We start from the raw sequence: 57,671 nt of genomic DNA, 5'->3' as shown, positions 1-57,671 counted from the left end.
AAGTTTTGAGGGAACATAAGAAGTTACAAAAAGAAATGAAATTAAAATTTGGTGAATGGTATATAAACTCTAACTTTGTATGTACAAAAGAAATGGGTGAACATGTAACAACGAATAGTTTAAAATATTTAAGTAGAATTGTTAATTATGAGCTTGGTATAGATTTTAATTTTCATAGTTTAAGACATACACATGCTACTATGTTATTAGAAAATGGTGCTAATATAAAAGATATACAACATAGATTAGGACATGCTAAAATATCAACAACTATGGACACATATTCACATGTAACTAACAACATGAGAAACCAAACAGTAAATATTTTTGAAAGCATTGTAGAGTAAATTTGCCACCGAAAAATAATTACGGTGGCAAATCGGTGGCAAATCCACCTTTATAACATCATATAAACAGCTAGAACCCTGTTATTCTCTAATAAGTTTAACTACAGTCTCGCAATGAGGTGTATTTGGGAACATATCCATACACTTGACCAATTTAATCTCATAACCATAACTCTTAAAATCAACCAAATCAACAACCAAAGACTTAGGATTACAAGAAATATAAACAATCTCCTCCGCACCAAATCCACAAATATCTCTAATAGCATCCTTATGAATCCCTGGTCTAGGAGGGTCAACAATAATTAAATCAGGCTTATCCTTTAAATCTTTAACAACCTTAGCAACATCTCCAGCAATAAACTCACAATTAGTAAGTCCATTTAACTTGGCATTCTCATTAGCCGCAGCAACAGCTTCCTCAACTATTTCAATACCATACACCTTCTTAGCTGCACCAGCCATAACCTGTCCAATAGAGCCAGTCCCACTATATAAATCAAATACAACCTTATCATTGTAATTTCCAATAAAATCTCTGGCAATACTATAAAGAACCTCTGCTCCTTTAGTATTGGTTTGGAAAAATGAAAATGGAGAAATCTTAAATTTAAGCCCTAAAATTTCCTCTTGTATATAATCTCTTCCATATAAAACTCTTAACTCATCACATTGAACAGCATCTGCTAGACCATCATTAATAGTGTGAAGTACACCTACTAACTCAGCTTTTAAATTAAGTTCTAAAAGCATGTCCTTAAATTCATTCATATTAAAATCTTCCTGAGAAGAAGTAACTATATTAACCATAATCTCATTAGTATAAATCCCTTTTCTAACTACAAGATGTCTTAAATATCCCTTGTGATTCATTGTTCTATAATAAGGAAGATTTTTTTCATTGAAAAATTCTACACTAGATACTAATACTTTTGAGAAGTCTTCATCAACTAACATACATTCTTCAACAGTTTGTATATCTATATGCTTTCCTTTTTTATGAAGTCCTAATGTTAAAGGTCCATTTTTTACTTCATCTCCAAAAGTATATTCCATTTTATTTCTATAGTACTTGTTTTCAGGACTTCCTTCTATTCCCAAAAACTGAAACCCAAATAAGTCTTGCTTTAAAAACAAATCCATAACTTGTTTTTCTTTTATTTCTAATTGCTTTTCATATGGCACTGATAGTAATGTACATCCTCCACACTCTCTAAAGTGCTTACAAGGTATTTCAGTTTCAAGTGGTGAATGTTCAAGCAACTCCATCATCTTAACTTCTGCTTTTTTGCTTCTAACTTTTTTAACAGCAGCTTTTACCTTTTGACCACTTATTCCGCCCTTCATATGGATAACTCTATCTCCAACTTGGCTTAAGGATGTGCCTCCAAACTCCATTTTATCTACTTCAAATTCTATAATATCCTTTTTCTTCACAAATTCTCCTCCAATTTACTATAGTATCTTTATTATCTTTCTTCAATCAACTTTACTTCTTCATCTGTTAACTCTCTATATTCGCCTAACTCTAAACTTTCATCCAACTTTAAATTACCCATAGACAATCTTTTTAAGTATACTACTTTTTTATCTACGCTTTCAAACATTCTTTTAACTTGGTGAAATTTACCTTCATGTATTGTAAGTTCTATCTCTGATTCCTCATCACTCTTTAATATTTTTAACTGAGATGCCATAGTTTTGTACCCATCATCAAGTACTACTCCTTCTGCAAAAGCTTCTACATCTTTTTCAGTTACTATCCCATCAATTTTTGCATAATAAGTCTTAGGCACATGCTTCTTAGGCGATAAAACTCTGTGAGAAAGCTTCCCATCATTAGTTAGAACTAACAATCCCTCTGTGTCTTTGTCTAATCTTCCAACAGGGAATGGCTCAAATGCTAAGTATGAGACATCAATCAAATCTAAAACTGTTGGGTCGTATTTATCTGTAGTTGCTGATATATATCCATCTGGTTTATTCATCATTAAATATATATATTCTCTATAGAAAACTTCTTCTCCATTGAATAATATTTCATCGTTTTCAGTATCCACTTGAGTCCCTGGGTTTGAAACTTCACTTCCATTTACTACTACAGAGCCTTGCTTACAATATTTCTTTATCTCACTTCTACTTCCATAACCTAAGTTTGAAAGAATTTTATCTATACGTTGCTTCTTAGCCATTAAAAATGTTCTCCATTCTCATAATATTTTTCTTTTTCAAATAATGTAAATGCTAAATCCATACTTTCAACATCTAAATTATTTCTTATACTATCAGTTATTATTCTTGCTACTGTATCTTGTACTTCTTGTCCTCTATCAAACCATGCTATCTCAACAAAAGGATACACTTCTGCTATTTTACCATCTCTTATTGCAACTGATTTTATACATTCTATCTCAAAGTAATCTCTTGGACATTTTACAGCTTCAACTAAAGCATCTATCATTTTTTCACTTATTTTACATATATCATTTTCATGAATTCCTCTTATCTTTATCTGTGGCATATTGACTCCTTTATTTAACCCTTATTTATTTTAATTCTTCCTAAATTGTTTCTATTCTTTATTATTCTGCCTAATCCTATTATCTTCTATTTAACATTATACTTGTAATTTATAGTTATTACAATTTACTATGTACTTTTTTTGATTTAACGTTATAATATAAGTGATGGGTAAATTTTAAAAGTTAATAGGAGGAGTTTAAAATGGCATTAATTAATACAAAAGAAATGTTTAAAAAAGCTTACGAAGGTGGATTTGCTATAGGTGCATTTAACATAAGTGACTTAGAACAATTACAAGGTGTTTTAAAAGCTGCTAAAGCTAAAAATTCTTATGTTATGATACAAGCTTCTATGTCAGCTGTTAAATATGCTGGACCTCATACTTTAGTTGAGATGGTTAAAGCTGCTTCTGATGAAATAGGTGTAGATGTAGCTCTTCACTTAGATCATGGTCCAAATATGGATGCTATTAAAACTTGTATTGATGCTGGTTTCTCTTCAGTTATGATAGATGGATCTCATTTTGACTTTGAAGAAAATGTTAAAATAACTAAAGAAGCTGTTGAATATGCACACTCTAAGGGTGTTGTTGTTGAAGCAGAACTTGGTGTTTTAGCTGGAACAGAAGATGATGTTACTTCTGATGTTCATAAATATACTCAACCTGCTGAAGCAGTTGAATTTGTTGAAAGAACAGGAGTTGATTCATTAGCAATAGCTATAGGAACTTCTCATGGTGCTTTCAAATTCAAAGGAGAAGCTAAATTAAGATTCGATATACTAGAAGAAATCCAAAGCAAATTACCAGGTTTCCCAATAGTTCTTCATGGTGCATCTGCTGTTGACCAAAACGCTGTTGCTACATGTAATGAATTTGGTGGAAATATAGCTGGAGCTAAAGGTGTACCTGTAGACATGTTAAGAAAAGCATCTTCTATGGCTGTTTGTAAAATAAACATGGATACTGACTTAAGACTAGCTATGACTGCTGCTGTTAGAAAATTCTTAGCTGAAAATCCAAAAGAATTTGACCCAAGAAAATACATTGGTGCTGGTAGAGATGCTATACAAGCTGTAGTTGAAAGTAAAATAGATGATGTTTTAGGTTCTGCTAACTCTATAAACTAATATAACTTTTAAATATTTATAAAAGAAAAGAGATGACTTAGAGTAATTAAATTTATTTCTAAGCCATCTCTTTTAAGTTGAATATATCTTTTATATAAACAAAGATATATTATTTTTCTACTGTATCATTAATTATAGTACCATCTTTAAGCCCTTTATCTATTTCGTCTGTACTTAATTTAGTAGTAGCACTATCAGATATTTTTTCATTCTCTGCAGTAATTTCATACTTGTCAGTACCCTCTTTTTTATTATCTTCTTTCACAGTATCATTAATTATGGTACCATCTTTAAGTCCTTTAGTTATTTCTTTTATACTCATTTTTCCGTTATTAGGAGTATCTGCAAATGATTTATTTGTATTGTAAGTAATCCAAAGCCACCTAAACCAATCAGTCTGTTAATCCTAAAGCTATAAATTGTTTTTTCATAACTATTATCTCCTTTTTGTTATTTTCTAAATAATACCATAAGAATGTTTACTGAGTGTTTATGTTCTAATAGAAAATAATTTTAAAAACACTTTTAGCAATAGCACTCTCTGCTATGATTTATATGATTATAAATGTGTTATACAGTCTGGTAGATGCTTACTTTTTTAGAGGACTGGAACAAGTCAGATGAGTGCAACATCTATAGCATTTTTACAAAAAAATATTACTGGAATCAAAACTTCCAGCAATATTTAATAATAAAAAATATATTTACACAAATCTATGTACATTTTCCTAATAAATTCCTAATAAAGTATCTTTCATCAATTCTAATTACTTACTACACTAATAACTACACACGAATATATCCGCTTTTTATCTTTCTATGTATTGTAGAAGGATATATGCCTATCACCTCGGCTGCCTTTGTTATTGAACCATATTTATTTATAGCCTTACTTATCATTATTTGGTCTACCATTTTATATGCATCATTCAGATTCATAATTCCATTTACCACTATTGGTGATAAATCATTTGATTCGTTATCAATCATATCCAGATTTATAAGCATATTAAATTCATCTTCTCCAATTACGTTTTTGGCTGATAATACTACAAATCTTTCAATAATATTTTTTAACTCTCTTATATTTCCTGGCCAAGAGTATTCTTCCAATAATTCAATAACCTTAGGTGAAACTTCTACTTCTCTATTGTACTTATCATTATAAAGTTTTAGGAAGTAGTCCACTAATGGAACTATATCTTCTTTTCTCTCTCTAAGTGGTGGTATCTTTACTGGAATAACACTCAATCTATAGTATAAATCTTGTCTAAATTTAAGGTTGTTTCTAAGGTCCTCATGAGAAATATTAGTGGCACTTATATATCTAACATCTATCTTTATAGGTTTACTCCCACCAATTCTAGTAATTGTGTTTTCTTGTATAACTCTAAGTAATTTTTTTTGCATTTGCATTGGCAATTCACCTATTTCATCCAAGAATATAGTTCCACCATTTGCTTCTTCAAAAAGTCCTTTTTTACCCTTTTTCTTAGCTCCAGTAAAAGAACCTTCTTCATATCCAAAAAACTCTGATTCTAATAATTCATTTGGTATAGCCCCACAGTTTATAGCTATAAAAGGCTTTTCCCTTCTTGAACTATACTTATATATTGTCCTAGCTATAATTTCTTTTCCTACGCCTGATTCTCCATTTATAAATATAGAAGAATCTGATGCTGCAGCTCTTTTGACAACTTTTTTTATATTGTCCATAGTCTTACTTTGGCTTATATACTCTGTATCTTCTGATACATCACTATATCTTATCTGAGATTCAAGTTTAATAACCCTTGATATATCTCTTCCTGTAAGTACTCCTCCTGTAAGTTTTCCTTTTGAGTCCCATATTGGAACGGCTGTATAAGCGATAAGCTTTCCATCAGGATAAACAATATTTCTATAAATCTTTTTCTTTACCTTAAGCATATTTAATATTATTGGTTCTTCAACTAACCCCTGTCTGACAAGATCTGTTATATTTCTACCAAGTACTTCAGTTCTTTTAAAAGGTAAAATCTCATCACTGACAGTATTCATCTTTTCAATTACCCCATCTTTGTTAAATACAACGACAACTTCATCTATATGTTCTATTATATCCTCAACTATTTTGTCAGATATTACAGACTTCTCAAATAAATAAACTATGTTATTTTCATTATCATTATCTTTCATATTATAAATATGTGCAGTCATTCTTAATTCTCTAAAAGCTATTTTCTTTTTATTATTCACCAGTATATCTTTTTTGTCAAAATTTGAATCTAATTCATTTATATTTTTAGGTCTTTTTATATCGAGAAAGCTAAAAATATTATCTATTAGATGATTACAGTATATTATTTCGCCTGACTCTTTGCATAAAATAACTGGATTTTCTACATGTTCTATAAGCCCTATCAAATTATTATCCATCAATATTCGCACCTTTCATTAAGTAATTTATTGAACTACATACAAAATTTATTGTTTGCTTACAATAAATACTATTAGCACATACAACCAACTCCTTATTTGTCTTTTTTTAATATCTTGCTTCATTAAAATACAACTTACAGATAATTTTAATGGTCATAGTTTGTTAAAAATTTCATTTTGCTTTTAATTGTATTTTATCACATATTCGGTAATTATTTGTCTGTTTAACACAATTTAATTAAAATTAGTGCTTATTTTTGAAAATAAAGATAATCCTTATAGAATATGACTCACATTTTGTAAGTAATATACATATAAGGATTATCTAGATATCTTGTATTATAAAATTTTATTCAAACAGACTTTTTAATAACTGACAAATACAATTTAGTAATAACCATATTATGTAATAATATTTATGTTACTAACTAATAAGGCTTATTTCATCAGTAATATTTAGGTACTTGTTACCTATTAAGCTTTTATAGCTTCTAATAAATCATCAACGCTATCTAATTTATCTATAAGCATTGGAACTATTTCATGTAAGTCACCAACTACTCCATAATCAGCAATTTCTAATATTGGAGCTGCTGGGTTTTTGTTTATAGCAATTATGAAATCTGATGATTGCATACCTGCTAAATGTTGTATTGCTCCTGATATACCACAAGCTATGTATAGGTTTGGTTTAACAGTAGTTCCTGTTTGACCTACTTGGTGAGAATGGTCTATCCATCCAGCATCTACAGCTGCACGAGAAGAACCAACTACTCCACCTAATTTGTCAGCTAATTGTTTAAGCATTTCAAATCCTTCAGGTCCACCTAATCCTAGACCACCTGATACTATAACATTTGCATCTGTAAGAGATACTAAATCTTTTTTACTCTTAACTGTTTCTAAAACAGTAGTTCTTATATCATCTTGAGTTATTTTGTAATCTAATGCTATAACTTCACCAGTTCTTGTTTCGTCTTTTTCAGCTTTATCCATAACTCCAGGTCTAACTGTAGACATTTGAGGTCTATGGTTTGGACAAATGATTGTAGCCATTATATTTCCACCAAATGCTGGACGAGTTTGTTTTATTTTCTTATCTTCTGGGTCTATTTCTAGTTTAGTACAGTCTGCTGTTAATCCAGTTCCTACTCTTGAAGCTATTCTAGGTGCTAAGTCTCTACCTATATGAGTTGCTCCGAAAAGCATTATTTCTGGTTTTATTTCATCTATTGCATCTTTTATTACTTTTGTATATGCATCAGTTGTATATTTTTCTAAAAGAGCATCGTCTGCAACATAAACTTTATCAGCTCCATAAGAAATTAATTCTTTAGCTAATCCATCAACATCTTTTCCTAATAATACTGCACAAAGTTCTGCATCTACTTCTTTAGCTAATTTTCTTCCTTCTCCTAATAATTCGATAACTACTGGAGTTATTTTTCCATCTCTTTGCTCTGCAAATATCCATACGTTTTTATAAGAACTTAAATCTTTTATATCATTCATAGTTTGTACTCCTCCAACTTATATAATGTGCTTTTGTTTTAGACCTATTATTATTTTGTTAGCTATTTCGTCAGCTTTACCTTCTAAGATTTCTCCTTTTCCTCTTGGCTCAGGAGTAAATGATCTAAATACTTTAGTTGGTGATGCTTTTAAGCCAACTTCTTCTTTATTTACGTCTAAATCATCAATTGTCCAAACTTTTACATCATGTTTATATGCTTTAACTATTTTATCAACAGACATATATCTAGGTGCATTTAATTCTTTTACTGCTGTTAAAAGTACAGGTGTACTTACTTTAATTAATTCATATCCATCTTCTAATTGTCTTTGAACTATTATGTCTTTTCCTTCTATTTTGAAGTCTTGTACATATGTAACTTGAGGAATGTTTAATTTTTCTGCAATTTGTGGTCCAACTTGTGCAGTATCTCCATCTATTGCTTGTCTTCCTGCAAATATTATATCATAGTCGCCTATTTTAGATATTCCTGCTGCGATAGTATTTGATGTAGCCCAAGTATCAGCTCCTCCAAATGCTCTATCACTTAATAATATTGCATCATCAGCCCCCATAGCTAAACACTCTCTTAGCATAAAATCTGCTTGAGGAGGTCCCATTGTTATAACTGTTATAGTTACATCATCATGCTCATCTTTAATTTTTAATGCTTCTTCTAATGCATTTGCATCATCTGGGTTTAATATACTTGGAACTCCATCTCTTATAAGAGTACCTGTTTCTTTATTTATTCTTACTTCGTTAGTATCTGGAACTTGTTTTACGCAAACTAATATTTTCAAAGTCTATACCTCCAATTTCATTAGATTATTTATTATTTTAATACGTTTGATGAAATTACCATTTTTTGAACTTCTGATGTTCCTTCGTATATTGATACGATTCTAGCATCTCTGTACATTCTTTCGATTTCATAATCTTTTATGAATCCATATCCACCGTGAAGTTGTAATGCTTTATAAGCAACTTCATTTGCAACTTCTGCTGCATAGTATTTAGCCATTGCAGATTCTTGAGCAACTCTCATTCCTGCATCTCTCTTTTGTGCTGCATCATAAACTAATCCTCTAGCTGCACAAACTTTTGTTTCCATATCAGCTATAGTAAATTGAGTATTTTGGAATTTAGCTATAGGCTTACCAAATTGAACTCTTTGTTTTGTATATTTAACAGCTTCATCTAAAGCACCTTGAGCAATTCCTAGAGCTAAGGCAGCAACACCTATTCTACCTACTTCTAGAGTACCCATTGCTATTTTAAATCCATTACCTTCTTTTCCTATAAGGTTTTCTTTTGGAACTTTAACATTTTCAAATATTAAGTCAGAAGTTTCAGTTCCTCTTATACCCATCTTATCTTCATGAGCTCCTGTTGAGAAACCATCCCATTTGCTTTCTACTATAAATGCTGATGTTCCTCTAAGACCTTTAGATCTATCTGTAACTGCTATTACTATAGCTATATCGCAGAATGGTCCATTAGTTATGAAAGTTTTTCTACCATTTAATATGTAGTGGTCTCCTACTAATTCTGCTGTAGTTTGTTGTCCACCAGCATCAGAACCAGCTCCTGGCTCAGTTAAACCAAATGCTCCTATTAACTCACCTGTTGCTAAACCTCTTAAGTATTTTTGTTTTTGCTCTTCAGTACCATTGTAAAGTATTGGTAATGTAGCAAGAGAAGAACCAGCTGTAACGAAAGTAGCTGTTGAAGCACATCTTCTAGCTATTTCTTCCATTATGATAGCGTAAGAAACATATCCTGCTCCCCCACCACCATATTCTTCTGGGATATTACTGCTTATAAATTTTGTTTCAGCTAATTTTTTGATTAATTCCTTAGGCATTACACCTGTTTTATCCATTTCTGCTGGTAAAGTATCTAATTCTTTACTAACAAAATCTCTTACTGCTTTTCTTAAAAGTTCTTGTTCTTTGTTATATAACATAGCTTCCTCCAATTTTCATATTTTATAGTAAATTTATTTTAATGAACTTAAGCTAAACTCATCATCTCAGCAAAAGTTTGAATACGAGTTCTTGCTTGTTCATTATTCTGAGTTTGTTGGTCAATTTCAACATATAAAGTAGGTATTCCACTATCTTCTATATCTTTCTTAACTAAAGGATAATCGTATTCTTCTGGGTCACAGAATTTCATCATACAGAAGATAACACCATCTACATCTTTCTTTTTAACTTCATCTACTATAAGTGACCCACGTTTTTTCTTAGGGTCATAAGCTAATGAACAACCTTCTATGTTTGACCATTGTCTTGCTAATCTTTCTAATGCATCATCACCTGCAGGTACATCTGTTCTGAATTGTCTTGTTTCTTGAGCTAAATCATCAGCTACTACTGCTATATTATTGTCTTCTAAAATATCTAATATATCTTTAGAATCTGCTAATATACCTGTCAATAAAACTTTCTTTCCAGAACAGACTTCTTCTGGCATTGTGTTTAATTTTGCTATCAAATCTTTTACTAATTTAGTGTGTTCTTCTTTTCTCATAAAGAATCCACTTTTAATTACTAAGCTTCTTATTGATGGTTTTATAGTATTAGAATGTTTATAAGCTACTTCAACAAAGTCTCTCATAGTTTTTCTATGTTCATTGTAAATTTCTATACTTTCATGAATTTTTGCTTCTTCTATTTCATAACCACATATTTCTTCAAGTTCTCTTTTTACACCTTTGTATTCACTGATTAGGTATTTTACACCAGCTTCAAGTTTTCTGTTTTGTGGGTGTACTAATGATATATATTTTATGTGAGGTACTGCTGATTTCCAGTTTTGTCCTAAACAAATTAATGTGTCACACATACCTGGTATGATAACTCCAGATAATTCATCATATGCACCTTTTAATCCATACTCTAGACATGATTGCATTATTGAACATGCAAATGCAGGGAAATATTGTTTAGCTAAATCTAATTCTGTTTGTCCTCCCCATATACCAACTGGAAGCATTCCAGCTGCATGTATAATTTCTTCTGGGCAATAAACTGGGAAACAACCTATAGCTTTTTTACCAGTTGCATTTTTATATTCTTTTACAGCCTTATTTGGATTTTCAACTACTTCTTTCATTTTAGATAAAATAGCTTCCATTATATCTCACCTCTATTAAGTTTTTTTCTTTCTTCCATTACTTCAACTAAACCTTGAATTCTTGTTTCAAATTGAGCATTAGTAAAGGCTCTAGGGTCAGCTTGGTCACCATCAAATCCAGCATATGGTAATCCAGTTTCTTCAGCTGCTCTTCTTTGCATTTCATATTGTATTAAACTCATAAGTTTACAGCTTCTGTTCATATGATAGAATGCTCCATCACATTTACCCTCTACTAAAGAATCAACTCTATATTTTGTCATACGGTCTAAGTTTACATTGTTAAACATAGTACTGTATGCTACTGCCATTCCATCTAAATCATTAACTTCATATTGTAATGCCCAAGCATGTGGATAAACACTACCTGTCATATTAACTCCAAATTTAGCTAATGTTTTCATTTTATATCCAATATATGGCCAGCAAGGTATACCTTCCATCATTATTCTGTACTTTTCTTCTCCTCTGAAAGAAGATTTTCCAGTTTTCATATTATCTTCTAACTCTTCTATAAGTAATTTAAATGCTTCTGTAGTTTCTTTTTTACCTCTAGCACAAACTATTACAGCCATATAAGTAAATAAATCAAATCCATTCATTGGTGAAGGAGAAGAATCTGCTGGTAAACTCATAGAATATTTCCATAGTCTTCCGTTCTCAGCTGATACTTTCATTACTTCTTCAAATTTCTTAGGGTCAAATTTCTTTCCTGATATAATTTCTAACTGTTTTATAGCCTCTTCAAATTGAGCTTTTATATAGTCTATTCTAGATTGAGTTACTTCATCTTCATTATTGAAAGTTGTATCAATCATTATTAAAGGTATATCTAATTCTCTTGAAATATTTTCATACCATTTTATAACTTGATTACATATATTATTACAGCAAAGTAGGAAATCTGGAGCTGGCATATCTAAAGCTTCACATCCACCATTTTCTAAAAGACCAAAGTTTGTTCTTGCATATGCACATAGGTCGATAGAATATCCTTTAGATTCAGCCATTTCACATAATTCTAAAGAACCTTTTTTAGCCGCTACCCCAGCTGCTTGATTTTCTGGATATAATACATTTAAGTCAAATACTTCTGCTAACTCTTGAGGAAATACTGATGTTGACCAACCTACAGGTCTTCCTTCTTCTTTAGCTTTAAATGCATTTGCATATTGTTCAGCTAATAAATCGTTTATTACTACTCTAGCTTCTTTTTTTTCAGACATTGTCATCCCTCTTTTTATATATTTTTCACTTCTTTTTGTGATTCTTTTGCTTCATCAAAAGCATATAATGCTGCTCCTAAAGCACCAGTTAATTGAGGTATATCAGGTACAATAATTTCTGTATTGATTTCTCTTGCCATAGCTCTTACAATTCCACTATTTCTGGCAACTCCACCAACCATTACTACGTTTCTTTGTACTCCTATTCTTTTTGCTAGGCTAGAAACTCTCTTTGCTACTGAAGTGTGAATACCTGCTACTATATCTTCAATTTTTGCATTTTCTGATAAGTGTGATATAACTTCAGATTCTGCAAACACTGTGCATGTACTACTTATTGATACTTCATTTTGAGAATTCATAGATATACTTCCGAGTTCAGATACATCAACCTCTATTATTTTTGCCATTACATCTAAAAATCTTCCTGTACCTGCAGCACATTTGTCATTCATAAGAAAGTTTAGTAATCTTCCATTCTTATCTAGCTTTAGTACTTTAGCATCTTGACCACCTATATCAATAATGGTTCTTGTTTCTGGAATTATGAAGTTTACTCCTCTAGCATGACAACTTAACTCACTTATCTGTTTGTCAGCATCAGAATATTTCATTCTCCCATATCCTGTAACTACTATTTTTTCAATGTCTTCTCTTCCAAGACCTGACTCACTGTATAATTTTTCCAAAACTCTTGATGGTCCAGTAGTCCCAGTACCAGAAGATATCGTAGCTGAAGCCACAATATCCTCTCCATCTTTTAAAATTACTCCCTTTGATGCAGTTGAACCTATATCTAATCCCATTGTATACATCTTTAGTATTCTCCTTTCCCAAAATCTAGAAATACTAATTAGTATCTTACAACTTTATCTTCTTTTAAGTTATTTATTTTTGATTCGTCATATCCTAAAGTTTTTAATACTTCTATAGTATGTTCCCCTACTTTTGGTGCTGGTGTATAATCTTTTATTCCTTCATTTCTAAACATAACTGGAGTATTAACTAAAACACCTGTATTTCCACTATCATATGTCTTCTTAAATAAGAAGTCATTTGCCCAAGCTTGTTCATCATCTAGTAAATCTTCACAGCTTTGGATTTTTTCAAATGGTAAGTCTGCTTCTTCTAATAAAACTGACCACTCATCTAATGTTTTTTCTAACATAGCTTCTCCAACTATCTTAACTAAATCTTCAATGTGATTAACCATTGAATCTATGTTGTTGTATCTATCATCTTCTAATACATATTCTCTATTTATAACCTTACAGAATTTGCCTAACCATTTATTGTATTGTATTAAAGCTAATTGAATCCATCTTCCATCTTTACATTTATATGTAGTCATTAATGGGCTGTTTGGATTTTCTCTTGATAAAGGCATTTCATTTCCATATTGTGCTGTTGTTATCATTGTTCCCATTCCATATATAGCTGTATGGAAAAGACTTACTGTTACTCTTTCACCTACACCAGTTTTTCCTTTTTTATGTAATGCTGCTAAACTTCCTGCTGCTAATGCTAAACCTGCATAGTGGTCACCAAATCCTGCTGCTGTATTTGCTGGAGATGTCCCTTTTTCCATTACAGATTGGCTAACTCCTCCTCTTGCAAAGTATGCAGTATAGTCAAATCCTGGTTTATCTTTTAAAGGTCCTTTTTCACCATATCCTAATATTTGAGCAAATATTAGTCCTGGATACTTATCTTTTATTTGGTCATAAGCTATACCCATTTTTTCTAATGCTTGAACTCTAACATTAGTTACAAATATGTCTGCTTCTGATATTAATTTATGTAATATTTCTATTCCTTCTTTTGATTTTATATTAATACTTACACCCTTCTTATTTCCATTTTCTAATTCAAACATAGGGTTTTCATCATCTGATGCTGGAGATTTAAATGTTCCACCCATAACTCTTATTCCATCACCTTCTATAGGCTCAACTTTAATAACATCTGCACCCCAGTCACCTAACATTTTTGCACAACATGGTGCTGCGATGAAACTTGAAAGTTCTACTACCTTAACTCCTTCTAAAAGCATAACGTTTTCCTCCTTAATAGTATCAATTATAAAAATTCAATTAAATCACATATAAAGTACTTTTTTCTGATATTAACTATTTGATGTCAAAGTTCCTAATCTTATTGAGATAACTTATAAAATTATTAAAAGTTATAAATGATTATTTTTTATATTTTTTATTGTCTTACACCTATATTGTTAAGCATTTATCGTGCCAACTTTATATTTAAGCAAAATATCGCTTGATTTGAATGTTTTTTAACAATATACAATTGCATTATTAATTTCATATCGTGGCATCATGCAACTCTCCATAGCATTTTGCCATTTTTTTTATGCCTTTAAAAGTTTTTTTTATATATTTTTTTATGAAAAAGCTTGACTTTTCAAAAAAAATTTTCATTGCTAAACTCAAAAACACATGCTATCATTGTAATTAATCAATTGATTAGTTAACTAATTTAAAACTTAGATAATTTTTTAATAATATTTAATCTAAAAAATAACAATTTCTTTGATAAATGTTTAGAGCAATTATTATCTTAAATAAAAAATAACTAAATATCAAAATAACACAGGGAAAACAATTTCAAAACTAAATTTTTAACCTTAAAAATTTTGTATAAAAATATAACCTTATATTGCTACATATTATTTCTAAATGAAAAATTACCATATAATTTAATAATTACAGGAGGGTATTGATATGAAAATACTAGTATTTGGAGCACGCGATTATGAAGAACCAGTAATAAAACAATGGTCTGAAGAACATAAGGATGTTCAAGTGGATATTTATCCTGAAAACATGACTGAAGAAAATGTAGTAAAAGCTAAAGGATATGATGGTATATCTATACAACAAACTAACTATATAGATAACCCTTATATTTATGAAACTTTAAAAGATGCTGGGGTTAAAGTTATAGCTTCAAGAACTGCAGGGATGGACATGATACATTTTGGTTTAGTTAATGAAAATGGACTTATTGTTACAAATGTTCCTTCTTATTCACCTAATGCAATAGCTGAATTAGCTGTTACTCAAGCTATGAACCTTTTAAGAAAGACTCCTTTAGTAAAGAAAAAAGTCTGTGAAGGTGACTATCGTTGGATAGCTGAACTTCTTGGAACAGAAGTTAGATCTATCACAGTTGGTGTTATAGGTACAGGAAAAATAGGTGCTACTTCTGCCAAATTATTCAAAGGCTTAGGAGCTAATGTAATTGCATTTGACCAATATCCAAATAAAGATTTAAATGATATATTAACTTATAAAGATTCTTTAGAAGACCTTCTTAAAGAAGCTGACCTTATAACATTACATACTCCTTTACTTGAAGGAACAAAACATATGATAAATAAAGATACTTTAGCTATAATGAAGGATGGCGCTTACATAGTAAATACTGGTCGTGGTGGTTTAATTAAGACAGGGGACTTAATAGAAGCACTAGAAGCTGGAAAAATAAGAGCTGCTGCCCTTGATACATTTGAAACTGAAGGATTATTCTTAAATAAAAAAATGAACCCAGGTGAATTAACTGACCCAGAAATCAACAAACTTCTTTCTATGGAGCAAGTTATATTTACTCATCACCTTGGATTCTTCACTAGTACAGCGATAGAAAATATAGTTTATTCTAGTTTAAGTAGTGCTGTAGATGTTATAAGCACAGGAACTGCTGCTAATAGAGTAAATTAGTATTTTATAAATATATTTTTTCATTAATTAGCTATTATCTAACAAAATAGCCTTTAATTTCCCAAATATAAGAGAGTCTATTCAATATACATTGAGTATGACTCTCTTATATTATTTTTCTTATTTTATATTATTTGTATACACCTACTATTTGTTATATTTTATATCAAATTTACAACAACCTTTCTAATTATCCTATTAAATTATCCTAATTACAATCTACTTTTCCATCAAAAGACTTTGAATGGGTACAATTCACTTTTTACCAGAAAAATACCAAACAAACTATGAAAATTGTATGATTAATATTAATATATTTATAAGAAAACATTACAAGAATACTAGTTTGGGATTTTTGAGGAGGGATTATATTGGAAAAAATGAATAAAGCTACTTCTAAAAAGACGACCTGTATCGTCACTTCAGCGCTATTTGCGTCTATAATATGTTTGACAATAGCTTATATATTACATATTCCAGTTGGAGGAAACAATGGATATGTTCATATAGGAGATGCCTTTATTTATCTAGCTGCAACTATTTTACCAACAAACTATGCTATAGCAGCCTCCGCAATAGGCGCTGGTCTAGCTGATTTATCTACAGGAGCTGCAATATGGGTAATACCAACTATAATTATAAAGCCAATACTCGTATTATTTTTCACTTCTAAAAGTGACAAGATAATAAATAAACGAAATATAATTGCTTCATTTGTAGCAGGCATAGTAGGTCTAGTTTTATATATGTTTGCTGAGGGAATAATTATTGGAAGCTTTACAAGTGCTTTTGTAATGAGTTTACTTGGTTTGTTACAGCCAATAGGAAGCTTTATTGTGTTTGTACTTCTAGGGATAGCACTTGATAAACTTGATTTTAAAAGACGTTATTTTAACTAAATACTTAAATTTATGGAGGGAAAATTATGAATATCTTATATACAATTGAAAACAGTATCTATGTAAATATAACTAATACATGTCCATGTAGCTGTGTGTTTTGCATAAGAAATGAAAAAGATGAAGTAGCAAATAGTGGTAGCTTATGGTTAGAACACGAACCAAGTATTAATGAAGTAAAAGAAGCCTTTGGCAAATATAATTTAGATGAATATGATGAAATTGTATTTTGTGGATATGGTGAACCACTAATGAGAATAAATGAATTAATAGAAGTTGCTAAATTTGTAAAAGGGAAAAGTAATATCAAAACAAGAATAAATACAAATGGTCTAAGTGATTTAATACACAATAAAAAAACTGCTATTATGTTAAAAGATGTGATAGATGCAGTATCAATAAGTCTTAATGCTCCAAATAAAGAAGCTTATAATAGAGTTACTCAACCAAAGTTTGGAGAAAAATCATTTGACTACATGTTAGATTTTGCAAAAGATTGCAAAGAATATATAAAAGAAGTTGCCTTTTCAGTAGTAGATGAAATATCTCCAGAGGAAATAGAAGAATCTAAACAATTAGCAAAAGAACTTGATATACCACTTAGAGTTAGACATAAAAACTAACAATTATAAATTAGTATTTAAAACCTTAATACAAAGTTGACATATGAAAATAGTTAACTATAGGTGGGTCTTTAAAATAACGTAATAAAATATTATCTATTTAGTTAATGTTTTATTACTTTTAATACCTTTCTTGATAACAGAATCATTCTTTGCTATAACCCACATGTAAGTCAGAAGAAATATGACTATGTCTAACAAGGCCAGAAAACTTTTTAAGAAAATACATAAAAAATAGAAAAAATATAAAGTAGTGAATTAGAGAAAAAACTTGATAATATTTCCTTTCCCTATGATGGTATGGAAATTATAGTCTGAAGCATTGAATAATAAGCACAATGAAAAGTCAGAAAATATTAATATATAGTTTGTCTAAAGTCTGAGCTGGTGCAAATTCTCTGCACCAGCTACAACATGTTTTACCCCATCACATTTTTGTTTATCTAGCCCTTTATAGACTTCCATCATCTCTCTGATTTATCAATTAAAGCAATAACAACCATCCACCAATTAATATAAGAATTGAACCTGGTATTTTCTCCTTGATATTTTCTTTAAATATAAAGTGAGCAAGTATTAAGGTTATTATCATAGAAACTTGAGAAAATGGTTCTGCTATACTGAGTTCTAAATTATTTAAAGCAATTAATAATGCTAGATAAGAATATCCATTAATAGCACCACTTAAAATTGAAAGTCCCTTCTTATTACTAAATATTTCATAGATTACTCTTTGTTTCTTTTTAAATGCTAAAAAGACAAATAGATTTAATCCAACAAAAAAGTAAAGTATCGTTGAATATAGTATAGGAGATACTTGAACATAAAATGCCTTATCTAATACCCTTCCTACTGATTGAAAAAATATGTACAAAAACATCAATCTACATGGTAGATTATTTAGAATGGCAGATGCATTTTTTAATAAAGAACTTACATTTTTTAATATAAATACTCCACCTATCATAATTATAATTCCTGCAACTTTTGCTAAACTAAAACTTTCGCCTAAAAATACAACTGATAAAAGCAATAGAAATAGTGAGTTTAAACTGTTTATTGGAGTTACAAGTGAAACTTCACCAGTTGCTAGAGATGTTACATATGCTACTGACCCAATCGAATAAACTAAGCTACTTATATAGCATGGTATTAAAAAGGACCAATCTCCAACCTTACTCATTATACTAAATGGTAGTAAACATACTCCACCTATAAAGAAAAATAAAAATGATGAAGCTATATTTTTATAAATATCGCCTTCCTCATCACCTAATAATCTTACAACTACTCTTTCAAAGGCTAACAGCACTACTCTAATTAATAGTGCAAAATAAGATATTATCATTTTTGACCTCACTTAAAAATTAATCTGAATTACTGAATATACTTACTAAATCTCATTATTATAAATCAAATCTACCATATAGGCAAATTTTTTGGGTTTTTCAATATCTTATGTTTAAATACAGGTACCTTAAGCTTTTCCCCTAACTTACGACATTGTTCTTTATAAGTCCCCTTTAATTTATCATGAAAAACTATACCATCAATTCCACCATCAATACTGTCTACACACTTTTCTAATTTTTCAAATCCATCTTCATTATCATACATTCCACTTACAATCCATTGATTTGGTAATACATGCCCAATTGATATATTGTATTCTCCATTTTTTATAATGTCTGAAAAAGAATTTTCAAAGTGAACTCCTCCTACACACAGTAAAGTTTTTATAGGCTCATCACTATCAAATACTCTAATTAGAGACTTCGATAATACTTGTATTGCTGTCTTATTATTAAAACTATTACTATTACTTCCTATCTCAATATCTAACATAGGTACAGAATATTCTGTAATTAATTTAGCTACTTCACCATATGTAGTTCCAGACCAGTGAGTTGCTTCTGTTAATGTAGTGAATTCATCAAGGGAGTTTTCATTTTTTATATCTTCAATTGCATTAATTAAGTTTCTAAAATATTTTGGATTTGAATTTCCAAACTCGCCTGTTGGTACATCTCCAATAGTATGAGCTGTTAGAATATTTTCTGGAGCATTCTCTCCTTCATGCCAATTCACAACTCCTGCAAAATCAAAATCTTTGAAATACTTATTTAAAATTGGCAGATAATATTTATAATCATGACTTATTACATTTTCCGTTTTTACAAACTGGAATAGGTTATTGTTTTTATCTATAAATTCTAATACAAAGTTATCATCAACAATAATATCAGTCTGCTTTAAATCCATTACTTCCTCACAACAGTTAATTACATTTTTAGCCACTGGGTCTTTATCTAAACTATTACAAAAGAAGAAAACTGCTTTTTTGTTATTCATCTATAAATCACACTCCTATTATTTAAATATTATATACTCTCCTACTTAAAATCATCTAAATATTACTATATACTCCATTCAATTATTATACATAATATACTACCATACTTATTTTAGCTACACCTCTCCCTGAGTTTCTATATACATGTGATACATCAGCTTTAAATCTTATAGAATTCCCACTAGATACAATATAATCCTCTCCATTTATTTTAATAGTTATTTCACCACTAAAAACTGTAATAAACTCTTGAGTTCCTGGAAGTTCCGCATTTGAATCCAACGTTCCACCCTCTTCTATCTCAATCATAAATATTTCAAATCTTCTCTTGGAATCAAATGGAAATATAGGATAACTTACATATTTTCCATCATCTTCAATAAAATGGTCTACATCCTTTTTATCAACCAATTCTATCTCACTTTCTTGTCTTTCCATCAATGATGTAAATGATATTTTTAATCCATTCGTTATCTTCTTGATAGTAGATATAGTTGGATTCACTTCACATTTTTCAATTTGAGACAACATACTCTTACTTACTCCACTAAGTTGAGAAATTTTATCTAAGCTAAGATGTTTTTCTTTCCTTATTTTTTTTAAGTTTTCAGCAATTATTTCATTTAAATTCTGCATAAATTCACCTCGACTATACTTATACAATCATAAGCATATTTAATTATTTTATCTAAAGACAGTAACTTATTTTAAAACATTCTAGACAATATACTGTACATTATGTTTAATATATAATACTTTTTTAAGAATGTAAATACTATTCTAAAGTTTTCTTTAAAAACAAGCAAATAAAAAAGCTAGAAGTCTATGTTTTTACAAGACTACTAGCTTTTGCTATCATAAAATTGTATTTTAACTATAAAACTTAGATGCTCCTATCAGTTGTCTTTTGGAAACAATCTTAGCTAGATTGGCTAATGAAGATATTTTTATATCCTTAAAAGAAACTAAAAATACAAACTTAAAATCAGTGAATTCTTGATTTATATTATATATATCAAAATAGCATCTCAAATTATCAAATAGGTAATTTTCTTGCAAATCTGCTTCTATTTCATCAGTAGCATCTTTTAAATATGCTCTTACATCTTCAAATAAGACATTGAAATAAGACTCATCTATTTCCTCACCCAATTCTTCTAATATTTCTTCTATATCTAAATCATCCATATCAAAAGAATTTCCTGTCAATTGACAATCAAACACCAATATATTCTCCTGATTTATAGTATTTGATATATCTTGTACATATTCAAAGTCTGGACGTAATTCTAAAATGTCTTTTATCTCACTACTCTTTACATGAATTTTTCCTTTTCTGTTTTCTAGTTTTAAATCTATCATATGCTCCCCCTTTCAAATTATAAGTCTTTTAATTACTTTCTTCTATAATCTTTTTAATATCTATCCAGTTATTAACTCTAATTATGTTTTGATGTTCAATATCTTTATTATAGTTAGTATCTAAAAGTATTACTTTAACACCTGCATCAGCCAATTGGACTGAGTTTAAAGGGTTATCTTCTATAAATATATCACAACTCAGTTCTCTTGCCTTTTCAACTTTATAATCACTTCCTAATAAGTAAACATCTATATCTAAAATTCCTTGTCTAATTAACCAGTTTTTAGTTACATCAGTTAAACACTCATGTCTAGCTGTTACAAAAGATAAATTATGCCCCTTAGATAATTCCTCTATTACTTCAATAGCTCCTTCTACAATTTCTGCTTCATCATATGAATGTACATACTTATCATTAAATTCTGCATATACATCCCTTATTCCTGAACCATATAATTCTTCCCAATTGTGAGTTATACACTCTGACTCTGTAATGTTTTTATTGAATATATCATTTAGGTATGGAAGAAAATGATAAGGGCTAGTTATTGTTCCATCTATATCAATACATATATTTAATTTGTTCATTTTTACCTCCATGTAACATTTATTGATTTTATTAATCAAATATTATAGCACAGCTTTAATTATAAATCAAAATCATATATATGACTATACCTATATAATACCAAAAAGCTTGCATATTTAAGCAAGCTTTTTGTAAATTTTACATTTTCAACTAATATATAAGTTTTTCTAAAGTTGGTTCTACTCCAAATTGTGTTTTTAGTTCTCTATATTCATTTAATGCTTTTTCATTATTTGTTTTAGTTTTTATTGCTCTTATCATTAAATTTTTTGGTGTATCTAATGGGGATATGTATTCTACCACAGAAGTATCGTATCCATTTCCTTCTAGCAATAACGTTCTTAAACCATCAGTTATTAAGTCTGCAAATCTAGCTTTAAATACTCCATGTTTTAATATTGGTTCCATAGCTTCATATTTATATTGTCCTAATAACTCCTTATGACAGCATGGTACTACTACTATAGCTTCTGATTTTGCTCTAATTCCTAATCCTATAGCCATATCTGTTGCTGTATCACAAGCATGTAAGCTTATTACAAGGTCAACATCTCTATTAGGTGTATAATTAGTTAAATCCTCTTTTATAAATGACATATTTTTATAGCCTAAGTTTTTAGCCATCTTCTTTGACGCTTCTATAACTACATCTGAATAATCTATTCCTATAAAATAACAGTTTTTCTTTAATACTTCTTTTATATAGAAATTTAGTACAAAACTTAGATATGATTTACCACAAGCACAATCTAATATTGTTATACAGTCTTTGTCTTTTATTTCTTTTAAAATATTGTCTATAAGCTCCACAAAGTGGTCTATTTGATTATACTTTCTTATTTTATCATTTTTTATTTTACCATCTTTTGTAAGTACTCCAATTTCTTTTAAAAGTGCATTTGCTTGTCCTACTTTTACATAGTACTCTCTGTTTTTTATTTGAGATGCTGTAAATTCATCTATTTTCGGTACTTCTTCTTTATTATCTAGATACTTTACATTTACTTTTTTATTGTCTCCTTCTATTACGACAATAGTACCTCTTTCAATATATCTAAATACTAGCCCATCATAATTTTCCGCTTCTTTAGATATATTTTTTAACAATTCACTAAATGTATGTAACTCTGACTTGCCTTTAAAATTAAATTTGTACTTACCTTCTTCTTCTATTGCAATTCCTTTAAATTCTTTTCTTCCTGATTTAAAAACTACTTCTAATTCAATAAAAAAATCTTCATTTTCAAGGTTTCTCTGAGTAATCCCCATAAAAAACATATTTAGTTTTCCTATACTCTGCTTATTCATACTAATCTCCCTTTTAACTTATCTCTTTAACTCTTAATCAATAGTATTTGACCCATCTATTTCTTCATTTAAATCATTCAATCTATTTTTAAAACTTTCTATCTGCTTATCTGATAAATCAAGATACTCAGTTATCTTGCCTATATATTTAGGACTTTTAGTATTTATTAATTTTAAGGCACTATCCATGGACTTTTGTCTAAGTTCATACGCCTTTTTTACATCATCTCTAGCACTACTTAATACCTTTGTATATTCATCCTTAGAAAGTTCTGGGATTTGCATATTCTCATATTCTTCTATAACTTCTTTACACTTATTTCTAGCATTTGTAACATCTTTTTTTATACTAGATAATTTAGTTATATTTTTTGCAATATCCTTAGTATAAGGTATACATTCTCTCATTGGTACTAAAGCTACTCTTTCTATATTATAAATTTCTTTCTTGAAAATTCCTATACTTTCTAGGTCTATTTTTTTTATATCTTCACTATCATTTTCTTTACTTGTATAAGTATCTTTGTTTTCTCTAGTATTTACTTGTTTTTCTGATTCACTATTTGTTGAAGTATTTCTTTCTAAATCATTATTCTTTGTTACATCTTTTTGATTTTCTTCTTTATTATTTTCTGTACTTTGTGTATTTTTCTCTTGCTTATTATCTACTTTTTTGTTGTTTGATTCTTTGCTATTTTTTTTATCTTGTTTTAAATCTTCTTCTTCTTTTTCATTAAAATTTGATACATATTTCTCATCATATGTCTCATCAGAAATATAATTATGATAATACATAGATTCTTTTATCTTATTAAGTCCACTCATATAGATGTTACTTATCATTATTGTTGTAGCTAATACTACATAAATACTACTGTAGATACAAGACCTCTTAAAATTCTTGTAATTTCTGAATATCACTATCAAAGGAATAAGATATAAAAATATAAAAACTAATATCCACCTCATAAATCGTGTCTCCTTTCTCAAAACCGAAATCCCTCAAATATTTATTTTTAATCATGTATCTTATAGTATTTACCAATTTATGTTTTTTAATCGTGAACTTTTATTAAATTAAATTCTGTATAATCACAAGATGCTAATATATATTCAACTCCATTTCTAATTCCTTTTAGACCCATTTTAAAAGACTCTTTACCATGCAAGTGACCATAAATCACCTTTTCAACATTATATTCTTCAAATAATTTTGTAAATAAAGACTCCTCTAATCTATCATTTGTAGGAGGATAATGAGTGATTACTATTATTTTGGAATAACCTTTTTTACGGGCAGACTCTAATGACAGCCTTAATCTATTTTCTTCTCTTCTATAAACTTTTTCATCAGTCTCATCAAATTTAACATCATTGGGACATATCCAACCTCTACCTCCACAAATTGCATACTCTCTATATTCATAGAAATTTGTTTGAATAAAACGCATATTTTCATATAGCTTATTCAAACTTGTAACTGTTGTCCACCAATAGTCATGATTTCCCTTTATAAGTATTTTTTTACCTGGAAGTTCATTTATTATATCTAAATCTTTTTTAGCTTCTGATAAATTAATTCCCCAAGATGTATCTCCTAATACTAATACTACATCTTCTTCTGTAACAACCTCTTTCCAATTATCTATAATCTTTTTTTCATGACCATCCCAATTACTACCAAAGATATTCATTGGTTTATTTACTGATGTTGAAAAATGTAAATCACCTATTGCATATAAACTCATAACATCATTCCTTCCTTGATTAAACTAAATAGGCTGTCTCTTCTTAGAAATTATTTTCCATTAAGAGGCAGCCCCATTAATATTTAGTAAATTTTCTCTATAAGTAGCTTTATTGAACCACTCTATCATCTACCTTGTTATCCTTATATTGCTCTAATAACATATCTATTTCTTGTTTTAATTCTAAAATTTCGGTTATGTTTTTGTCTGTTTCAGTTCTATCCAACTTTCTTTGATACTGCATAGCTTTATGTGTATCACCTAAGTCATATAACTCTTGTATTCTATTTAGAGTGTCTCTAATTGCTATAGACTTCATTTGATACATAGCCTGAGCTTTCATTATATCCTCTCTTATTTCACTCATTTCTTGGTCTAAGAGAAACGCAGCATCAGATGCTCTTCTAAGTCTTTCTGCTAGAGTCTCAGGTATGTAATGGTCATATTTATATTTTAATGAATGTTCTATTGTAGCCCAGAAATTCATTGCAAGAGTTCTTATTTGTATTTCACATATAATTTCTTTTGAGCCCGCAATTGAGTTTATAGGATATTTTATTATAACATGATAGCTTCTATAACCACTATCTTTGTAGTTTGTAATATAATCTTTTTCTCCTATTATAGTCATATCATTTCTTACTTTTATCAAATCAACTATATAATATATATCTTCAACAAACTGGCACATTATTCTTATACCAGCAATATCATCAATTTCAGTTTCTATATCTTTCGCATTTAGCCTTTTTAACTTAGATATTATGGAAGATATTTTTTTTGTCCTTCCTGTGACAAATTCTATGGGAGAATACTCGCCTTTTGCTAAATATTCTTTTCTTATATTTTTAAATTTTATTTTCAATTCTTCTACTGCATGTTCATAAGGTGCTAGTATTTCATTCCATTTTTCGTATTCCATATTGCTCACCCTTTATTTGTTTTTTATGACCTTCTTTATTTTATCATAATTTATTTTGTTTTTGTATAGTAAAGCAATTCTCCATCTTCTAAGATATACCCTATTTCGTCTAAATCAATTAGGTAACTTATAACAGATATCAATGAAGATTTAAAAAAATGATACTCTTTATAATTATTGCTTAAATTATTGTTATTTATAATATTTTTTAGTAAAATTTCTAAAGATTTTGGTTTTTCAAGTAATTGTCTTATTTGGTATAAATATTTCTCTAAAGCATTCAAATGCTTTTCTATTAATTTATAAGCATCTTCTTTTGATATCACTTGTTTTCCATGTCCCAAAACCAAATACTCAAAATCTATACCTTTTAACTTTTCTAACGAGTTCATTTGCTCTTGTATATCATATAAAAATAAGAAATCGAATTTTGATAGAATTTCATCTCCTATCAAAAGGTCTCCCACAAAAATCACCTTATCTTTAGTTAAAACAGCTATACTTCCAGGTGTATGTCCCTGAAATTCAATTATATCAAACATTTCATTATTTAGTTCCAGCCTACCTGCATCTATAGTTTTATCTATTTCTATATCATCTAACATTTTACTTTTTAAAATACTATCCATAAATATATTGCTTTTCCCCCCAACAATATACTTTGAAAATAATTCTGGGTTTTCTATATATAACTTATCGTATTTTGATGACATTACGCACACATCTTTATAGTATTCTTTAAATTGATTACATGCCCCATAGTGGTCATCATGACCATGAGTGTTTATAATATATCTAACTTGTATTTTATTTTCATCTAATACTTTGGTTACTCTTCTTGGCCTCGAACCACATAATCCTGGGTCTATCATAAGTGCTGTATTATCCTCAAACACATATATTCCTGTATTTGTACCACCTTTTATAAAAAAAGTATTTCCTTTTACTTTTGTTAGATTCACCATCTTCACCTCATTTTGACAATATTTATACTACAAGTTATTATTTATTTAATATAAGACTCTAGTAGAATAAGTCTTTTTATTCTATTAATAGTTCTTTTTTTTATTTTAGGTTCTTTAGATATCCTTATTTTTACATTATATGCTAAATCTCTGTAAAATAGCGATTCTATAAGATATTCAACTATGCCTCTATCCTTAAAATCTATATCTATAATGCTATTAGAATATAGTTTTGAATCTAGTATCATAAGTTCATCAAAAAAGCTTAATCTCTCAGATTTACTCAAATAATCTTTACTTGGAATAAAGCTTTCACAATAATCTATTCTATAATTTACCACTTCATCATTTATTTCAAATCCATGTTGTCTCTTCATCAAGTCTTTATAAGCATTATTTTTCTTAGTCACATTATCTAGATTTTTGTTATAGTCCTCTTTTTTCCAATGTCCAAATAATCTACAATTTAGTGGTCTGACTTCATATATTAAACACCTATTATTATCATCTTTGAATGGACATGAATTTTTTTTAGAATACTCTTCAAAATAATAGTCTACTATTTTAATTATACATCTTCTTCTTAAATCCGCTCTATCTTCAAGATAACAAAATATATTCAAAAACTCAATTAAATTTATATCTACCGATTCCATACAACAATTACCACAACCAGAACAATTTCCAGTTGGTAAAGATTCATATACATCATTTAATTTATTAAAGAGCTTATTTTTAGTGGAATAATCTATACAATTTAAAATATCTTTATTTTTTATACTAGTCATTATTATTACTCCTTGTTATAATTATTAAGTTAATACAAACAATTATTATAACATATTTTTTAAATTTAATCGCATGAGGAGGCATTTTATGAATAGATATACAAAAATCATTAATATGATGGGAAGTTACTATACAAAAGACTTTGAAAAAGAAAAAAAGAATGTAATAAAAGTTAGAGAAGTTAAAGAGGATACTGTCAGAAAATTTTTCTTACAAGGTGACTGTGAAGTTCTAGTAGTATTTGAAGATACTGGAAAAGAAATCCTTATTGACGATTTTTCTCCTGAAGAAGATATCAAAAAATACTTAGGAGTAAAATTTATAAATAAAAAAAGATAGTTATTAAAACTAAACATCTAAATTAAATTTTAATAACTACAAGTTATTATTATATGCTTTCATAATTAAAAGTTATCTTTTATCTCTTTTTTAGACTTTAAGATAGCTTTTTTTCTATTTTTTGTAAAATAATTCCATAATACACACTAATATTTCACAAAATGATATAATATAACAAATAGATAAATTTTTTAAGTTTCTTAATACTTAATATTTTGCGAGGTGATTTTATGCAAATTTATTTTAGAGTTAAAGCTGTTGGCAAACGTAGACCTATGCTAGAACTTACCCCCTTTGATTTATCTGACAACATCAATTGCCTAAAAGAGGCTATCTCTGAAATTGTATCTAAAAATGTTCTTGAATATAATGAAAAGACCCCAGAAAAATCAATAATAAGCTTTTTAACTAGTGAAGATATTGAGTCTCAAGCTACTATTGGAAAAGTTGGATTCGGCTCTATCTACAATGAAAACAAACAATCTATAGAAAAAGCTATAGAAGTTGCACTACAAGCATTTGAAGATGGAATCTATAAAGTTCTTATAAACGAAGATGTTATTGAAGAACTCAATTCTCCTATAAATTTAAAAGATAGTGATATATTCACTTTTATAAGACTCACTCTACTTGCTGGAAGGATGTTTTAAAATAAATAAATTGGAGGTACATAAATGTCAGAACGTACTAGATTAGAAAAAAATCCTAAAATAATTGAAGATTTTAAAAACAATCTTACTAAATCTTCTTCAAAACCATATTACGATTTAACTGAAGCTCTTTGGGATTGTGTAAAAGACGAATCATACTATTATGATGTAAAAGATGAAAATAAATTCTTAGATATGATAAAAAAATACTATAATTGTTATTACTATGAAATTGAAAGTGTAGACACATTACTTTCTGGCCCTTTAAAAAATGCTTTAGAATTAATGTTTACTTCTGAGCAAGTAGAAGAACTTTGTCAATTAATTAAAAGAAAAATGAATTATACATATTCAGGAGGATACTATCGTAAAGGGTATCGCTCAAATAAACTTAAAGATTATTTTAGAAGTATAATTAGGCTTATTTCACATTATGTGAGTTTGATATATTACGATTTTTCTGTATTAGATTATCTTACACTTCCAGATAAAGTTCTTCAATATGATTATATAATGAGTGATAAAATCGCATTAGAAATAGATAATGGAAATGATGATGTAATCAATGCTTTAGAAGAAGTAATTTTTGGAGAAAATCAAACTGCCCTACTTACTAGACAAATGATAATTGGTATTATGAAAAGTCATAGTGAAAAATGCTATGAAATGCTTTCTAAACTTCTTTTGGCTGCTAAGCAACAAGAAGGTCTTAGACAACAAATTGTAGAAAGCCTAGACGAAGGTACAATTCCTGCATCTGTCTATATGTTAAAAACTATCCTAGATAACAATTTAGAAAGATTTAGTTCTGTTATAAGAGCTTTAGATACATGGACAGGGCTTGGTTTTTCAGACCAAAAACCTGGAATAATTCGTAAGTGCTTAGAACTTTCATATAAATCATTGACTGATAAAGAGTTTTGTATAGAGTCAATTAACAGTAAGGATAACCTTGAAATTTATTTTAGTTTATGGGCAGCTGCAACTTACAATATCTATGATTCATACACTCTTATTGAAAAATTGCTTTCATATGATGAAAAGTACAAAAAACTTGTAGCTCTTTACTTCTTATCAAATACAGAAAGTACATATTTTAAACACTCTGTTGCATCTAAAAATATTAAAGGCGACGATTTAGAGATACTTGCATGGGTAGTTAGAAATTTCTATGTAGAAAGTTCTGTTGGTTACTACTATAATTGGCAAAACCAAAAAGTTGATTTTGACTTATCAAATTCTCCTATTAATAAAGACTTTGATGCTAGAAAGGAACAATTTGAAAATCTAAAACATACTTTAGAACTTTTAAATTCAAAAACTAAGGAATTTTCTGGCAGTGTATTTCCATGGTCTTGGGTCGAAATTTCTTCTTACAGTATCCTTAGATGCATGATGACATTAACAGCATATGATATGAATACTCAATTTATGGATGTTCTAATGGACAACTATCTTCTTATGAGTTCTGATTTAAGAGCTTCATTTATAGCTAATTTTATAAATGAGCCAAAAACAGATAAACAACGTAGTTTCTTATTAGAATGTTTGAGCGATAAGAGTGTTTCTAATAGAGAAATTGTATTAAGTCTACTTAAAGAACTTGACTTATCAGATGTAGAGTTAGACAGAATAAACAACTTACTTACTTTAAAAACAAGCTCTATCAGACAAACAGTAATAAAGATTTTACTTGAACAAGATGATTCAAAACTAGAAAATATTGCTTCTTCTCTAATAAAATCTTCAAATTCGCAAAAATGTCTTGGAGGACTTGAAATTGTAAACTTATTAAAAGACAATACTGATAGACAAGAACTATACAATAAACTTATTTCATTAGTGGAAAGTGTTGATAAGTCTAAAAAGAATACATCTCAAGTTCAGATATTAATTGATAATTTATTAGGTAAAGCAAAAAATGATTATTGTAAAGAAAATGGATTTGGGATATACAATCCTGAAAATAAGCTTCAAATTCCTGAACAATTTGATTTTAAATACGATTCCTCTACTCCATCAAAACTTAATAAGATTATTTCCAATTTAAGCTTATCTTCTAATGAGGATTCTGTTTCTATATCAACTAAAAAAGAAGCTAAGAAGATTCTCGATGTAGATATAAATAAAATATTAAAAGTATATGAAAAATTTGATGAACTTATTATTGAAAATGCAGATTATGAGTATGAGGTTGAGAGATGGTCAGGTAATATGGATAAAATACTTTTAGGTTACTCTACATATAATCTAACTCCTATTAAACATATAACTGGAAATAATAAGGATACTATTGATAATTATCCATTAGCTGAACTTTGGAGAGAAACTAGTAAGAAACTTAATTTAGATTATAAAATAATCCTTGATATTTTATTTTATAGCATACGCTCATGCTCTTATCATGAAATAGAAAAAAGTTGGTTTTCATCTATATACTCAAATGTCCTTGATGAAAAAAAACAAAAAAAATTATATACAAAATTAGATAAATTAAAATTTGATGTTCTTACAAGAAAAATACTTGCAGTATTACTAAATGAATTTGACCAGAAAGAAATGTTTGAATACTGTTTAGATACATACTACAAACTTAGAAACCTATTAACTACTGAACAATGTAAAAAGCAAAGAGTTGAGTTTACTAAAAACTACTATAGACAAAATGAATACTGCCCTGCTTTAGATGCACCAATTTTAAACTATTGGCTTGGAAAGGCACATTCATTTATTTATGATGATATTTCTTTTACTAAGTTCTTCTATACTACATTTGCAAATTATCAACTTTTAGAATATAAATTCCCATTTTATACTAATATAGATATATTTGCTCGTGCATATGAATTGGGATTAATGACTGAGGAACAAATCAATCAAGAAATTGTAACTGGATACAATGCAACAAATATAATACGAATTTTGACAAATCCTAGATGGGATGGTGATACATTAGAAAAACATCCATGGCTTGAAAACAATATAAAAACAGTTACAAATAGAATTATAGAAATCGAATCACGTAGGGGTGATATGCCAACAGAAGTTTCTCATCTAGCTGATAATATACAACATTTTGAGGGTATGAATTATTTCGTAAATATCTTAGTTGCTCTTGGTAAAGAAACTTTCCAAAGAGGATATTCATATGGTAGTAATTATTCAAAAAAAGATGTTTTGAGTTCTCTACTTAAAAATTGTTATCCTACTAAAGAAGATAATTCTAAAGAATTAAAAAAATTACTTAAAACTACTGATATTACTGAATTAAGATTAATAGAAGCTGCTATATATGCTCCTCAATGGGTAAATATAATTGAAAAATATTTAAACTGGAAAGGTTTAAAGAGTACAATTTGGTATTTCCATGCACATATAAATGAAGGCTTCTCTGCTCAAAAAGAATCAGAAGTTGCTCTATTCTCTCCTATATCACCACAGAGTTTCATGGATGGAGCATTTGATGTGGATTGGTTTTTAGATTCATATAAAACTATTGGAGAAGAAAGATTCAATCTCCTTTACAAATCAGCTAAATACATAACTAGTGGTGGAAACTCTCACAGACGTGCACAACTTTATGCTGATGCTACACTTGGAAAACTTGATAAAGATATGCTGATGAAAGAAATTGAAACAAATAGAAATCAAGATAAATTGAGAAGTTTCTCTTTACTTCCTATGAAAAAAGGAGACCTTAAAGAAGCAACTTTCCGTTATGAATTTATTCAAAAGTTTGCTAAAGAAAGTAAACAATTTGGTGCACAACGTCGTGAAAGTGAATCAAAGGCTTGTGCTATAGCAATGGAAAACTTAGCTAGAAGTGCTGGTTTTGAAGATATCAATCGTATGATGTGGGCTCTTGAAACGGAAAAACTAAATGAGGTTGCTCATATATTTAAACCAAAGAATATTGATGGAACTTCACTTTGGATAGATGTTGATGAAAAAGGAAAAACATCTATAAAAGTCCAAAAAGGTGATAAGACTTTAAAAAGTGTACCAAAAACTCTTGCAAAACATCCATATGTACTTGAACTTAAATCAGTACAAAGAGATTTAAAAAGTCAGTATTCTCGTGCAAAACAAAGTTTAGAGCAAGCTATGAAAAATGAAACAGTATTTACAGTTAAGGAAATCTCCAATATTTATAAAAACCCAGTTATTTGTCCTTTAGTTAAAAATCTAGTTTGGCTATGTGATGATACTATCGGATATATATATAATGATAAGTCTAAGTTCTTTATTTGTGATACAACTGGTGAACCTTATAGATTAACTGCAAAAAATAAATTAAAACTTGCACATCCAGTTCATCTGTTTGAATCTGGTAAATGGAGTGAATTCCAACATGACTTATTTGATAAGCAAATTGTTCAACCATTTAAGCAAGTGTTCCGTGAATATTATAGAATAAATGCTGACGAATTATCTGAAAAAACTATATCTCGTAGATATGCTGGCCATCAAATCCAGCCAAAGAAAACTGTAGCACTTCTTAGAAATCAACTTTGGACTGTTGACTATGAGGAAGGTTTACAAAAAGTATTCTACAAAGAAAATATAGTAGCAAAGATGTTTGCACTTGCAGATTGGTTTTCACCAGCAGACATTGAACCTCCAACTATTGAAACAGTAGAATTCTTTAATAGAAAGACTTATAAAAGCTTAGAACTAGCTTCTATACCGCCAATTCTTTTCTCTGAAGTTATGCGTGATATAGACCTTGTTGTAAGTGTTGCTCATGCTGGTGGTGTTGACCCTGAGACAAGCCACTCTACTGTAGAGATGCGTATAGCTATTGCTAAAGAACTACTATTGCTATTAAAGATTAAGAATGTCAATTTTGAAGGCTCTCATGCTCTTATAGCAGGTAATTTAGGTGATTATTCTGTACATATGGGTTCTGGTATTGTACATAAAAAAGGAATGGGTGCTTTAAATATACTTCCTGTACATTCTCAAAGTAGAGGTAAGATATTCCTTCCATTTGCTGATGAAGACCCTAAGACTGCTGAGATTATGTCTAAGATATTATTACTTGCTGAAGATAATAAGATTAAAGACCCTAGTATCTTAAGCAATTTATAAATATAAAACTATCTCTAAAATATATTGGACTTTCTAATTTTTTAAAGAAAGTCCAATATATTTTACACTATAACTTATATAAATTAACTCATAATTATAAATAATTTTTATATAAACTTTTCTTATATATCATCTTTATAATACTTATTGTATAACAGAATTTGTTCCTCTCTTTTCACTAGAATCTTTTAACCCTATAAAATCTATATAGAAAATCTTTTTCTAGAGATTTATTTAATATGGCATTTTCTTGAAAATTTATAAACCTTATCTCCAAGGAAGATTTATTTATAGGTATAATCTTATGTATAAGCCTTAAATTTACTATGTATTGTCTATGAGTCATAAAGAAATTAGGAGGTAGGCGTTTTTGCAAGTCATCAAAGTTCTCGTAAAATTTTATTGTATCTTCATCTTTAGTATATAGATTGATAGCCCTTGAATTTTTCTCAAACATAACTATATCATCAAAGTTAATCATATGTATCTGTTTCCTTATTTTATATACAAAAAGAGTGTCTTCTATAAAATTATTTTTAGCAATTTTATGAGAGTTAATATGGTCTATTGCTATGTTAATTGAATCAAGTATTTTTTCTTTTTTAAATGGCTTAACTATAAAATCTATAGGATGTACTTTAAAACTCTCAAGACTGTAATCAGCAAAACCTGTTACAAATACTATATGTATATCTTTATCTATAGAAAGAATTTCTTTGGCAGAATCAATCCCATTTTTATATGGCATATCAATGTCAATAATCAATAAATCTATTTTCTCATTTTTTATAAATTCAATTGCTTCTATGCCATCCTTGACTTTCTTAACATAATCTACATATCCAGATTCTTTAACTATATTTGCTATATCATCTCTTACAATTTTATCATCATCACAAATCAAAACTTTTATCATAGACTTCTCTCCTCCTAACTAATAATATTTTGGTATTAAGATTACAAATTCAGTTAAAAAATCATCACTATTTACAAGTATACTATAATCATACTTATCTAATATATTTTTAACTAGATATAACCCAAAACCTCTATCTTGTCCTTCTTTAGTGCTAAACCCATCCAAAAATATACTTTCAACATTATGTATTTTAGGACCATTATTTTTTATGGCTACAATATACTGAAATTCATCTTCATATGCATGCAATCTTATATACTTCTTTTCCTTTTTTATAGCAGACAAAGACTCTATTGCATTGTCTATTATATTTAATAGTACTGAACTCATGTCGTTAGGTTCAATCTCTAAATTATCCATAAAATCTTGAATATAGACATCAAAAGATATATTCTTTTCAAGGCATTCCTCATATTTTAATGAAGCTATAGCATCTAAATAAGATACTTTCCCATACCTTGAGTTTTTTGATTTAAAGTTATTTGATATATTCATTATATATCCTTTAGCATCTTCATCTAACCCAGTATTTAATAGAGAATACACTACTTGCAAATGTTTCAAATAGTCATGTTTTTGACTTCTTAATTTGACGATTATATTATCCTTATGATTTATTTTACTATCTAGCTTTTGTAACTTGGATTCTTGTTCATTGTTATTATTTATCAATCTTATAAATTTAAAACCTATATAACAACTTAAAATAATTAAAATTAGAAAAAATATAATGTTTAATACTCCTTCAAGTAAAGAATTATATCCTAAACTTAATTGTATATATTGAATACTCTCCATGAATAAAATCCATACAAAACATGATAAAAAAAATGTTAGTAGTCCTCTTTTTAATATGTCTAATTCTTTGTAAAACCTATACTTATTCATTATAAGGTTACTAAATATAAATAAGGTTAGTATTACTATAGGAAATATAAAGTTATTCTCCATAATTTCCCTCCCATCTACAATTTATATGAAAATTATATCATTTTAAAAAAATTATGTAAAAAGTCAAAATTTACATATACATTAATTAAACTTGCAAAAACATACATAAATTTGTACAATTAAGTACTCAAAACTTGAAGATACTTACTTTGATATATATTTTAAATAAACATATAATTAAGTTAGCTAAGAAAGGAAGTGGTAAATATGAAAGATAATTTGAAAATAGCACTAAGATACATAAAAAGTTATAAAGCAAGGTCTTTAGCAATTGCTCTGAGTATAATTCTTGCTACATCACTCATTGTTGGTATTGGTACTCTCTCAAGAAGTGCTCAGCAAGCAGATGTAGATAGATTGAAAAGAGAACTTGGAACTGACCATGTATACTTTAAAGATATAAATAAAAATCAATTAGAATACATAAAGTCTAGCAAAGATATTAAAAATTTAGGCATAACTTCTCCCTATGGTTATACAGATCTTAATGAAAAATTACCTATAAACTTAGAATATGCAAATAAAAATTACTTAACTAATCAATCTAAGCTTATAAAAGGTCACCTTCCAAAAGCTAGTAATGAGGTGGTAGTGGAGAAATGGATTTTAAATAGTCTGGGTTTAAAACCAGAAATAAATCAAGACCTTACTTTTAAATTATATCAAAAAGAAAAACCAGAGACATTTAAAGTTGTCGGAATACTTGAAGATAGACCTATTCAGAAAAAAAAGGGTATATGTCAAATTTTTTTGAATCTAAATGAATCAAAACTGGATAAATTTTCTTACACTTATATTGAATTTAATGAGGGCAGTGATATAAATACAAACATAGATAATATAGTAAAAGCTACTATGTTGGATGAGAATAGTGTGGGAAAAAACAAAATGCTTATAGACGCTACTATGGAAAATGGTACTTTAGATAACTCAAGTAAATACACTACAATTGCTATGAGCCTATTTTCTGGCATTGTAATATATAGTATCTATGTCATATCAATATACCAAAGAATACAGGAATATGGTATCTTAAGAGCTATTGGTGCCACTAACTTTAAGATTTTAAAACTTATGTTTTATGAACTTTTTATACTTGCTTTAATAGCAATACCTATAGGTATATGTGTAGGTATTGGTGGTGCACAAATATTTAATAGGACTGCAGGAAATATTCAATTTGAAGGAAATGTAACAGTTACTCCTTTTGTTATCCCAGATAAAATAATCCTCTTATCAATTGGATGTATAATATTGACCATACTAATTATAAGTTTCTTTACATATTTAAAGATAAGAAGAATTTCTCCTATTGACTCTATAAGAAAAACTTTTGGAACTGATAAAAATATAAATAAGGTTAATTCTTTGATATCAAAATTAACTTTAAATATATCAGTAACAAAATCTATATCTGCTAAAAATATCTTTAGGAATAAAAAAGGATTCATTATAATTATATTATCCATGAGTCTCGGAGGTATAATGGTCATAAAGGAGAATTATAAATATTCTTTTTCAGATATACAAAACAAAAATAGTCAAGAAGAAACATATATGAATGCAGATTTTATTCTAACAAATTTTTTCTTAAAACTAAATCAATCTAATAAAGCTGATTCTTTCAAGGATATAAAAGGACTTAATGATAATCAGATAGATAAAATAAAAAATATAGATGGAATTGACAAAGTCAAAACTGCCAGCATCTTAGATACAAGAATAGAAGTAGATAAATTAAATAGATTAGATTACTACAATATTATTAATTCAACGCCTTATTATAAGGATTTTCCTCTATTCATAAAAAATAAGAATACTGGAAAATATACAATAAAACAAAAGTTAAGAGGTTACAATGATGAGATGATAAATTCATTAGAAAAATACTTAGTGAGTGGGAGTATAAATCTGGAAAGAATGAAAAAAGAAAACCTCGCTATATTATATGTACCACAAGTTTCTAAAACAAATAAATACAAGCTAAGTTATATTCCTGGTACAGGGACACCTGCTGCAGATATAAAAGTAGGAGATACTATAAAAGTCAAATATCCAAAAGGTGAGATAGATCAAGATCTTTATATAAAACTAAAAGATAATTATGAATATCTAGAATATGAGTTTAAAGTTGGAGCTATTGTAAGTTATCCTTTTGCAGATAATGGCCTATATTCTGGAGAACAGGGTATAGATGTGATAACAAGTAACGACTATCTAAAAAAACTAACTGGTGTAGATAAATATAATGTAGTTTATGTAGATATTAATAAAAATGCAAATGTAAAAAAGATAAACACATTCTTAGGTAAAATAGGAAGTGAATCTTCTGGAACTACAACAGTTAATATGCTAATGGAAAAAGAAAACTCTGATAAGATGACAGCTAGAGCTCTGATTTATGCTTATGGAATAGTAGCAGTTATGTTCATAATTAGTGTACTTAACATAATAAATAATATAAGTTATAACTTAACTTCAAGAACTAGCGAATTTGGAATGTTAAGAGCTATTGGTATCTCTGAGAGAGGATTTAAAAATATGATACTCTATGAGGGAATATTATATGGAGCACTCTCAAGTGTAATTACTATTGTGGTAAGTCTTATAATACAATTTAGAATGTATTACACTTGTAATTTTGTATCGTATGGCTTGGGATTTTCAATAGATTACAAAATATATATCCTAGTTGTTTTAGCAAACATAATTATAGGTATTCTAGCTACATATATTCCATTAAGGAAAATAAATAAAATTAGTATAGTTGAAGCTATAAACATTACAGAATAGGAGGAGTAATTATGCCTATATTAGAGATTCTTAACTTAGGTAAGATTTATGGAAAAAAGGAAACAGCTGTACATGCACTAAAGGATGCAAATTTAAAAATAAATAAGGGTGAATTTGTTGCGATAATTGGTCCAAGTGGAAGTGGAAAAAGCACATTTCTACATTTAGTAGGCGGTCTTGAGAGACCAAGTAGTGGAACTATAAAAGTCGATGGTAAAGATATATGTTGCCTTTCAGATAAAAGATTAGCAAAATATAGAAGACAAAAAGTAGGATTTGTCTTTCAACAGTATAACCTAATTCCAGTATTAAATGTAAAAGAAAATATAGAATTACCACTAAAGTTAGACAATAAAAAAGTCGATGAAGAATATATCGAAGACATTATAAATTTATTGGGTCTTAGTGAGAGGAAAAATCATCTTCCAAATCAATTATCTGGTGGTCAACAACAAAGGGTTGCTATTGCACGCGCTTTATCTGCAAAACCAAGTATAATCCTAGCAGATGAACCAACAGGAAATTTGGATAGTAAAACTACGGAAGAAGTCATGGATTTACTAAAAAGTTCTATAAAAAAATATAACCAAACTCTTATAATAATAACACATAATGAAAATATTGCTAGAAAAGCAGATAGAATTATATCTATAATAGATGGAGAGCTTAGTTAAACTAATACTCTAAAACTACTTATAGAAAAGAGGATTTAAATGTTATTGGTTTTAGGTAATTTAAATTTAGACTTGGATTTTGACTATAGAATAATAAGAGAAGAAAACGATGATGTAGATGTATTTATAGATATTAATTATCGTAGCTTAGATATAGATACTGATGGTTCTAACTTATTTAATTCTAGAATCCAATTTCCATTTGTAAGAGCATTAATTCTAAGATTAAATAAGAACAAGCAATGTATGACAATTCATTTGTTAAGAGATATAGATTTATTTTCTGCCTTTGCTAACTTCGAGGTAGATTACAACGACTCTGTCATAAATATAAAAAATCAAAATGAGAAAGTTATTCTAAATAAATCTATCAAAAAGTAATAAGGGGGCCTTAATAGGCCCCAGTTTTTTTGTTTTCTATACCTATTATATCATGATAAATAGATTAGTCAATAGAATTTTCTGAATATTTTTATAATTTTTTCATAAAGTTTTTTATATATTATACTTTAAAATTATATGTAATAAAAAAATTTTGTGACTAATTTTAAAGTTAATTGATTAAATATACATATTCAAAATCAATATAAATTTTCTTATCTTTTATCATTTTTATTTAGGTTTTAAGTTAAAATCTATCATTAACAAATATTTATATATAGCTCTAATAAAACTCTATTTATATGCAAATCTAATAATTTATATACAAGTCTAATAACTTATATTCAAGTCTAATAGAATTAATATTCTAAAAGAAATATTATTTACCATAATAAACTTTTAAATATATCTCTTTTAATTCACTCATCAATGGATATCTAGGATTTGCACCTGTACATTGGTCATCAAATGCTTGTTCAACCATAGCATCCAATCCCTCTAAGAATTTAGCTTCATCTACTCCTGCCTCTTTTATAGTCTTAGGAAGACCCACTCTTGCCTTTAATTCATCTATTGCTTTTATAAGATTATCCACTTTTTCTTGGTCTGTATTTCCTTTAATTCCTGCGAAAGAAGCAAATTCAGCATATCTTTGTATACAATCAGGGTATCTGTATTGTGAAAATGCGCCCATCTTATTTGGAGCCTCTGCACAATTGAACTTAATTACTTCATTTATTAACAATGCATTTGCAACACCGTGTTGAACATGGTGGAATGCACCAAGTTTATGTGCCATAGAGTGGCAAATTCCTAAGAAAGCATTTGCAAAAGCCATACCAGCCATAGTAGATGCCATTGCCATTTTTTCTCTTGCTACTTTATCAGTCTTTCCATTTTTATATGCACGAGGTAAATATTCAAATATTATTTTGCCTGCTTGAAGCGCTAGTCCATCAGCTGGTTCAGTTCTTAGCATAGATACATATGCCTCTAGTGCATGTGTTAATGCATCAACACCTGATGCTGCTGTTAATCTTGGTGGCATTTCCATCATCATATCTGCATCAATTATAGCCATATTTGGCATTAATTCATAATCTGCTAATGGATATTTTACACCTGAATCTTGGTCAGTTATAACTGCAAATGGAGTTACTTCTGAACCAGTTCCTGCTGAAGTAGGAATAGCTGCAAAGTATGCTTTTTCACCCATCTTAGGGAATGCATATACTCTTTTTCTTATATCCATAAATCTCATTGCTAAATCTTGGAAATCTACTTCTGGATGCTCATACATTACCCACATTATCTTACCAGCATCCATTGCACTACCTCCACCTACAGATATTATTAAGTCTGGTTGGAAATCGGACATAGCCTTAGCCCCTTCTCTTGCACAAGCTAGTGTTGGGTCTGGAGCAACATCAAAGAATGTAGTATGCTTAATTCCCATTTCATCCAATAAATCAGTTAGTTTTTTAGTATAACCATTATTGTAAAGGAAAGAGTCTGTTACTATAAAAGCTTTCTTCTTGTTCATGACATCTTTAAATTCTCTTGCTGCTACACCTAAACATCCTTTTTTGAAATAAACTTTTTGTGGGGCTCTAAACCAAAGCATATTCTCTCTCCTTTCAGCTACTGTCTTGATATTAAGTAAATGCTTAACTCCTACGTTTTCTGATACTGAGTTTCCACCCCAAGAACCGCAACCAAGAGTAAGAGATGGAGCTAATTTAAAGTTATATAAATCACCTATACCACCTTGTGATGATGGAGTATTAACTAATACTCTACAAGTCTTCATAGCATTTACAAACTTCTCTACTCTCTCTGGTTGATTGATAGAGTCTGCATACAATGATGAAGTATGACCATACCCACCATCAGCAACTAATTTTTCAGCCTTAGCAACTGCATCTTCAAAACTCTTAGACTTGTACATTGCAAGGACAGGAGAAAGTTTTTCATGTGCAAAAGGTTCCTCTACTTCAACAGATTCAACTTCGCCAATTATTATCCTAGCTGTTTTTGGCACTTCTACATCTGCCATTTTTGCTATTACATGAGCTGGTTGTCCAACTATTTTGGCATTTAAAGTTCCATCAATTATTACTACTTTGCCTACCTTTTCTGTTTCTTCTTTATTTAAGAAATGTGCTCCACGATATTTAAATTCTTTTTTAACTTCTTCATATATTTTTTCTGGTACTATTACTGCTTGCTCAGAAGCACATATCATACCATTATCAAATGATTTTGATACTAATATTGAACTTACAGCCATTTTTATATCTGCACTCTCATCTATTATTGCTGGTACATTTCCAGGTCCAACTCCAACAGCTGGTTTACCTGAAGAATATGCAGATTTAACCATTCCAGGTCCGCCAGTAGCTAATATAAGATCTGCTTCTGCCATAACAACATTAGTCAATTCAATTGAAGGCACATCTACCCAACCTATAAGACCTTTTGGTGCTCCTGCCTTAACTGCTGCATCATGTACAACTCTAGCCGCTTCTATAGTACAGTTTTTAGCTCTTGGATGAGGGGAGAAAATTATACCATTTCTAGTTTTTAGTGCTATTAGGGACTTGAATATTGCAGTTGATGTAGGGTTAGTTGTTGGTATAACTGCTGATAATACACCTACTGGTTCAGCAATCTTTGTAAATCCAAATGCCTCATCTTTTTCTATAACACCACAAGTTTTAGTGTCTTTATAAGCATTATAGATATACTCTGAAGCGAAATGGTTTTTTATAACTTTATCTTCAACAATACCCATACCAGTCTCTTCAACTGCCATTTTTGCTAGGGGAATTCTTTGTTGATTTGCTGCAGTTGAAGCAGCTAAGAAAATTTTATCTACTTGCTCTTGTGTAAATGTTGCAAATTCTTTTTGTGCTAATCTAATTTCCTCTAGCCTCATTCTTAATGTCTCAACACTATTGACAATCTCAGGGCTACATACTTCAACAGCTACTGTTTCTACAACCTTTTCTTTTTTCTCCATAACTAAAAACCTCCCTAAATAATTATGCATCTCCTATTTTTATAAATCTTAAATGCATCATCTATTATATTTTTAACCTATACTTAAAATAATTTTATAGATTTCATATCTATACTTTAGATTTTATTTATTTTATGCCCTTAGGTCAAGAAGTTTTTTTCTGAATATTTTGTCAATTTATTTTTTAACAAATATATTATTTTTTTTACTTTTATTAAATTTTTTTATTTAAATAAGATATATTTCATTTGAATAATTTACTTTGACTAAATAAACTACTAAAATGATAATTTATATCTTTCACTTTTTTTATTTATTAAATTTTATATGTTATTTTTACAAGTAAGACATAATATTTTTGTCATATTTTCATAAAATAACACTTATTTTTGATTTATATGCATTTTTTCTTTTGATAATGACTATGTAATTTTTAAAAATATATAAATTAAAAATATTTTAGTTTCTATAAGTTATTTTTAAGTCAATATCTTAAAATAATATTTTTCATGTAGATAAACAATTTTTATATCAACCTCGTTAATTTTTTACTTACAATATGTATACAAAAAATTTTACAGCACAAAATTATTTATAAATTCTTAGTTTATTATCATATTAATTAATTTTTTCTCAGGTATATCCAATCAATTAATTGTGAATAAAAATTAATTTAATTGGGTAAAAGTAGATATCATAAAAAATTTTATATTAAATTTGTAGTACTTATATAAGAGATAAAATTTCCTATAATATTTTTTCATTAAATTTTTTCTTTTACAACAAATACTTACTACCTTTTGATATAATATTTTTATCAGTTATTATATTCAGGTTTTGAAAGGAGTATTAAAATGAGTTTATTAGTTTTCGGACATAAAAATCCAGATACAGATTCAATATGTTCTGCAATTTCATTAGCACATTTAAAAAACAAATTAGGGATAGAAGCAACAGCTTATGCTTTAGGAGACATCAGAAAGGAAGCTAAATACGCCTTAGATTACTTTAAGGTAGATGCACCTGAAATCTTAGATAACGTTAGAATACAAGTTAGAGATTTAAATTATGATAAGGTAGTACCTTTAACTCCAACTTCTTCTATATTAGAAGCCTATAATCTTATGGATGAAAAAAATGTTAAAACATTACCTGTAACTTATGAGGATGGAACTTTTGCTGGTATTATTACCATGAAAGAAATAGCTAAAAACCTTCTTCATCAACATTTTACAACTATACACACATCACTATCAAATATCTGCAAAAACCTTAATGGTAATATCCTTGTAGATTGTGGTGAAGATGTAAAAGGTAGAGTTGTTACTTTATCATTTGGTATGGAAACCCTGATAGAGACTTTAAAAGAAGGGGATATAGCTATTGTTGGCGATAGATATGATAGTATTGAATACGCAATTGATACAAAAGTTAAGCTTTTAATACTTACTAATCATACAAAAATTTCAAAAGACTTACTAGCTCTTGCTAAAATAAATGGAGTGTCTGTTGTTTCTGTTGAAAGTGACAACTACAAAACTTCTAATGTCATAAATCAATGTAGTTTCTTAGATTCTATAGAAGCCACAGATAATTTGATTACATTTAAAGAAGATGACTATATGGATGAAATAAAAGAAATTATGTTAGAAACAAATTTTAGATCTTATCCTATATTAGATGATGACAATAAGTTTTTAGGATTAATTTCAAAAGGGCATCTATTAAATCCATCTAAAAAGAATGTTGTTTTAGTTGACCATAATGAATATGCTCAAAGTGCTGATGGAATTGAACAAGCAAATATAGTTGAAATAGTTGACCATCATAAACTTGGTGGTATTTCTACTGATGTTCCTATGTCTTTTAGAGTTATGCCTGTTGGATGCAATAGTACTATAATTTATCAAATGTATAAAGAAAATAATGTTGAGATACCTTATGAAATAGCTGGTCTTCTTTTATCTGCTATATTATCTGATACATTATTATTTAAATCTCCAACAACTACTGATATGGATAAGAAAGCTTGTGAAGAATTAAGTAAAATAGCAAAAGTAGACATGGAAAAATATGCTATGGATATGTTTAAATGTGGTACTTCTTTAGATGAGTTTACTATAGAACAAATAGTAAATATGGACTTTAAAGAGTTTAACATGAGTGGACATAGAGTTGGTATAGGACAAGTATTTACTTTAGACACAGACTCTATATTTGCTAAGAAGGATGAATTTTTATCTTATATAAATTCAACTGATTATGACAAATTAGTTCTTGCAGTTACAGATATAATAAAAGAAGGTTCTTATTTAATTTACAAAGCAGAAGATAGATTAATTGCTGATGCATTTGGTATTGAAGGAGTTCAAGGAACATTTGCTCCAGGTGTTGTATCTAGAAAGAAACAATTAGTACCTAACTTAACTACTGCAATTAAAAATTTTAAATAATATAAAATCTTTAAACAATACAAAAACTGTTTCAAATTTAAATTTGAAACAGTTTTTTATATTTTTATTAAACCTTTCAATATATTTAATGTCTTTGTTAAAGTACATACTTAGTTACAATATGTCACTTAAAAATTTACTGTTTGAAATTCTTTTATAACAATATTAAATTCCATAAAAAAATACACTATTAGAAAACTCTAATAGTGTATTTTTTTCTTATTATTATATATTACACTTTAAATTATTCCTTGACTGGTTTAGCTGGTGTAAACTAAACCAGTCTCTCTCAAATATTAAGCACTTTTTTCTTATTATGTTCTTTAGGATTTATTGTCTCTATTATTGTAAACCAAAGTTATGAAATTGTAAATAGAATATATTACCATTATAATGTTTTTTCTTAAATAAAAATATACAAATAACTTTCTTTTCTTAAATAAAATCGCTAAAATAGCTTTAAAAAATGTTAAAATAAATGTTTTCCATCTATCTTCTATATTTATTTTAATATATTATATATTAAAAACTTAATCATAAATAATTTAATATAATTATTTTTCTATAATACTTTAAGATGATGTTCTGATAAGATTACTGGAGTTATTTAGTATAATAAAAATTTAATAGATAATTAAATTTCAGTAAAACAAAGTATAATAGAATAAATTAAAAAGTGAGATGTTATTATATTCTCTAGAAAATATAATAACATCTCACTTTATCTTTAAGTTGTATATATTTTTTCTTTTATCTGTGTCCTAGTTTTTTTCAACGTCTGAGTAATCTACTCCAAAAGTTTCTACAGTTACAGCTTTCATAACTTGCGGAGTCTGTGGCTTGTCCGCTGCTCCTGTTCTAACTGATGCTATTTCATCAACTGTATCCATACCTTCTATAACTCTACCAAAACCTGCATATTGACCATCTAAATGTGGTGAATTTTTATGCATTATAAAAAATTGAGAACCAGCTGAATTAGGTGCCATAGTTCTAGCCATTGATATAACGCCTCTTTCATGCTTTAAATTGTTAGTAAATCCATTTCCACTAAATTCACCTTTTATAGAATGTCCTGGACCACCCATTCCAGTACCATTTGGGCATCCACCTTGTATCATAAATCCTGGTATTACTCTATGAAATGTTATTCCATTATAATATCCATCATCTACTAATGATACAAAATTTTTAACTGTATTTGGTGCTATATTTGGGTACAACTCAATTTTTATTTCTTTTCCATTTTCCATTACTATAGTTACTATAGGATTTTTATTTTCCATGATTTATTACCTTCCTTTTTATTAATTAAATTACACAATTACATTTATTATATTATACTCTAAATTAAACTCTAGCAAGTATATTTTTTCCTATTTCATATCCTTCTTGATATATAGTTTTACAAAACTCATCATCAAAGTTAAGAGTATCTTTAGGTGCAAATTGAGTGTTAGGTCTAACTACTATTATTTTATCTTCATTATATATTTTTTTGATGTCATCTGGTAAATCATAATTATACTTTGTGGATATCAGAATAATTTTATCCACATTATCCACAATTAAAGGCTCAATTAACGCACTCCTAATTAGACCTCCATCCAATTTAAAACCATCATAAATACCATCTTGCACATCCTTCATAAATTGTTCTTTAAATCCAAGAGTAGCATTTGGATTTGATGGTAACAATCCACTATATGAAATGCTTAAAATTGCTTCGTCTTTAGGCATTTTTGACACATTTACAACCTTTTCTGATACTACCTTATTATTAACTTCTACATAGTTAACATAGAAGTTCATTTTCTCTATTTTACTACTATCTAGTTCTCTCAGATTATCTATAGCTGGAGAATTATCCACAGTATTATTTACTATTTTCACATTTCCGTTCTGGATATCTTTTATATTTATCCACATTTTTTTCAAGTTATCAACATTACCTGTGTATAAATAATATCCATTTATTGCTCCTATTGATGTTCCTGAAATTGAATAAAAATGATTTATTCCATTATCATACAAAGCGTTAACTACCCCTGCTTGGTAAGCTCCCTTTGCTCCTCCACCTTCTAAGCATAGTCCTAGTTTCATAGTTTCATCTCCAAATTGTTTATCTTATATTTATATTTCAAAAAACTTACTAAATGTTTTATATATACTATAATGGTCTTCAACATTACCTAATTCCCTTATAGAATGCATTGCTAAAATTGGACTTCCTACATCCACAGATGGTATATCTACATGAGTAGAGGATATTGGACCTATAGTACTTCCACCCCTCTCATCTGACCTATTTACAAATTCTTGATACTCGACATTAGCTTCTTTACATATATTTTTGTAAACAGCTATAGAATATCCATCACTTGTATATGCTTGACTTGCATTTATCTTTATAACAGGCCCTTTTCCCATAACTGGTTTATTGGTTGGGTCATGTTTTTCTGGAGTATTTGGATGAATAGCATGAGCTAAATCTGATGATATCATGAAAGACGAATAAATAGCCTCAAAAAATCCTTCTCTATCTTTCCCTATTGATAAACATATTCTCTCCAATATATTTAATAGCATATTTGAATCTGCACCTTGTTTAGTAGAACTTCCAACTTCTTCATTGTCAAATACAGCCATTACATTTACACCACTTTGTCCTTTAGCATCAACTAAAGCATTTAAACTAGCATGTACCATTGCAAGATTATCTTGTCTTCCAATAGATATAAATTCCTCATTAGCCCCTATTAAACTTCCTTTTTCAAATTCATATAAGAACAAATCAAAGTCTATTATATCTTCCACTTTTACATTTAAATTAGATGATATTTGTTTTAAAAGAAAGTTATCTTTTTCTAATGTATCGTTTAATAATCCAACTAGAGGTAACATATCTTTTTGCTTATTATATGAATGACCATCATTTATGCTTCTATTCAAATGTATAGCTAGATTTGGTATTATACAAATTGGTTTTTTAAAGTCGATAAGTTTTTCCTTTGGCTTAAGTACACTATCTCCTTTTAAGACTACTCTTCCAGCTATACCAAGTGGTCTATCTAACCATGTACTTAATATTGCTCCTCCATAACATTCTGTATTCAGCTTCAAATAAGCTTTCTCAGCTTCTATTTCTGCATTTGGCTTAATACTAAATGTAGGAGAATCTGAATGAGAACCTATTATTCTAAACCCACCTTCTTCTATATTATCTGAGTTAACTACAAAAGCTACTATAGCAGATAAATTTTTAGTCACGTAGTATTTTCCACCTACTCTTAGATTCCATTTCTTATTTAAAGCTAACTCTTCAAATCCATTTTTATCTAAAACTTCTTTAGCACTATCAACTGCGTGAAAAGATGATGGGCTATCGTATATGAAATCTATTAAATTTTTAGCAAAGCTTATACTATCCATTCCTAATTTTCCTCCATTATAAAATATCTAGTGTTGTATATTCTTTATTTATTTTTTTAATTCCTTGCTTATCAAAGGCTATAGTAACATCTGTTCCAGTTATAGACACGACTGTTCCAACCCCAAATTTAGGATGATGTACTTTAGAACCAAGCTTTATATCTTCTGGATTAGTCTCTTTATTTGAATCTTTTATTGTAGCGTTAACATTATCTGCAACTTTAGATTTACTTATAGTATTCATATACTTTTTAGTATATTTATCTAACATATTATAACTTGCTTTAGAATAACTTAATTCTTTTTTCATTTTGTACAATCTTTCTATACATTCTTCTGGTAACTCTTCCATAAATCTTGAAGCTATTGCAACATTTGTTTTACCATATAGCGTTCTTTTTTCAGTTAGTGACATGTATAACTCTTCTTTAGCTCTAGTTATACCAACATAACAAAGCCTTCTTTCTTCTTCTATTTGAGATTCACTCAGAGACTTTATAGCTCTTGATATAGGAAATAGTCCTTCTTCCATCCCTGTTAAAAATACAACTGGAAACTCCAATCCTTTAGATGTATGAATTGTCATAAGAGAAACTCTATCATTGTCCTCTTCATCATTAGATTCGGATGTAAGTGCTATACTAGTTAAAAATGTCTCTAAATCTTTATTTTCATAAGTGTCATCACTACTACTTTCAAACTCTAGTGCTATAGATATAAATTCTCTTAAATTATCAATTCTATCTTGAGCTTCTTCACCTTTACCAGTTAAATCTTTTTCATTTTTATTTTTTATATCTACAAGTTCATCCATATATCCTGTAGTATCTAAAACTTTTTCTATTAACTTACTAACAGGATAGACTTCTTTTATAGTTCTAAGTGTACCTATAATATCAACAAATCCACTTATACTTGCTCTAGCTTTTGTAGATATATCGGAGTTTGTTTCTATATCAATTAAAACTGAATATATACTCTCTTGTTTCAAATTGGCTCTATCTTCAATTTTTTCTATAGTTCTAAGCCCTATACCTCTTCTAGGAACGTTTATAATTCTTTTTATAGATATGTCATCCTGTGGATTTTGAATAACTCTTAAATACGCTACTAAGTCCTTTATTTCTTTTCTCTCATAAAACTTTGTACCACCATATATATTATATGGTATTTGACTTCTGTTTAAAGCGTCTTCTACAGGTCTTGCTTGTGCATTTGCTCTATAAAGTACTGCAAAATCTTTGTATGGTCTATTCTCTTTTCTAGCTATTTGTGCAATTGAGTCAGCTATAAAATCAGCTTCTTCTATTTCACTACCAGTTAGTTGTATCTTTATAAGTTCTCCTTCTTTCTTTTCACTCCAAAGTTTCTTTCTTTTTCTTTCTATGTTATTTGATATAACTTTGTTAGCTGCATCTAATATTACTTGTGTTGATCTATAATTTTGTTCTAGTTTCACAACATGTACATTATCATAATCTTTCTCAAATTCAAGTATATTTCTTATATCTGCGCCTCTCCATCCATAAATACTTTGGTCATCATCTCCAACAACACAGATATTTTGATGTTCTCTAGCTAATAATTTTATTAGCTCATATTGAGCTTTACTCGTATCCTGATACTCATCTACCATTATGTATCTAAATCTACTTCTGTAATAAGCTAATACTTCATCATTAGCCTTAAAAAGTTCTACAGTTTTAAGTATTAAATCGTCAAAATCAAGTGCACTATTTCTCTTTAAACGGTCTTGATATAATGCATAAATATCTGCAATTTTAACCATTCTATTATCCGACATATTCATATCTTTAAACTGCTTTGGTGTATAAAGCTTATCTTTTGCTCCTGAAATAGCACTTATAACGGCCTTTGGTTCAAATACTTTATCACTTAAATTTAATTCTTTAAGGCAATCTTTGACTAAGGTTACTTGGTCTGCAGCATCATAAATTACAAAACTTCTATTGTAACCAATTTTATTTATATCTTTTCTAAGTATACGAACACAACAAGAATGGAATGTACTTATCCACATTTCCTTAGTTTCCGAACCTATATTTTGTTCGACTCTTTCTCTCATTTCATTTGCAGCTTTATTTGTAAATGTTATAGCTAATATACTAGGTGCTTGTACACCTTTATCTTCCATAAGGTATGCTATTCTTGTTGTTAGTACCTTAGTTTTACCTGAACCAGCACCAGCTAATATAAGTACTGGCCCCTCAGTTTTTTCTACTGCTTCTCTTTGAGCAGGATTTAATGTATCTAAATTCATATTTCTCCTCCTGTTAACAGCCATAAATATATTTTAATCTAAAATATGAATTACTTCAAATTATAATTATGTATTATATTAATAGATTATTGTCAAATTTTAACAATTAGATAACACTTACTTATAAAATTTATTTTTATATCTATAAAAAAATAACCTTATGATTTGGGGAATCATAAGGCACCTTTAAGGGGTCTAGGTTAAGGGTTATTATATATAAATCTATTTTTTTAAAATAGGTTTAGGGCTTAATTATTTATTTGTACTAAGTCTCTTTCTTTCCAGTACTTATACAAATCTTCTTCTTTCTTAAATAAAGGTAAATTCATATTTTTATGTACCTTTACTAACCATGGAGATTCTAATCCAGCTTGTATAATATTGTTCTCATTTACAAATACACTTTCTGCATTTCCTTCATCAATTAAAATCCCCTTATCCAGTACATATATATAATCGCATATTTCATACATTAAATTCATATCATGACTGGATATTACTATTTTTATATTATTTTTATCTAATCCCTTTATTATATCTACAATAGACCTAGTGCTTACTGGGTCTAATCCAGCTGTAGGTTCATCAAGCAATATAATTTCATTTTCCATTGCTATAACTGATGCAATTGCTACTCTTTTTTTCTGACCATAACTTAAGAAGTGTACTGGCCTATCTATAAAATCTATTCCATTAACAGCTATCAAAGCTTTGTTTATTCTCTCTTTAATAATTTTTTCATCCATCCCAATGTTTCTCATCGCAAATGCTATATCATCATATACTTTTGAGTAAAATATTTGTTTTTCTGGGTCTTGAAAAACAATCCCTACATTCTTTCTAAGATTATACAAACTCTTCTTATCATACTTTAACTTTTCTTCTTTGAAAAGTATTTCTCCAGATGTAGGCTTTAATATTCCCATTAAATTCATAAATAAAGTTGACTTTCCTGAACCATTTGAGCCTATTATACCTATAACATTTCCCTTTGAGAAATCCATATTAATGTTCAATAATGCACTAGCATTTTTTTCATATTGATATGTTAAATTATTTATTTTAAACATCATTATCCCCTACTATGTGAAATTTACCATCATACAATTTTATGTCTAATGATATACACATATCATCATACCTTGTCATAAGCCTTTTGTACAGCATACTTCCAAGAATCCCTAAAGATTTATATGAAGTTTTTAAATTTATGTACCCAAATCTTAGTTCTTGTGATTTATATATCTCTGAAAATTCTTCTAAAAATATAAATATAAATCTATATATTAACATTGATAATTCAACAAAGGTGTCTGGTAAATGCAATTTTTTGAAGAAAAATATTAACTGATTAAAAGGTGTTGTAAGTATACAAAAATACACACAAGTTAAACAAGACATAGCTCTAAATAACACATGAATAGACATGTCAATAGATGCCTTTGATATTCCTATATAAAAACTAAAACATTGAAAACTATATAGTAAATCTACTTTATTAAAAGATATATTTACAAGAGTTATACCTATACTAAGAAATAAAAAATACATTGGTATTTGAAGTAATTTCAAATAATTTTTTAAATCTATCCCTGCTACACAAACAACTAAAATACTCATTAAAATCATAATTCCACTTAAGATAAATACATTTTTTATTACCATAGAAGCAATTAGAAAAATTGCTCCTATGGCTACTTTTTTATTTGGATTTACTTTACTCAATCTATTTGTATATGCATATTTATCAATTATAAGCATAATTAACTTCTCTTTCCTTTTTGAATACCTAATATGTATCCTATTACACCTGCACCTAAAGCTGCTTGTGCAGAGAATAATAAACTCTCTATTTCTCCACTTGGTGGCTCATATGGGCTACTAAACCAAGGCTCATAATTTGGATTTATCTTAGTAATTTCACTTTCAGCTTGACCATCTGCTCCTCCATATTCAGCACCTGAATTTACAAGTAATGGGAATATAATAAGAGCTACTACTAATAAAAGTAATAATATGTTAGTTTTTGTTTTTGTTTTAGCACTCATTAGCTTTAACTCCTTTATCATTATTTTCTAGTATGCTTTTTTCTCCATTTTCTGTAATTAAATTATATACAATTACAGTAAGGATACCTTCTGCTATTGCTATTGGTATTTGAGTCATAAAGAAAATTCCTAAGAATTTAATTGCTGAAGCCATCACTCCACCAGATGGGTCTGGAAAAGCCAGTGCTAATTGTATTGAAGTTATTGTATATGTGGCTAAGTCTCCTATTGCTGCTGCAAGAAATACTGGTATAGCATTATTTCCATCTTTTTTCTTTAATGCTTTAAATATTAAAAATGATATAATTGGACCTATTATAGCCATTGAAAAAGCATTAGCTCCTAAAGTAGTTATTCCACCATGTGCTAGTAATAATGCTTGGAATATTAAAACTATAGTTCCAAGAACAAACATTACACTTGGTCCAAACATTATTGCTCCAAGACCTACTCCAGTAGGATGTGAACAACTTCCTGTTACTGAAGGTATTTTTAATGCTGATAATACAAAGACAAATGCTCCACATAGAGCTAATAAAACTTTCTTCTTAGGGTCTTGCTTTACTATTTTACCTATTGATTTTAATCCCACTAAGAAAAATGGTATAAATATAACTCCCCATGCTATAGACCATTTTACTGGTAAGTAACCTTCCATTATATGCATTGCATTTGATGTAACTGGAGTTAAAATTATTAACATAAGTGCAGCTATAACCCCTAATTTGATATTTTGTTTCATTTGAGTATCCCCTCTCTCCCTTTCTAATAATTAAAATATGAATAATACATGTATCCTTCATTATAGCAAAATAAAAAAGCCTAACTCGATGGCTAGGCTTCTAATTTTCGACAATCTAAATACAAACACATAAAATAAACATATCTGTATAATTATTATAAGAAACTTTCTCCATCCCCGAAGAAATCACTTTAATATTTTAGGCAGGTCTCCTGACTTAGCTTCATCCTACTCCTCTTCCTTCCCATGAAATATAAAAACATATTATCATAGTGGCTAACAAAAGTTTCGTCTGCATCACAGTAGCGGGGGCTGTAAAGGAATTTAACCTTCTTCCCTATTAATCTTGCTTAAAGAACCTATAATATTATATATTTAATTTTTAATATTACTTTATTTTTAATTCATTTTCTATATAAATCATTGTATACCTTTTCTGTGAAAATTTCTACATTTTTTACAAATTTTATTCATTTTTATATTTTTATGTATATAAATTCTTTTTTATAAATCTATTAATTCCTAATTATTTTCTTTAAATACATTGAAACTACATCAGAAAATCTAGTTATATCTCTTGAATATATAAAATCATTTCCATAGATTAATCTTTCAGCTTCAAGTTCTGATTCTTTACCTGTAAATACTCCTAATACTAATATATCTTGTTTCCTAGCTTTTCTTACTTCATTAGCTGTGTCTCTTAAACCAACAACACCTCTATAAGCTTTTTCACCTCTTAAAGTTCTCTCACTGTTTTTTCCTATCTTTACATCATTTGGTCTTCCATCACTAAGGACTATCAAAATTTTATTTTCTTCATCTCTATTTATCAAACCACTACATATAGATTTTATAGCTAAACCATCTCTATTGTTACCAGCGCAGAAGTATTCAAAGATGTTTTCACTATTTTTAATACTGTCATCATAATCCTTAAATCTTTTTAATATCGTATAATCTAAGAAACTAGAAAAACCCATAACTCTATTTGGTATTCCAACTTCCGTCAAAGCATTTGCAATTATGTAAGCTTGAATTGCTACATTTCCTTGGTTTCTACTTTGAGAACCACTTGCATCCAACAATATATCAATAACATATTTTCCTTTTTCATTTTCTATATCTTTATAAAATATTTTATTATTATTACTCCTTCCAACTCTCCAGGCTCTATTTGCTAATATAGTACCACAATCAGAATATACTCTATTTTTAGCATTTTCTTCTACTAAAATCCTAGAAAGGCTTTCTTTTAATCGCTTTATTTGTTGTCTATACATCCTAGCATGTTCTCTAAATTTGCCTAAATTATTTTCTTTTTGTCTTGTCACATATTTTAGCTGAAAAACATTATTACATTCACTTCTAAGAACACCATCTGTGAAGTGAATTCTACATCCTTCATGTACGTTTCTACAATTTTGTGTTTCAAGCTTTTTAATTTCACCCTTACTTAAATAAGTTTTCCCATAGTAATGTTCTATTTTAGTGTATATTTTATTTACAGTCTCTTCATCAACATATATAACTCTATCTGCTGAATTGTTAGCTTGAGAATTGTCAAAGTCTCCTACTCCCTCTATAAGCATTGATGAGGAGATTGAATCTATATCACTTTCAACGATATTTTCCTCTTCATCGCTATATAGTTCTTCATACATAAAATCAGCAAACGTATCAAAGTTTACTTCAACATTTTTTACATTGTTTTCATCATATGTAGAATTATTTTCTTCACTATTCAATATATATTCAAAATAAGTTAAATATATAACATCTAATACCTTTAAAATCTCCATAATATCCTGATTTGTATCTATAAGCCTTATATCATTTACTATTCTTTTAGTTATACTATCTAATGCTGGATGTTTATCCATGCTATAAAGTACAAATGCATATTTAATCTTGTCCATCATATTGTTATTGTATATCTTGGTAAAACGTGAAACAATATCTTTATATGCTCTTTTTCTAATATCTTCTATTCCAGGTCTATCTTTAATAGCTTTTTCTTCAACAATTGTATTTAGTATAACTTGAATTAGACCTAATATAACATCCTTATCATATCCTTTTCGCATTCTATTTGTGAGGTATTTTTTAACTATATCCCAGTCTACATATTTTCTTCTAGCTCCTGCAATTATTGCAAAGTATAGACCTATTTCCTTTGAAGAATAATCTTTTTCTGATATATCTATACTTTCGTTATAATCACCAGCTATTGTCCAAGATAAGTTATTTGCTCTATTTTCAAATTCATAATCATCATATATCCATTTCATAATCTCACCTATATTAAATATGACTTATTGGAAATATATCTGCACTCTCCCATTTATTAGGTATTCTTGTTTTAATTACATCTCCAACCATTTCTTTTTCATATATATCAAAAGTCTTTCCTGTAAGCCCCATATTAATTGCAAGAGTTGGCTTTAATCCTCTTCTTATAGTTTTAAGAGATGCCATAAGACCTCTTAAATCAATAGCTTTACTAGATATTTCACCATTTTGAGATTTTAATTGTAAATCTAAAAATATCCCTGCAAATTGTGTTAATTTTTCTTCATCAGCATCTGAAAATTCATTTTTCAAAATCATCATTAACTTCTCCTCTTCTACAGGAGGAATATCTATTACCATAAACCTAGAAACTAGAGCTTCATTAAGTTCCTTTGTTCCTGCATACTCATAATTCATAGTTCCAATAAATCTTGTTGCTGGGTGCAGATTAACTCTCTCATAACCTGGCACATCAATCACTCGACGATAATCTAAGGCTGAATGAACTACAACTATGGCATCATTTTTTGCCATATTAATTTCATCAAATATTCCAAATCCTCCATTAACAGCACACTCATAAACTGAACCCCTTCTAAGTTTAACTTCATTATCTATAAATGTATCTGTACCTATAAGTGTTGAACTATCTGTATTTATATGAAACGAGGTATTCCATTGGGGTCTATTAAATATCTCGCCTAAATTATCAGCAAGTAAATTTTTCCCTGTTGCCTTTGGCCCTGACAATAAAATATTTTCTTCTTCTAAAATAGCTGTTATACACATAGATAATATCTCTTTACCATAAAAATAAGTTTTAGATTTTGTTACTCTGTATTCTAAATCTTTTTCTAAGCTATAATAATTTCTGAAATACAATACATCTTCAATAAGTTTCTCATCTACCCCTTGTATCCTTAAGTTATCTATTATATCCATATCCTTACCCCTTTTATATAAAATAGTATTTGTTTTATTTCTTAACACCATTTTAGCACAAAAGGATATAGCCTAAAATTAATTTTATAAATTAATAACAGCCCTTTCTGTATTCTACAAAAAGGGCTGTCCATATATATTTTTATAATCTTATTCTATTGTGTTTTTTATGTATATGTGACTTAATAGCAAAACCAACAATAATTATAGCTATTGGTATAATTAGAACCATAAATTTATAATCATTATAATGTGACATTATTTTTACCCAACTCTCTGAAAAAATATACCCAATACTAATTAACGAAGTATTCCATATGGTGATACCCACAATAGAGGATACAATAAAAGTTATAATATTCTGACCTGCAATACCTGCTATAAAAGATATGTATGTTCTACATAGAGGAATTAATCTACATACACAAACAGAAATAGAAGAGTATTTGTTAAAATAATCTTGTGATGTAAAAATTCCCTTTTTTGCCTTTGGACATATCTCTACTATCTTATTTATGATAGATTTTCCTCCCCAATTACCTATTGTATAACAAAATATTGAACCAAGTATACCTGCAACTATACTTAAAATTAAAATAGTTAGAAAACCAAAATGATTTCTTGCTGCAATAGCACCACAAAGTGGCAAAACTACTTCACTAGGTAATGGAAAACAAGCATACTCAATCATAATTAATACAAATACAGATATTAATCCATATTGTAAAATAAAACTATTGATTACAGACACCCACTTATCTATCTCCTTTCTTATTTAAAAGTACATACCTATAAAACCTCACATCCTACATTATAAGAATTAATTTATAAAAAACTCTTTAAAATATTATATGTGTTTATATAAAGCATTTATAACAGACTTATGTTTTTTTAATAAGAAATTTGAAAATAAGAAACTTGACAACAAAAAATAAAAAAATTACGTGGCTACGTCCTACTCTCCCAGGCAGTTTCCCACCAAGTACCATCAGCGCTAGAGAGCTTAACTTCTGTGTTCGGAATGGGAACAGGTGTATCCTCTCTGCTATTGTAACCACAT

49 protein-coding genes, 1 rRNA gene and 1 riboswitch (1 of these 51 running past the window's edge) are annotated in these 57,671 nt (G+C 28.6%); of the genes, 12 read left to right on the top strand and 38 right to left on the bottom strand.

The features are described 5' to 3' along the window. A protein-coding gene (locus tag IC175_RS07255; protein ID WP_227851359.1) for a site-specific integrase crosses the window boundary here: on the top strand, window positions 1–347 show its 3' portion. 781 nt of this gene lie to the left of the window's left edge; only the last 347 of its 1,128 coding nucleotides appear in the window; the start codon falls outside the window, past its left edge; its stop codon occupies window positions 345–347. Between the two features lie 81 nt (window positions 348–428). On the opposite strand, the gene rlmD is transcribed toward IC175_RS07255, so the two are convergent. From rlmD to IC175_RS07240, 3 genes are read right to left on the bottom strand one after another with little or no spacing between them, the layout of a single operon-like run. After that, window positions 429–1,784 carry a 23S rRNA (uracil(1939)-C(5))-methyltransferase RlmD gene (gene rlmD / locus IC175_RS07250; protein WP_227435434.1) on the bottom strand — a complete coding sequence of 452 codons (1,356 nt, stop codon included), beginning with the start codon at window positions 1,782–1,784 and terminating at the stop codon, window positions 429–431. A 32-nt stretch (window positions 1,785–1,816) separates the two neighbouring features. Continuing rightward, entirely contained in the window at window positions 1,817–2,539 is a 723-nt protein-coding gene (locus IC175_RS07245; RefSeq protein ID WP_227435435.1) for a pseudouridine synthase, read from the bottom strand. Next, window positions 2,539–2,868 carry a DUF1904 domain-containing protein gene (locus IC175_RS07240; protein WP_227435437.1) on the bottom strand — a complete coding sequence of 110 codons (330 nt, stop codon included), beginning with the start codon at window positions 2,866–2,868 and terminating at the stop codon, window positions 2,539–2,541. The genes IC175_RS07245 and IC175_RS07240 overlap by 1 nt, the downstream gene beginning before the upstream one ends. Window positions 2,869–3,071: 203 nt before the next feature. Between IC175_RS07240 and fba the strand changes: the two genes are divergently transcribed. Then, window positions 3,072–3,998: a class II fructose-1,6-bisphosphate aldolase gene (gene fba / locus IC175_RS07235; RefSeq protein ID WP_227483382.1), complete on the top strand. Its 927-nt coding sequence runs from the start codon at window positions 3,072–3,074 to the stop codon at window positions 3,996–3,998. Window positions 3,999–4,107: 109 nt separating this feature from the next. Here the strand turns inward: fba and IC175_RS07230 are convergent, their stop codons facing one another. The 9 genes from IC175_RS07230 to hadA all read right to left on the bottom strand — a co-directional run bounded on the left by IC175_RS07230 (window position 4,108) and on the right by hadA (window position 14,355). Next, window positions 4,108–4,320, bottom strand: a complete 213-nt coding sequence (locus IC175_RS07230; RefSeq protein ID WP_227851358.1) for a hypothetical protein — start codon at window positions 4,318–4,320, stop codon at window positions 4,108–4,110. Window positions 4,321–4,784: 464 nt separating this feature from the next. Further along, window positions 4,785–6,416: a sigma-54 interaction domain-containing protein gene (locus tag IC175_RS07225; protein ID WP_227435441.1), complete on the bottom strand. Its 1,632-nt coding sequence runs from the start codon at window positions 6,414–6,416 to the stop codon at window positions 4,785–4,787. A gap of 477 nt (window positions 6,417–6,893) precedes the next feature. Next, complete coding sequence (locus IC175_RS07220; RefSeq protein WP_227435443.1) at window positions 6,894–7,931, bottom strand: electron transfer flavoprotein subunit alpha/FixB family protein; 1,038 nt, start codon at window positions 7,929–7,931, stop codon at window positions 6,894–6,896. Between the two features lie 18 nt (window positions 7,932–7,949). Further along, window positions 7,950–8,735: an electron transfer flavoprotein subunit beta gene (etfB, locus tag IC175_RS07215; RefSeq protein ID WP_227435445.1), complete on the bottom strand. Its 786-nt coding sequence runs from the start codon at window positions 8,733–8,735 to the stop codon at window positions 7,950–7,952. Between the two features lie 32 nt (window positions 8,736–8,767). Further along, window positions 8,768–9,901 (bottom strand): putative isocaproyl-CoA dehydrogenase AcdB, encoded by a 1,134-nt coding sequence (gene acdB, locus IC175_RS07210; RefSeq protein ID WP_227435447.1) that lies wholly within the window; start codon window positions 9,899–9,901, stop codon window positions 8,768–8,770. Between the two features lie 47 nt (window positions 9,902–9,948). Continuing rightward, window positions 9,949–11,076 carry a (R)-2-hydroxyisocaproyl-CoA dehydratase subunit beta gene (gene hadC, locus IC175_RS07205; protein WP_227435455.1) on the bottom strand — a complete coding sequence of 376 codons (1,128 nt, stop codon included), beginning with the start codon at window positions 11,074–11,076 and terminating at the stop codon, window positions 9,949–9,951. Further along, window positions 11,076–12,302, bottom strand: coding sequence for a (R)-2-hydroxyisocaproyl-CoA dehydratase subunit HadB (gene hadB, locus IC175_RS07200; RefSeq protein ID WP_169468259.1), 1,227 nt, complete (start codon window positions 12,300–12,302; stop codon window positions 11,076–11,078). The genes hadC and hadB overlap by 1 nt, the downstream gene beginning before the upstream one ends. A 14-nt stretch (window positions 12,303–12,316) precedes the next feature. Further along, window positions 12,317–13,117, bottom strand: coding sequence for a 2-hydroxyisocaproyl-CoA dehydratase activator HadI (hadI, locus tag IC175_RS07195; protein WP_227435457.1), 801 nt, complete (start codon window positions 13,115–13,117; stop codon window positions 12,317–12,319). Window positions 13,118–13,155: 38 nt separating this feature from the next. Then, complete coding sequence (gene hadA, locus IC175_RS07190) at window positions 13,156–14,355, bottom strand: isocaprenoyl-CoA:2-hydroxyisocaproate CoA-transferase HadA (RefSeq protein WP_227851357.1); 1,200 nt, start codon at window positions 14,353–14,355, stop codon at window positions 13,156–13,158. Between the two features lie 688 nt (window positions 14,356–15,043). On the opposite strand from hadA, the gene IC175_RS07185 reads away from it, so the two are divergent. The 3 genes from IC175_RS07185 to IC175_RS07175 all read left to right on the top strand — a co-directional run bounded on the left by IC175_RS07185 (window position 15,044) and on the right by IC175_RS07175 (window position 17,564). Next, window positions 15,044–16,042 carry a D-2-hydroxyacid dehydrogenase gene (locus tag IC175_RS07185; RefSeq protein WP_227435461.1) on the top strand — a complete coding sequence of 333 codons (999 nt, stop codon included), beginning with the start codon at window positions 15,044–15,046 and terminating at the stop codon, window positions 16,040–16,042. A 371-nt stretch (window positions 16,043–16,413) separates the two neighbouring features. Then, entirely contained in the window at window positions 16,414–16,941 is a 528-nt protein-coding gene (locus IC175_RS07180) for a TIGR04002 family protein (protein ID WP_227435465.1), read from the top strand. 26 nt (window positions 16,942–16,967) lie between these two features. After that, complete coding sequence (locus tag IC175_RS07175; protein WP_227825099.1) at window positions 16,968–17,564, top strand: TIGR04100 family radical SAM protein; 597 nt, start codon at window positions 16,968–16,970, stop codon at window positions 17,562–17,564. 484 nt (window positions 17,565–18,048) lie between these two features. Here the strand turns inward: IC175_RS07175 and IC175_RS07170 are convergent, their stop codons facing one another. From IC175_RS07170 to IC175_RS07120, 11 genes are all read right to left on the bottom strand, one after another. Then, entirely contained in the window at window positions 18,049–18,912 is an 864-nt protein-coding gene (locus IC175_RS07170) for an EamA family transporter (protein WP_227435468.1), read from the bottom strand. Window positions 18,913–18,983: 71 nt separating this feature from the next. Further along, a complete protein-coding gene (locus tag IC175_RS07165) occupies window positions 18,984–19,916 on the bottom strand; it encodes a D-aminoacyl-tRNA deacylase (protein WP_227851356.1) in 933 nt (310 codons plus the stop codon). Window positions 19,917–20,001: 85 nt separating this feature from the next. Then, window positions 20,002–20,553: a helix-turn-helix domain-containing protein gene (locus tag IC175_RS07160; RefSeq protein WP_227435472.1), complete on the bottom strand. Its 552-nt coding sequence runs from the start codon at window positions 20,551–20,553 to the stop codon at window positions 20,002–20,004. Between the two features lie 234 nt (window positions 20,554–20,787). Next, window positions 20,788–21,279, bottom strand: a complete 492-nt coding sequence (locus IC175_RS07155; protein WP_054272357.1) for a hypothetical protein — start codon at window positions 21,277–21,279, stop codon at window positions 20,788–20,790. A gap of 28 nt (window positions 21,280–21,307) precedes the next feature. Then, entirely contained in the window at window positions 21,308–21,868 is a 561-nt protein-coding gene (locus tag IC175_RS07150; RefSeq protein ID WP_227435474.1) for a 5' nucleotidase, NT5C type, read from the bottom strand. 151 nt (window positions 21,869–22,019) lie between these two features. Next, complete coding sequence (locus IC175_RS07145; RefSeq protein WP_227435477.1) at window positions 22,020–23,177, bottom strand: class I SAM-dependent methyltransferase; 1,158 nt, start codon at window positions 23,175–23,177, stop codon at window positions 22,020–22,022. A gap of 33 nt (window positions 23,178–23,210) precedes the next feature. Beyond that, entirely contained in the window at window positions 23,211–24,146 is a 936-nt protein-coding gene (locus tag IC175_RS07140) for a hypothetical protein (protein WP_227851354.1), read from the bottom strand. Window positions 24,147–24,232: 86 nt separating this feature from the next. Next, complete coding sequence (locus IC175_RS07135; RefSeq protein ID WP_227435481.1) at window positions 24,233–24,925, bottom strand: metallophosphoesterase; 693 nt, start codon at window positions 24,923–24,925, stop codon at window positions 24,233–24,235. A 109-nt stretch (window positions 24,926–25,034) separates the two neighbouring features. Continuing rightward, on the bottom strand, window positions 25,035–25,847 hold the full coding sequence (locus IC175_RS07130) for a GTP pyrophosphokinase family protein (RefSeq protein WP_227435483.1): 813 nt from the start codon (window positions 25,845–25,847) through the stop codon (window positions 25,035–25,037). Between the two features lie 50 nt (window positions 25,848–25,897). Next, window positions 25,898–26,809: an MBL fold metallo-hydrolase gene (locus IC175_RS07125; RefSeq protein WP_413926965.1), complete on the bottom strand. Its 912-nt coding sequence runs from the start codon at window positions 26,807–26,809 to the stop codon at window positions 25,898–25,900. Between the two features lie 44 nt (window positions 26,810–26,853). Then, the gene (locus tag IC175_RS07120) at window positions 26,854–27,600 is read right to left on the bottom strand and encodes a YkgJ family cysteine cluster protein (RefSeq protein ID WP_227851353.1); all 747 of its coding nucleotides are present in this window, start codon (window positions 27,598–27,600) and stop codon (window positions 26,854–26,856) included. 88 nt (window positions 27,601–27,688) lie between these two features. Between IC175_RS07120 and IC175_RS07115 the strand changes: the two genes are divergently transcribed. From IC175_RS07115 to IC175_RS07105, 3 genes are all read left to right on the top strand, one after another. Then, window positions 27,689–27,940: a hypothetical protein gene (locus IC175_RS07115; RefSeq protein WP_227435489.1), complete on the top strand. Its 252-nt coding sequence runs from the start codon at window positions 27,689–27,691 to the stop codon at window positions 27,938–27,940. A 230-nt stretch (window positions 27,941–28,170) separates the two neighbouring features. Further along, a complete protein-coding gene (locus tag IC175_RS07110; protein WP_227435491.1) occupies window positions 28,171–28,590 on the top strand; it encodes a hypothetical protein in 420 nt (139 codons plus the stop codon). Between the two features lie 24 nt (window positions 28,591–28,614). Further along, a complete protein-coding gene (locus IC175_RS07105; RefSeq protein WP_227851351.1) occupies window positions 28,615–33,681 on the top strand; it encodes a DUF4132 domain-containing protein in 5,067 nt (1,688 codons plus the stop codon). A gap of 178 nt (window positions 33,682–33,859) precedes the next feature. On the opposite strand, the gene IC175_RS07100 is transcribed toward IC175_RS07105, so the two are convergent. Both IC175_RS07100 and IC175_RS07095 read right to left on the bottom strand, forming a co-directional pair. After that, window positions 33,860–34,597: a LytR/AlgR family response regulator transcription factor gene (locus tag IC175_RS07100; protein ID WP_227825094.1), complete on the bottom strand. Its 738-nt coding sequence runs from the start codon at window positions 34,595–34,597 to the stop codon at window positions 33,860–33,862. A gap of 18 nt (window positions 34,598–34,615) precedes the next feature. After that, the gene (locus IC175_RS07095; protein ID WP_227825093.1) at window positions 34,616–35,551 is read right to left on the bottom strand and encodes a sensor histidine kinase; all 936 of its coding nucleotides are present in this window, start codon (window positions 35,549–35,551) and stop codon (window positions 34,616–34,618) included. A 207-nt stretch (window positions 35,552–35,758) separates the two neighbouring features. On the opposite strand from IC175_RS07095, the gene IC175_RS07090 reads away from it, so the two are divergent. From IC175_RS07090 to IC175_RS07080, 3 genes are read left to right on the top strand one after another with little or no spacing between them, the layout of a single operon-like run. Further along, the gene (locus IC175_RS07090) at window positions 35,759–38,344 is read left to right on the top strand and encodes an FtsX-like permease family protein (RefSeq protein ID WP_227851350.1); all 2,586 of its coding nucleotides are present in this window, start codon (window positions 35,759–35,761) and stop codon (window positions 38,342–38,344) included. Between the two features lie 11 nt (window positions 38,345–38,355). Beyond that, window positions 38,356–39,018 (top strand): ABC transporter ATP-binding protein, encoded by a 663-nt coding sequence (locus IC175_RS07085; RefSeq protein ID WP_227435499.1) that lies wholly within the window; start codon window positions 38,356–38,358, stop codon window positions 39,016–39,018. Window positions 39,019–39,057: 39 nt separating this feature from the next. Next, a complete protein-coding gene (locus IC175_RS07080; protein ID WP_227435502.1) occupies window positions 39,058–39,399 on the top strand; it encodes a hypothetical protein in 342 nt (113 codons plus the stop codon). A 379-nt stretch (window positions 39,400–39,778) separates the two neighbouring features. On the opposite strand, the gene adhE is transcribed toward IC175_RS07080, so the two are convergent. After that, entirely contained in the window at window positions 39,779–42,421 is a 2,643-nt protein-coding gene (gene adhE, locus IC175_RS07075; RefSeq protein ID WP_227435504.1) for a bifunctional acetaldehyde-CoA/alcohol dehydrogenase, read from the bottom strand. An 854-nt stretch (window positions 42,422–43,275) separates the two neighbouring features. Here adhE and IC175_RS07070 point away from each other — a divergent pair. Further along, the gene (locus tag IC175_RS07070) at window positions 43,276–44,874 is read left to right on the top strand and encodes a putative manganese-dependent inorganic diphosphatase (RefSeq protein WP_227435512.1); all 1,599 of its coding nucleotides are present in this window, start codon (window positions 43,276–43,278) and stop codon (window positions 44,872–44,874) included. 761 nt (window positions 44,875–45,635) lie between these two features. Here IC175_RS07070 and IC175_RS07065 read toward each other — a convergent pair. The 12 genes from IC175_RS07065 to rrf form a co-directional block, all read right to left on the bottom strand. Beyond that, entirely contained in the window at window positions 45,636–46,160 is a 525-nt protein-coding gene (locus IC175_RS07065) for a peptidylprolyl isomerase (protein WP_227435515.1), read from the bottom strand. 64 nt (window positions 46,161–46,224) lie between these two features. Beyond that, window positions 46,225–46,977 carry a patatin-like phospholipase family protein gene (locus tag IC175_RS07060; protein WP_227851348.1) on the bottom strand — a complete coding sequence of 251 codons (753 nt, stop codon included), beginning with the start codon at window positions 46,975–46,977 and terminating at the stop codon, window positions 46,225–46,227. A 30-nt stretch (window positions 46,978–47,007) separates the two neighbouring features. Then, window positions 47,008–48,306, bottom strand: coding sequence for a M18 family aminopeptidase (locus IC175_RS07055; RefSeq protein WP_227825089.1), 1,299 nt, complete (start codon window positions 48,304–48,306; stop codon window positions 47,008–47,010). Window positions 48,307–48,322: 16 nt separating this feature from the next. Then, window positions 48,323–50,587 (bottom strand): DUF3553 domain-containing protein, encoded by a 2,265-nt coding sequence (locus IC175_RS07050; protein WP_227435521.1) that lies wholly within the window; start codon window positions 50,585–50,587, stop codon window positions 48,323–48,325. Between the two features lie 248 nt (window positions 50,588–50,835). Further along, the gene (locus IC175_RS07045; protein ID WP_227435523.1) at window positions 50,836–51,657 is read right to left on the bottom strand and encodes an energy-coupling factor ABC transporter ATP-binding protein; all 822 of its coding nucleotides are present in this window, start codon (window positions 51,655–51,657) and stop codon (window positions 50,836–50,838) included. After that, a complete protein-coding gene (gene cbiQ, locus IC175_RS07040) occupies window positions 51,650–52,348 on the bottom strand; it encodes a cobalt ECF transporter T component CbiQ (RefSeq protein ID WP_227851347.1) in 699 nt (232 codons plus the stop codon). Before cbiQ ends, IC175_RS07045 begins: the two co-directional genes overlap by 8 nt. Before the next feature lie 2 nt (window positions 52,349–52,350). Beyond that, on the bottom strand, window positions 52,351–52,635 hold the full coding sequence (locus IC175_RS07035; protein ID WP_227435527.1) for an energy-coupling factor ABC transporter substrate-binding protein: 285 nt from the start codon (window positions 52,633–52,635) through the stop codon (window positions 52,351–52,353). Then, the gene (locus IC175_RS07030; RefSeq protein WP_227435530.1) at window positions 52,625–53,377 is read right to left on the bottom strand and encodes an energy-coupling factor ABC transporter permease; all 753 of its coding nucleotides are present in this window, start codon (window positions 53,375–53,377) and stop codon (window positions 52,625–52,627) included. The genes IC175_RS07035 and IC175_RS07030 overlap by 11 nt, the downstream gene beginning before the upstream one ends. 184 nt (window positions 53,378–53,561) lie before the next feature. Next, window positions 53,562–53,755, bottom strand: a riboswitch (cobalamin riboswitch). A 137-nt stretch (window positions 53,756–53,892) separates the two neighbouring features. Then, window positions 53,893–55,668 carry a nitric oxide reductase activation-like protein gene (locus tag IC175_RS07025; protein ID WP_227851346.1) on the bottom strand — a complete coding sequence of 592 codons (1,776 nt, stop codon included), beginning with the start codon at window positions 55,666–55,668 and terminating at the stop codon, window positions 53,893–53,895. A 13-nt stretch (window positions 55,669–55,681) separates the two neighbouring features. After that, window positions 55,682–56,611: an AAA family ATPase gene (locus IC175_RS07020; RefSeq protein ID WP_227851345.1), complete on the bottom strand. Its 930-nt coding sequence runs from the start codon at window positions 56,609–56,611 to the stop codon at window positions 55,682–55,684. A 142-nt stretch (window positions 56,612–56,753) separates the two neighbouring features. Then, entirely contained in the window at window positions 56,754–57,362 is a 609-nt protein-coding gene (locus IC175_RS07015) for a DedA family protein (protein WP_227483401.1), read from the bottom strand. 191 nt (window positions 57,363–57,553) lie between these two features. Continuing rightward, window positions 57,554–57,670: ribosomal RNA gene (rrf, locus tag IC175_RS07010) — 5S ribosomal RNA — on the bottom strand. Between the last annotated feature and the right edge of the window lies 1 nt (window position 57,671).

This window comes from Clostridioides sp. ES-S-0123-01, from assembly GCF_020658415.1.
Classification (GTDB): domain Bacteria; phylum Bacillota; class Clostridia; order Peptostreptococcales; family Peptostreptococcaceae; genus Clostridioides.
Note: the sequence above shows the minus strand (reverse complement) of the source record. Positions and strands in the feature narration are given on the sequence as shown.

Bases quoted from the DNA above. Each gene is read 5' to 3' on its own strand.
- hadA (WP_227851357.1), bottom strand. From the start codon at position 14,355: ATGCTTTTAGAAGGAGTTAAGGTAGTAGAACTTTCAAGTTTCATCGCA.
- IC175_RS07140 (WP_227851354.1), bottom strand. From the start codon at position 24,146: ATGAGGTGGATATTAGTTTTTATATTTTTATATCTTATTCCTTTGATA.
- IC175_RS07030 (WP_227435530.1), bottom strand. From the start codon at position 53,377: ATGAAACAAAATATCAAATTAGGGGTTATAGCTGCACTTATGTTAATA.
- IC175_RS07095 (WP_227825093.1), bottom strand. From the start codon at position 35,551: ATGGAGAATAACTTTATATTTCCTATAGTAATACTAACCTTATTTATA.
- IC175_RS07110 (WP_227435491.1), top strand. From the start codon at position 28,171: ATGCAAATTTATTTTAGAGTTAAAGCTGTTGGCAAACGTAGACCTATG.
- IC175_RS07080 (WP_227435502.1), top strand. From the start codon at position 39,058: ATGTTATTGGTTTTAGGTAATTTAAATTTAGACTTGGATTTTGACTAT.
- IC175_RS07020 (WP_227851345.1), bottom strand. From the start codon at position 56,611: ATGGATATAATAGATAACTTAAGGATACAAGGGGTAGATGAGAAACTT.
- IC175_RS07105 (WP_227851351.1), top strand. From the start codon at position 28,615: ATGTCAGAACGTACTAGATTAGAAAAAAATCCTAAAATAATTGAAGAT.
- IC175_RS07175 (WP_227825099.1), top strand. From the start codon at position 16,968: ATGAATATCTTATATACAATTGAAAACAGTATCTATGTAAATATAACT.
- IC175_RS07220 (WP_227435443.1), bottom strand. From the start codon at position 7,931: ATGAATGATATAAAAGATTTAAGTTCTTATAAAAACGTATGGATATTT.
- IC175_RS07165 (WP_227851356.1), bottom strand. From the start codon at position 19,916: ATGAATAACAAAAAAGCAGTTTTCTTCTTTTGTAATAGTTTAGATAAA.
- IC175_RS07070 (WP_227435512.1), top strand. From the start codon at position 43,276: ATGAGTTTATTAGTTTTCGGACATAAAAATCCAGATACAGATTCAATA.
- IC175_RS07035 (WP_227435527.1), bottom strand. From the start codon at position 52,635: ATGAGTGCTAAAACAAAAACAAAAACTAACATATTATTACTTTTATTA.
- IC175_RS07145 (WP_227435477.1), bottom strand. From the start codon at position 23,177: ATGAATAAGCAGAGTATAGGAAAACTAAATATGTTTTTTATGGGGATT.
- IC175_RS07100 (WP_227825094.1), bottom strand. From the start codon at position 34,597: ATGATAAAAGTTTTGATTTGTGATGATGATAAAATTGTAAGAGATGAT.
- IC175_RS07130 (WP_227435483.1), bottom strand. From the start codon at position 25,847: ATGGAATACGAAAAATGGAATGAAATACTAGCACCTTATGAACATGCA.
- IC175_RS07090 (WP_227851350.1), top strand. From the start codon at position 35,759: ATGAAAGATAATTTGAAAATAGCACTAAGATACATAAAAAGTTATAAA.
- IC175_RS07085 (WP_227435499.1), top strand. From the start codon at position 38,356: ATGCCTATATTAGAGATTCTTAACTTAGGTAAGATTTATGGAAAAAAG.
- IC175_RS07245 (WP_227435435.1), bottom strand. From the start codon at position 2,539: ATGGCTAAGAAGCAACGTATAGATAAAATTCTTTCAAACTTAGGTTAT.
- IC175_RS07160 (WP_227435472.1), bottom strand. From the start codon at position 20,553: ATGCAGAATTTAAATGAAATAATTGCTGAAAACTTAAAAAAAATAAGG.
- IC175_RS07045 (WP_227435523.1), bottom strand. From the start codon at position 51,657: ATGTTTAAAATAAATAATTTAACATATCAATATGAAAAAAATGCTAGT.
- IC175_RS07115 (WP_227435489.1), top strand. From the start codon at position 27,689: ATGAATAGATATACAAAAATCATTAATATGATGGGAAGTTACTATACA.
- IC175_RS07150 (WP_227435474.1), bottom strand. From the start codon at position 21,868: ATGAACAAATTAAATATATGTATTGATATAGATGGAACAATAACTAGC.
- IC175_RS07155 (WP_054272357.1), bottom strand. From the start codon at position 21,279: ATGATAGATTTAAAACTAGAAAACAGAAAAGGAAAAATTCATGTAAAG.
- IC175_RS07065 (WP_227435515.1), bottom strand. From the start codon at position 46,160: ATGGAAAATAAAAATCCTATAGTAACTATAGTAATGGAAAATGGAAAA.
- IC175_RS07170 (WP_227435468.1), bottom strand. From the start codon at position 18,912: ATGATAATATCTTATTTTGCACTATTAATTAGAGTAGTGCTGTTAGCC.
- hadC (WP_227435455.1), bottom strand. From the start codon at position 11,076: ATGGAAGCTATTTTATCTAAAATGAAAGAAGTAGTTGAAAATCCAAAT.
- IC175_RS07185 (WP_227435461.1), top strand. From the start codon at position 15,044: ATGAAAATACTAGTATTTGGAGCACGCGATTATGAAGAACCAGTAATA.
- IC175_RS07055 (WP_227825089.1), bottom strand. From the start codon at position 48,306: ATGGATAGTATAAGCTTTGCTAAAAATTTAATAGATTTCATATACGAT.
- IC175_RS07240 (WP_227435437.1), bottom strand. From the start codon at position 2,868: ATGCCACAGATAAAGATAAGAGGAATTCATGAAAATGATATATGTAAA.
- cbiQ (WP_227851347.1), bottom strand. From the start codon at position 52,348: ATGCTTATAATTGATAAATATGCATATACAAATAGATTGAGTAAAGTA.
- fba (WP_227483382.1), top strand. From the start codon at position 3,072: ATGGCATTAATTAATACAAAAGAAATGTTTAAAAAAGCTTACGAAGGT.
- IC175_RS07050 (WP_227435521.1), bottom strand. From the start codon at position 50,587: ATGAATTTAGATACATTAAATCCTGCTCAAAGAGAAGCAGTAGAAAAA.
- adhE (WP_227435504.1), bottom strand. From the start codon at position 42,421: ATGGAGAAAAAAGAAAAGGTTGTAGAAACAGTAGCTGTTGAAGTATGT.
- hadB (WP_169468259.1), bottom strand. From the start codon at position 12,302: ATGTCTGAAAAAAAAGAAGCTAGAGTAGTAATAAACGATTTATTAGCT.
- IC175_RS07225 (WP_227435441.1), bottom strand. From the start codon at position 6,416: ATGGATAATAATTTGATAGGGCTTATAGAACATGTAGAAAATCCAGTT.
- IC175_RS07060 (WP_227851348.1), bottom strand. From the start codon at position 46,977: ATGAAACTAGGACTATGCTTAGAAGGTGGAGGAGCAAAGGGAGCTTAC.
- IC175_RS07025 (WP_227851346.1), bottom strand. From the start codon at position 55,668: ATGAAATGGATATATGATGATTATGAATTTGAAAATAGAGCAAATAAC.
- acdB (WP_227435447.1), bottom strand. From the start codon at position 9,901: ATGTTATATAACAAAGAACAAGAACTTTTAAGAAAAGCAGTAAGAGAT.
- IC175_RS07135 (WP_227435481.1), bottom strand. From the start codon at position 24,925: ATGAGTTTATATGCAATAGGTGATTTACATTTTTCAACATCAGTAAAT.
- IC175_RS07120 (WP_227851353.1), bottom strand. From the start codon at position 27,600: ATGACTAGTATAAAAAATAAAGATATTTTAAATTGTATAGATTATTCC.
- IC175_RS07230 (WP_227851358.1), bottom strand. From the start codon at position 4,320: ATGAGTATAAAAGAAATAACTAAAGGACTTAAAGATGGTACCATAATT.
- hadI (WP_227435457.1), bottom strand. From the start codon at position 13,117: ATGTATACAATGGGATTAGATATAGGTTCAACTGCATCAAAGGGAGTA.